This is a genomic window from Streptomyces mayonensis (genome assembly GCF_018982965.1).
Taxonomy (GTDB): domain Bacteria; phylum Actinomycetota; class Actinomycetes; order Streptomycetales; family Streptomycetaceae; genus Streptomyces; species Streptomyces mayonensis.
Genome location: NZ_JACBYP010000043.1, coordinates 1 through 55,694 on the forward strand (window position 1 = coordinate 1; position 55,694 = coordinate 55,694).

Consider the following 55,694-nt stretch of genomic DNA (forward strand, 5'->3'; position numbering starts at 1 on the left):
CCCCCTTTCCTTCCCCTTCTCCCCTTCCTTTCTCCTCCCGCCACCCTCCTCCCCCACGATCGAGGCACGGACCCCCGCATGAGCAAGACCGCCGAGAACGAAGGCGCCCTGGAAACCCGTGGCATCGAACAGGTGCCGGACCACGAGCGCACCGCCCGGATCCGCGAACTGTTCCCGACCTGGGTCGGCGCCAACATCAGCGTGCTGCTGCTCACGATGGGCGCGAGCCTCGTGGTGGCGTACCACCTCAACTTCTGGCAGGCCCTGGTCGTCGCCGCCGCGGCGCCGGTCGTCTCGTACGGACTGGTGGGTCTGATCGGCATCGCCGGCAAGCGCGGCGGGGCTCCCGGGATGGCGCTGTCGCGGGCGGTGTTCGGCCAGCGGGGCAATCTGCTGCCGGGTTCGCTGATCTGGGTCGCCCGGTGGGGCTGGGAGACGATCAACGCGGTCACCGGTGCCTACGCCGTGCTCACCGTGCTGGACATCGTCTTCGGTGTCCGTGCCAACAGTGTGCTGGACATGGTGACGCTGCTGGCCTTCGTCGTGGCGACCTTCGCGATCTCCGGGCTGGGCATCAACGCCGTACAGAAGTGCAACAAGTACGCGACGTACCTCTTCGGCGCCTTCTCGGTGCTCGTCCTCGGCCATCTGGTCGTCGACACCGACTGGTCCGCGGTCTTCGACCGGCCCGCCGGTTCCGTGGCCGCGATGATCACGGGCGTGGGCCTGATCGCGGCCGGTGGTGTCAGCTGGATCCCGTCCGCTCCGGACTTCACCCGGTACCTGCCGCGCACCGCCTCCTCGAAGGGGATCGTGGGTGTGACGGTCGGCGGGGCCGGGATCGTCGTCCTGCCGATGGTGCTGATGGGCATGATCATGGCCGTCTCCACGCCCGACCTCGCCTCGGCCGCCGACCCGGTCTCCTTCCTCGGCGAGATCCTGCCGACCTGGATCGCGGTGCCCTACCTGCTGATCGCGCTGATCGGCATGCTGCTGATCAACGCGATGTCGATGTACTCGGCCGGCTTCACCGCGCAGACCCTGGGCTTCAGGGTCCCGCGGCACTGGGCGGTCTCGGTCAACGCCGTGATCTCACTGGTCTTCGGCGGGGTGCTGATGCTGGTGGCGACCAGCTTCATGGGGTCCTTCATCGCCTTCCTGTCGCTGCTCGCGGTCGCGTTCTCGGCATGGGTCGGCGTGTTCGGCGCCGACATGCTGCGCCGCCGGGAGTACGACGGCGAGGCCCTGGCCGACACCGGCCGCACCAGCGCCTACTGGTACCGCGGCGGCTTCTCCCCCGCCGCCGTGGCGGCCTGGGCGGTGGGACTGGCCGCCGGTCTGATGTTCACCACGTCCGACTGGTTCACCGGCCCCCTCGCCGCGAACAACGTCATCGGCGAGTACGGACTGGGCTGGGTGGCCACGGTGGTGGTCTCGGGACTGCTGTACGTCGTGCTGCCGAAGCCCCCGGTGGCGGACCCGGCCGCCGCGCCCGCCGGGCCCCCCGAGCAGCCGGAGGCCGTGTCCGTCTGAGCTGCCCGGGTCGCACGGGCACCCCCGCAACGCACGGCACCCCGGGGCGCACCGGCTCTTCGGTGCGCACGGGCCAGGGGGCGCCGGGTCAGGGACGGGTCAGTACGAGGACGACGTTGTGTCCGCCGAAGCCGAACGAGTGGCTGACCGCGGCACGGACCTCCTGACGGCGGGGTTCCTTGAGGACGCAGTCGAGGTCGAACCCGGGTGCCGGTGCCTCCAGGTTGGCGATCGGCGGGACGCGGCGGTGCTGAAGGGTCAGCACGGTCAGCGCGGCCTCGACGGCCCCGGCGGCACCGAGGCCGTGCCCCAGCACCCCCTTGGCCGCGGTGACGCTGGGCCGGTGCGGCAGGACCCGGGCGATCAGGTCCGCCTCGGTGGCGTCGTTGAGTGCCGTGGAGGTGCCGTGGGCGTTGACGTGGTCGACGTCCTGCGGATCCAGGTTCGCCTCGGCGAGCGCGGTGCGCAGCGCGGCTTCCGCTCCCCGCCCGTCCGGGGCGGGCGCCGTGGGGTGGTGGGCGTCGGACGTGCTGCCGCAGCCCGCGAGCAGCGCGCGGGGCGGCTTGCCGCGCGCGACGGCGTCGGCGGTGCGTTCGAGGACCAGAACGCCGGCGCCCTCGCCGACGACGAAACCGTCGCGGTCGGCGGCGAACGGCCGGGACGCCCCGGCGGGCGCGTCGCGGCGTTCGGAGAGGGCGCCCATCCGCCAGAAGCCGGTGGTGGACAGGCGGCTGACGCCCGCTTCGACGCCGCCCGCCACGGCCACGTCGCACAGGTCGGCGGCCAGCAGGTCGCGGGCCAGGGCGAGGGCGGTCGCCCCGGACGCGCAGGCGGTGGCGGGAGCGAGGCTGACCCCCCGGGCCCCGAGGTCGATGGAGACCTCGCCGGTGCCGAGATTCGGCAGGACCAGGGGGATGGCGAGCGGCGAGACGAAGTCGGGGCCGCGCTCCGCCAGCCGCCGCCCCTGCTCCTCCCACCTGTCCACGCAGCCCATGCCGCAGCCCAGGACGGTGGCGACGCGGGCGCCGTCCCAGTCGGCGGGCCGGTGACCGGCGTCGCGGACGGCTTCCCGGGCGGCGAGGACGGCGAGCTTCGCCGACCGTCCCATGCGCCACGACCGGCGTCCGATCCGCCGGTCCAGCTCCTCCTCGGTCAGGGGGACGCGGCAGGAGAAGTCGACGGGCAGACCGGTGAGGACGGGGTCGGGGGCCGCGGTGCCGTTTCCGGCGCACACCGCGTCCCAGGTCGCGGCGGCGCCCTCACCGCCCGGCGTGACCAGCCCGAGCCCGGTGATCGCGACGGGCCTGCGCGGTGTCACGGCGTGGTCACCGACTGGGCGCGCAGGATGTCGAGGTGCTCCGTGACCTGCGCGAGGGTGGTGGCGCGGGTGGCGTGTTCCTCGTCGATCCGCACCTCCAGGCGTTCCTGGAGGATGAGCGCGAACTCGGCGAGGGCGAGCGAGTCCAGTTCGAGCTGCTCGAGAGTGCGCTCGGGGCTGATCTCGTCGTCGGGGATCTTGAACGTCGTCGTCAGCACGGAACGGATCACGGCGTACGTGTCGCGGGTGTCGTCGCAGGCGTTGTGGGTGCCGCAGGTGTCACGGCTGTCGTCGGGGTGTGGGGTGCCGTGGGTGTCGGTCATGGGCGGGCGGTTCCCTTCTCGGTGCCGGTGACGGCGGGGTGAGCGGGCGGGGGCGGGTGCTTGGGCCCGGGCAGGAGGCGGGCGAGGGTCTCCGCGCCCGCCGACGGACGGCCGGCCGCCTCGAACGCCTCCCGGACGCCGTCGGCGAAACCGAGCGGCGGCGCGAAGCCGAGGCGGGTACGGGCGGCGGTCAGGTCGAACCAGTGCGGGTGCACGAGTTCGGCGACCAGGAAGCGGCTGAGGCCGTGGGTACCGGTGTTGCCCAGCAGCCGGTCGGCGGTCTCGCGCACGGCCGCGGCGACGTGTGCGAGGCCCGCGGGCACGGGCCGCCAGGCGGCGCGGACACCGGCGGCGGCGAGCAGCAGGCCGACCACGTCCCGCAGCGGCAGGGGCTCGCCCTGCGCGACGAAGTAGGCCCGGCCGCCGACGGGGCGCCCCTGGTGGAGGTGTTCGAGGGCGAGCAGGTGGGCGTGGGCGGCGGTGCGGACGTGGGTGGTGTCGACGAGGTTGGCCCCGTCGCCCGGCATGACGAGGCGGCCGTGGCGGACCGCGCGGGTCAGGGCGGGCAGGAAGTGCGGGTCGCCGGGCCCCCAGATGATGTGCGGGCGCAGCGCGAGGGTGGCCAGCGAGGGGCTGTGGGCGTTGAGGACGAGCGACTCGGCGACGGCCTTGGTGTGCGGGTAGGCGGCCAGGTACCGGCGCGGCCGGGGCAGCGACTCGTCGGCGTACTCCAGTCCCCCGGGCCGGAAGGCGACGCTGGCGGTCGAGGTGTGGACGAGGGTGCGCACCCCGAGCCGCCGGCACCGGTCGAGGACGGTGCGGGTGCCGTCGACGTTGGTGCGCCAGTAGGGGGCCGGTGGGCCGCCCGCTCCCGCGAGGGCGGCGTTGTGGATCACGGCGTCGCAGCCGTCGAGCGCCCGGTCGACGGCGGCCGGGTCGGTGAGGTCGCCGTGGACCTGGCGGACGCCGAGCCGCGTCAGCGCGGCGCTGGGACGACGGCTGAGGGAGACGGTCTCGGTGCCGCGCGCGGTGAGCTGCCGACAGATCTCGGCCCCGAGGAACCCACTGCCGCCCGTGACGAGCACCCGGCCGGGCACGGCGGCCCGTGAGAGCACGGGGACCGGGGCCGGGGCGGGAACGGGGACCGGAGCATGCGCGGAGACCGCTTCGGGCACGGGATCCGGGAGGGGTGCGGAGACCCCGGCGGACACGAAGACCGGAGCGGTCACGGGCACCGCAGCGGGCGCGGGCACCGCAGCGGGCACGGAAAACGGAGCGCGCTCGGAACCCGAGGCGAGCACGGTGTCCGGGACGGCCAGGAGACCGGAGGCAGGCACCAGGGCCCAGACAGGCACGGAGCCCGGGACAGGCACGGAACCCGAGACAGGCACCGAGCCCGGGACAGGCGCAGGTGTGTTCACCGGGGCCTCCGCAGGCGCCGGGCGGCCCAGTCGGCCAGCCGCTCCCGGTTGATCTTGGAGTTGTGCCGGATGTCCGTCGGGAACCCCGGATGGACGAGGACGGCGGTGACGTACCGCCCTTCGGGGCGCCGGGCGAGCAGTCCGCGCACCGCCTCGACCGCCGCCCCGCGCCCGGCTCCCCGCGCGGTCAGCTCCACGCACAGCACGGCCCGCTGCCGGCCGGGCGCCCCGACGCCGACGAGTGCGGTACGCCGCACGCCGGGCAGGGCGTCGGCGGCGGCCTCGACGTCCTCGGTCGTCAGTACGTGGTCGGTGCCGACGACACGGTGACTGCGGCGGCCGTGGAACCAGATGCGGCCCTCGCCGTCGACGACCCCCATGTCGCCGGTCCGGTGCTGGACGCCCCGGTCGGTGGTGGTCTTGGTGGCCGCGGTGATCTCGGGCCGGGCATGGTAGGCGGGGCTCACGTTGGCCCCGGTGACGGCGATCTCGCCGACGCCGTCGGGTCCCGCGTCCAGGATCCGTACCGCGACCCCGTCGAGGGGCCGGCCCACGCACGTACCCGCGCCCGGAGCGCGGGCGTCGGCGGTGCTGACTGCGCTCACCGGCAGGCACTCCGTGGCCCCGTACGCGCTGAGCACCTCGGCGTCCGGCCGCAGCACGGCGTGCAGGGCGTCGGCGAGAGTGGCGCGCAGCGGGGCACCGAAGGAGATCACGCGGTCGACGCACGACAGCGTGAGACGTCTGCGCGCGCAGTGTTCGGCCAGCAGTCCGAGGACGGCGGGCGAGCCGACCACCACGTCCGTCCGGTTCTCCAGGAGGGGGCGTACCAGGCGTCCGGCCGGTGTGCGGGCCGGGGCGCGGTGGTTGACCGCGGGTGCGACGGTCGTGTGCCCGAGCACCGGCCCCAGCAGCACGACGGGCAGGAACCCGGCGAACAGCGTGCCGTCGGTGCCGACCAGGCGGGCCAGTGTCTCGGCCTGGCCGAGCAGGGTGCTGTGGTGGTACTCAGCGCCCTTGGGCACACCGGTCGATCCGGAGGTGAAGGCGATCAGCGCGAGGTCGTCGTCCGGCACGGGCGGGAGCGCCTCCCGCACCGGAGGGCGCGGCTCGCGGGCCGACGGGCGGGCTTCCGGCGCCGGTGGACCGGCGGACGCGCCGCCCCGCCGGGCGCGCGGCACCGGCAGCCGCCGCCTGAGGCCCGGAACGGCCGCTCCGGTGACGACGGCCGTCCGTACGTGTCCGCGGGCCCAGCCCAGTGCCGTACGCCCCAGGTGCGCGAGCGGCTGTCCGACGAACGCCTCGGGGGCAACCTCGTCCAGGCACTGCCGCAGGTCCGCACGGGGCAGGCCCGGGTCGACCAGGACCGGGACCGCTCCGACGGCGAGCAGTCCGTGGACGGTGGTGAACAGGTGGTAGGGGTCACCGGTCATGGTCACGGCCTTGTGGCCGGGGCGTACGCCGGCCCGTTCGAAGGCCGCGGCCGCCTCCCGGCACCCCGCGACGAGTTGCGCGAAGGTGACCGTTCGGCCCGAGCCGTCGCGACGGCCGTGGACGAGAGCGGTGTCGTGCGGGCGTGCCGCGGCGAGCTGCTCCAGCCGGGCGTGCAGGTCCGCCATGGTCAGCTCCGTTCCGGTGACGTGAGGAAACCGCGGACGTCGCGGCCGAGCCGGTCCGCCGCGTCCTCCATGACGTAGTGGCCCGCGTCGGGGTAGCGGTGGACCCGCGCGTGCGGGAACCGCCGTTCCCACTCGCCGAGGACGAGCGGCGTGAACACCGGGTCGCGCATGCCCCAGCCGACGAACAGCGGCAGGGCGGAGAGATCGACCCCGCCACCAGTCCTGCCGCCGATCGCGCCGCTGTCCCCGCCATCGCCGGGTGCGCCGCCGGCCCTGCCGGTCCCGCCGGCCCCGGGTACGCCGCCGGCCCCGCCCTCGCCGGGTGCGTCGTCACCGTGCCTGTGGGCGGCGGCCGGTTCGAGGAGCCGCCAGGCCTCCTCCCGGTCGTCGCGCGGGATGCTGCGTACGAAGTCCACGACCGCGCGCCGGTCACCGCCGCGGGCGAGCGGCAGCAGGTACGCCCGTCGTTCGGCCCGGTCCAGCGGCGCCACGACGCCGCCCCGTACGGCGGCCCGGGGGAAGAAGTTGGTCGCGTGCGCGAGGGCCGCGACGCCGCGGTGGTCCCGGATCCACCGCAGGTACACCGGCAGCCGGTAGCCGGAAGGCCAGGGAAAGCAGATGGAGTTGAGCACCACGATACGGGCGGGGCGCAGCGACCTGCGTCGCGCCCAGGCCCAGCCGAGCGGCCCTCCCCAGTCGTGCAGCACCAGCGTCCAGCCGTTGCGGGGCGCGCCCCGGCCGGCGACGAGGTGGTCGAACAAGGCGTCGAGGTGGTCGAGTTGCAGCAGGTGCCGGTCGACGGCGGAGGCCGGTACGCGCGGCCGCGGCGACAGGCCCAGTCCGGCGAGGTCGGGGGCGACGCAGCGGAAGTCCGGGGACAGCGCGGCGATCAGGTGACGCCACTGGTAGCTCCACGACGGGTTGCCGTGCAGCAGCAGGACGGGGGGACCGGTTCCGGTGTCCACGTAGTGCTGGCCGGTTCGCGGGACGCGCCGCCACCGGTCGGCCGCCGGATAGCCGGGCAGTCGGTCGGCCGACGGCGTGGGGGATGGCATGGGCGTCACGCTAGGGCGCGGACGGCTGCCGGATGCCGCCGAGTTGCCGTCGGCGCGGAAACTTCACCCGGCTGGATCAGGCACATCACGGCGGTGAACAGCCTTGCCGATCACGGGAATTCATCACACTTACCGGCTTTCACGCACCGTCCGGCGCGCTGTGCCGAGTGCGGCGGCACGGTGGGCGAGCATGACCGCTGACCGGTTGGAATCCGCCGGAGCGTGGACGGTCTCGCCGCACTTCGGCATCGTCGGGAGGCTGTTATGCACGCGCCTGAGGTGGAGCGCGAAGACGTCGGACTGCTCACGGAGTTGGAGCCGGTGGTGGCGCGCGCCCTGGACACCCATCTCGAAACCGCGGACGACTGGTACCCGCACCGTTTCATTCCGTGGGCGATGGGGCGGAACTACGAGGGTTTCCTCGAAGGGGAGCCGTGGACGCCGCAGCAGGGCGGCATGGAGTCGGCCGTGCGGGACGCGCTGCTGCACAACCTCCTGAGCGAGGACAACCTGCCCAGCTACCACCGGGTGATCGCCGAACTGTTCGGCAGGGACGGCGCGTGGGGCACCTGGGTCAACCGGTGGACGGTGGAGGAGGACCGGCACGGGACGGCGATCCGGGACTATCTGATCGTCACGCGGTCCGCGGACCCGGTGGCCATGGAGGACGCGCGCCGGCTGCACCTGCAGACCGGGTACGACAGCGACTACCGCGGCGACGTCCTGGCCGGGCTGGTGTACGTGACCCTGCAGGAACTGGCGACGCGGATCTCGTACCGGAACATCAAGCGGATCTCCGGCGAGCCGGTGTGCGGGGCGCTGCTGCAGCGGATCGCGCAGGACGAGAACCGGCACATGCTGTTCTACCGGCGGGTCCTGGAGGCGGCCGTGGAACTCCAGCCGGAGCGGACCCTGCGGGCCCTGGCGAGGGTGGCGGCCACGTTCCGGTCCCCCGCGCACGGCGCCCCGGACTTCGCGCGCCTGTCGATGTCGATGGCGCGGTCGGGCGTCTACTCCCCGGTGACCCACCACACGGAAGTACTCGCTCCGGTCATGCGCCACCTGCGGGTGTTCGACCGGACCGGTCTCGGTGCCGACGGCGAGGAGGCGAGGGACCGGCTCGCGGTGCTGCTGCGGGCGTCCGAGACGCAGGCGCGCAGGTTCGCCGGCCATGTGGGCTCCGCGCTCTAGCCGGACGTACGGCCGGTGCGGTGCCCGCTTGCCGAGGCGGCGGGCACGGCACCGGCCGGTGCCTCAGCGGGCCGCGGGCACGGTGGCCGCCGCGGAGTAGAGGTCGTGGCGGGTCAGGCCCAGCGCGCCGAGCGAGGGCAGGAGTACCTCCGTGATGAAGGCGCCGTTGCCGAAGCCCGTGGTGCGTACGCTCTCGCGGTCCGCCCGGTCGGGCAGCAGCTCGTGGGCGGGCATGCGGAAGGTCCGCACCACGTGGGCCAGGTCCTTCAGCGTGCCGGTGCGGTCCTCGTCGAGGTGCAGGGTCAGGATCCGCTGGTAGAAACGGCAGTGCGCCATCTCGTCGCGGCCGATCAGCCGGTACACCTCGGAGAGCACCGGGTCGCCCGCCCGCTGTGCGAGGTCGCGCTGCTTGCGGTAGCTGACGAAGGTCGTCAGTTCCTGGAGCGCGGAGTACACGACCATCTGCCGGGGCGTCCGGTACGGCGGCTCCCAGTGGCGCGCCATCACGGCGTCCCCGAACTCCCGCATCTGCGTCTCGGTGCGCCGGCCGCTGCGCAGCAGGTACTCGCGCAGGGCGAGTGCGTGTCTGGCCTCCTCGTAGCCCCAGTTGGCGGAGAACCACGCCTGCCCGTAGTCGCCGACCAGCAGCGACAGGTGGGCCTGGAGGTAGTCGGGCAGGAACATCTCGATGCCGCAGAACGTCTCGGCGGCGAGCGCCAGTCCGGGTTCCTCCGGTACTTCGGCCAGCCGGTCCCAGGGCACGTCGTCGAAGATGCTCCAGCGGCGGGTCCGTTCGGCCCGCTCGAAGAAGGTCATGAACTCGCGGTGGAACGCCTCGCGCAGCGCGATCGAGGTCATCGCACGCCCTGGACCCGGGCGTGGTCCTGCGCCTGCGCCGGGGGCTGGGTCCGGACCCGGGGCTGGACCTGGGTCCGGGGGTGGGCCTGGGTCTGGGGCTGGGCCTCGGTCTGGGGCTGGGCCTCGGTCTGGGGCTGGGCCTCGGTCTGGGCCTGACCCTGCGCCTGGACCCGGGGCTCGGCCTGCGGCAGTGCCTCGCCGAGCATGTCGTACAGGTCCCCGACCGTCTCCACGCTGCCCAGGGCGGCGTCCGGGACGCGCAGTCCCAGCTCGGTCTCGGCGATCACGATCATTTCGAGGAGCTGTACGGAGTCCACGCCCAGGGCGCGGATGTCGGCGTCGCGGTCCAGGCTCCCGGGGTCGCGCTGCGTCACCTGCCGGTAGGCCCGGTGCAGGACCTGCGGGATGTCGGACGGTGTCATGGCTGCTCCTTGGGGGTCGGTGACTACGGACGCTGCTGGTCTGCTGGTACTGGGAGCGGCACTGGTGCCGTCCCGCACCGGGGTGCGGCTGCCGGGGCCGGTGCCGTCCCGGACCGAGGTGCGGCTGCCGGTGCCGGTGCCGTCCCGGACGGAGGTGCGGCTGCCGGTGCGGGCAGGAGGTCTCCGACGAGGTAGCGGCGGCGCATCTCCTGGCGCCGGGGTTTGCCCGACGTCGTCTTCGCGACCGTGCCCGGTCCGACGGCCACGACGTCGGCGACGCCCAGCCCCAGACGCTGCGACACGGTCTCGCGTACGGCGCCCGCGATGCCCGCGGCCCGGTACGGCCGGCATTCGGCGACCACGACGACTTCCTCGGTGTCGGTGCCCGGCCGGGTGAAGGCGACCGTTCCTCCGGCGCGCACGCCGTCCACCGACTCGGCCGCCCACTCGACGCGCTGCGGGTCGACGTTGCGTCCCTGGACGACGAGGACGTCCTTCAGCCGGCCAGCCGGGTGCAGGACGCCGTCGGCCAGGTAGCCGCGGTCGCCGGTGCGCAGCCAGCCGTCGCCGGTGAGCGGGGCGGGCCGGTCCCGCGCCTCGTCCAGGTACCCGGCGCACACGGAGGGGCCGCGCACCCAGATCTCCCCCACCTCCCGTTCGCCGCGGGGCAGTCCGGCGGCGTCGACCACCCGCACCTCGTGGCCGGGCAGGGGCGGGCCGCAGCCCGGGACCTCCACGGCCTCCTCGTCGTCGCCGCAGGGGTCGGCCCGGTCGTGGTCGCGCAGGCGGGCCCAGGAGACCCGGTCGGGGCACCACGCCGTGCCCCGGGGCGCGACGGACACGGCGAGCGTCGACTCGGCCAGCCCGTAGCACGGGCGCAGGGCCGCCGGATCGAGCCCCGCGGCGCGGTGGGCGTCGGCGAAGTGGCGCAGGGTGCGCGGGCTGACCGGCTCGCCGCCGCAGAGCAGGGTGTGCGCCGCGGACAGGTCCAGACCGGCCAGGCGGTCCTCGCTCGCGCGCCGCGTGGCCAGCGCGTAGGCGAAGTTGGGGGCGCCGGTGATCGTTCCCCGTACGTCGGACAGGGTGCGCATCCAGCTTCCCGGGTCGCGGACGAACAGCCGGGTGGCCAGCAGCGTCACCGGTACGCCCACCGCCAGCGGGGCGAGGACGAAGCCGACCAGGCCCATGTCGTGGTGGAGCGGCAGCCAGCTCACGCCGTGGTCGCGGGCCGGGTCGGCGGCCAGTCCGTCCCGCATGATGGCGAGGCTGTTGGCCGTCACCGCTCCGGCGGTGGCCACGACGGCTCTCGGCCGTCCGGTGCTGCCGCTGCTGAACTGGAGGTAGGCGATCCGGTCGGGCCGGTACGCGGCGGGCGCGGGCACGTCCCCGTCCTGACCCACGTCTCCCGTGCCTGTGCCCCCCGTGCCCGTGCCCGTTCCCGCTTCGGGAGAGGCGCTCTCCAGTGCCTCGTAGGAGAGCCGGCGGGCCGGCGTCGCGGGCAGCAGGGCGAGCGTCGCCTCCTCGGCGACGACGAGGTCCGGCCGGGCCACGGCGAGCGACGCGGTGAGTTGCCCGCTCCACGCGTCGCGCCGCCCGAGGACGGGTGGCGGCGGGAGCGGGACCGGTACGAATCCGGCCCAGATCGCGCCGAGGAAGGCGGGCACGAACCGTCCGGGGTCGCCGGCGAGCAGCGCCACCCGGCTGCCCGGTGCTCCCCCGCGGGCGGCCAGCCGCCGGGCGCTCTCGCGCACCTCGTCGAGGAGTCCGGCCCGCGAGAGTTCCCGGGCGCGTCCGTCGCCGTCGACGTAGCGGTGGGCCGGGGCGGGATCCCCTTCGTAGGTCTGCAGGACCGAGCAGACCCAGGCGTCGCTCACCACTGGCACAGGGCGAGGCCGCAGCTGGTGCCGCTGGCCAGGCCGAACAGGGCGACCAGGTCGCCGCGGTGGAGCCGCCCGGAGTTCTGCGCCTCGACCAGTTGCAGCGGGAGGCTGCCGGTGCCGACGTTGCCGTACCGGGGGAAGACCGGGACGACGCGTTCCGGCTCGGCGCCCACGGCCGCGCAGAGGGTGCGGGTGAAGGGCATGGACGCCTGGTGGACACAGACGAGGTCGGCGTCCCCGATCTTGAAGCCGAGTTCCGCCATCTCCCGTACGCCGTCCTGCGCGAAGCTCAGGCAGGAGCGGACGAGGGACTCGGAGTCGATGCGCGGGCACCTCGGCTGCTCCTCGCTGCCGAAGTAGGGGTTGACCATGGTCGCGGCGTCCCATCCGGCGGAGTCGGCGGCGAACCGCATCGCGATCAGGCCGGGGTCCGCGCCGGCCTGCACGAGCAGGGCCGCGCCCATGTCGCCACCGGTGTAGGCGGGCATGGCGTGGGCGAGTTCGGAGCGGTCGGCCACCGGCAGCCGCATCAGACGGCTGGGCAGTTCGCCGGTGACGACCAGGACGGTGGTGTGCGTACCGGTCCGGATCAGCGCGTCGGCGATCTGCAGGGCGTTGAGGACGCCGTTGCAGGCGTTCTTCACGTCGAAGACGGGTGCCGTCACGGCGAGTTTGTGCGCGACGACATGGGCGGTCGCGGGTTCCTCCAGGTCCTCGCTCACGCCCGCGAAGATCAGGAGGTCGACGTCCGCGGGTGCGACGCGGGCCTGGGCCAGCGCGGACTCGCCGGCCGCGGCCGCGAGGTCGGACGGCAGGGTTCCCGGCGGGGCCACGCGGCGCTCTTCGAGGCCGTAGAGGCGTTCCAGCACGCCTTCGACGATGACCAGATGGGGGTTGGTGGCGCGCACCATCTCCTCGACTTCCGCGACCGGTTGGCGGTGCGGAGGATGATGAACGGCTGCGCTGGTAATCCGACTGAAGCTGGGGATGTGTCCTCCCGTGGCGCATGCGGCGGCCACCGGGCGGCAGGGCGTACGACGGCCGAGCCGAAGACTCTCGGATCGATCGGTGCGAATTGACCGATTCGCGCAGCAGAATGCCATGCGATCGGCACGGGGCGACGCGAGCCACTCCGGGACGCGCCGCGGGTCTTGCGCCGAAGCCGTCGTACGGCACCACCGCCCCTGCCCAAGTCGTCGTACGACACCGCCCTCCACTCCACGTCGCCGTACGACACCGCCTCCCACTCCACGTCGCCGTACGACACCGCCGCCCCCGCCCGGATGCGTGCCGGGCGGGGTGGCGCGGGGCGGTCAGCCCATCTCCTCCAGGGCCTTGCCCTTCGTCTCCTTCACGAACTTCAGCACGAACGGGATGGAGAGCGCGGCGAAGACCGTGTAGATCACGTAGGTGCCCGACAGGTTCCAGTCGGCCAGCGACGGGAAGCTCGCGGTGATGGCCCAGTTGGCGATCCACTGCGCGGAGGCGGCGACGCCCAGCGCGGCGGCGCGCAGGCGGTTGGGGAACATCTCGCCGAGGAAGACCCAGACGACCACACCCCACGAGAGGGCGAAGAAGAGGACGAACAGGTGGGCGGCGATCAGGGCGACCCAGCCCTGGGTCGCGGGCAGCTTGCCGTCGACGAGGTCGAAGGAGAAGGCCCAGGCCTCCAGCGCGAGACCGATCACCATGCCGACCGAGCCGATCAGGGCGAGCGGCTTGCGGCCGATGCGGTCCACGAAGATCATCGCGATCACGGTGCCGACGATGTTGATGATCGACGTCGTGAACGAGTAGAAGAAGGAGTCCGTCGGGTCGACGCCGACGGACTGCCACAGCGTCGAGGAGTAGTAGAACGCGACGTTGATGCCGACGAACTGCTGGAAGACCGAGAGGCCGATGCCGATCCAGACGATCGGCTTGAAGAAGAAGCTGCCGCCCATGAGGTCCTTGAAGGAGGACTTCTCCTCGCTGTGCATGGCGTGCTCGATCTCGGTGACGCGGGCGTCGAAGTCCACGTCCTTGCCCTCGACCTCCGCGAGGATCTCCTTGGCGCGCTCGTGCTTGCCGACGGAGATCAGAAAGCGCGGCGACTCGGGGATGGCGAAGGACAGCAGGCCGTAGAGGACGGCCGGGATCACCATGACGCCGAGCATGACCTGCCAGGCCTCCAGGCCCATCAGGTCACCGCGCTGGTCGCCGCCCGCGGCGTTCAGCAGACCCCAGTTGACCAGCTGCGACACGGCGATGCCGATGACGATCGCGGCCTGCTGGAAGGAGCCGAGCCGGCCGCGGTAGGCGGGCGGGGAGACCTCGGCGATGTAGGCAGGGCCGATCACGGAGGCCATGCCGATGGCGAAGCCGCCGATGACGCGCCACATGGCGAGGTCCCACAGCGCGAAGGGCAGTGCGGAGCCGACGGCGCTGACGGTGAACAGGACCGCCGCGATCTGCATGCAGCGGATCCGGCCGATGCGGTCGGCGATACGGCCGGCGGTGGCGGCGCCGACGGCACAGCCGATCAGCGCGATGGCGACGACCTGGGCCAGCACCGCCGAGCCGACGTCGTAGCGGTCCCGGATGGCCTCGACGCCGCCGTTGATCACGGAACTGTCGTAGCCGAACAGGAAACCGCCCATCGCGGCCGCCGCCGCGATGAAGATGACGTGCCCGAGATGGTCGGGGTGAGCCGTCCGGGCTCCTGGACTGGGCGCCTGCGATGTGCTGGCCACGTGTAACTCCTCGGGCTACCGGCAACGCTGCCGGGGTGGTTCGCCCTTCAAGGTGCCGCCGAAGGAACCTGAAGGTAAAAGCAACGTTGCAGAGACTATGCCTTCAAGTTTCGAAGTCAATAGGGCGAGTGGTGTGACTTTAGAGATGCCGGGAGCGATCAACCCTTCAAGACTTGAAGAGTTTGAGTCAGGTCGGGTTGAGTCGGGTCGGATTGAGTCAGCCGGGTCAGGACTGACGCAGCCGCTGGCTGATGACCTTCGACACGCCGTCGCCCTGCATGGACACGCCGTACAGCGCGTCGGCGACCTCCATCGTGCGCTTCTGGTGCGTGATGACGATCAGCTGCGAGGCCTCCTGCAGCTCCTGCATGATCCGGATCAGCCGCTGCAGGTTGGTGTCGTCCAGGGCCGCCTCGACCTCGTCCATGACGTAGAACGGGCTCGGCCGCGCCTTGAAGATCGACACCAGCATGGCCACCGCGGTCAGCGAGCGCTCCCCGCCGGAGAGCAGCGAGAGCCGCTTGACCTTCTTGCCCGGCGGCCGGGCCTCGACGTCCACGCCCGTGGTGAGCATGCTGTCGGGGTCGGTGAGGATCAGCCGCCCGTCACCGCCCGGGAAGAGCCGGCTGAAGACGCCCTCGAACTCCCGGGCGGTGTCCCGGAAGGCCTCGGTGAAGACCTGCTCGACGCGTTCGTCGACCTCCTTGACGACCTGGAGCAGATCCGCGCGGGTCTTCTTCAGGTCCTCCAGCTGCTCGCTGAGGAACTGGTGCCGTTCCTCCAGCGCCGCGAACTCCTCGAGCGCCAGCGGGTTGACCTTGCCGAGCTGCTGGTAGGCGCGTTCGGCGGACTTCAGCCGTTTCTCCTGCTCGGAGCGGACGAAGGGGCGGGGCAGGTTGCGCGGGTCCTCCCCCGCGGCGGCGCCGTCGGACGCGGTCTCCGGGAGTTCCTCGCCCTCGGCGGGGGGCGAGGGCGGCACCGGTTGATGGGGGCCGTACTCGGCCGCGAGCCCCGCCGGTTCCACACCGAGTTCCTCCAGCGCCTTGGTCTCCAGCTGCTCGATGCGCAGCCGCTTCTCGGCGCCGAGTACCTCGCCCCGGTGGACTGAATCCGTCAACTTGTCGAGCTCCGCCTTGAGGTCGCGCCCTGCCGTGCGCGCGGCGGTCAGTTCCTGCTCGCGCCGGGCCTTGGCCGCCTCGGCGACGGTGCGTTCCTCGTCGGCACGGGTCAGCGAGACCTCGACGTGGGCGAGCAGCTGCCGGGCCCCGGCGGCGACCGCCTCGGCGACGGCCGCCTCGTGCCGCAGCCGGGCCCGCCGCTGCTCGGCACGCGCGCGTGCCTCGCGTTCGGCGCGGGCCGCCCGGTCGAGGGAGTCGGCGCGTCCGGCCAGCCCCTTGACCCGCTCCTCGTGGGTACGGACCTGGAGGCGGGCCTCCATCTCGGTCTGCCGGGCGTTGGCGCCGTCGGCGGCGAGCCGGTCGCGGGCGGCGGTGTCGGGTTCCTCCTCGACCGGCATCTCCTCGGCGACGGCGAGCCGCTCGGCCAGCTCCTCCACGTCCGCCAGCGCCTTGTCCAGCGCCTCCTGCGCCCGGTCCGCCGCGGCGGCGGACCGCTCCGCCTCACCGGCGGCACCGCGCGCCTGGCCCGCGAGCCGGCCCAACTGCTGGGCGACGGACGACTTCTCGCGGTCGGCGGCCCGGCGCCGCTCCCCCAGCTCCTCGACGAGCGCGGCGCACTCCCGCCGCCGCCCGACGGCCGCCTCCTGCGCCTGCGCCAGCTCCTCGCACCGCACGCCCAGCTCCTCCAGCTCGGCGGCGGCCTGGTCCACGGACGCCTGCACCTCGAGGAGGCTGGGTGCCCCGGCCGACCCGCCGTGCGCGAAGTGCGCGTTGAGCAGGTCGCCGTCGGCGGTCACGGCGGTCAGTCCCGGCCGGGCGTAGACGAGGTTCTCGGCGTCCTCCAGGGTGGCGACGACGACGATTCCGCGCAGCAGCCGCCGTACGGCGGGCATCAGGTCGGAGGGACCGCGGACGAGATCGGCCGCGTACGGCGGTCCGTCGCCGCGCGTCTCGTCCGGTACGTCGTCGGGGGCGCCGGCGAGCAGCAGGGCGGCGCGGCCCGCGTCCTGCTTGCGCAGCAGGCGGATGGCGTCGGCGGCGGCCGCCGGGGAGGTCACCGCGAGCGCGTCGGCGGCGGCGCCGAAGGCGGTGGCGAGGGCGGCCTCGTGGCCGGGCGCGACGGTGAGCAGTTCGGCGGCCGGTCCGAGCAGGCCGGTGAGCCGGTCCCCGGCGTCGAGCACCGCTCCGGTGCCGTCCTTGCGGCGCAGTCCGAGGGCGAGCGCCTCGTGCCGGGCCTGTGTGGCGGCGCGTTCGCGTTCCGCCGCGGTGGCCGCCTCGCGGGCGGCGCCGAGGGCCGTCTCCGCCTCGGTCAGCCGGAGCTTGGCCGCGTCGTGCCGCTCGGCGAGTTCCCGGTCGTCGGCGTCGAGCCCGTCGACCTCGGCCCGGAGGGTCTCGTACTCCTCCTGGGCGGCGGCCGCCCGCTCCTGGGACGCGTCGCGGGCCTCGGCCAGCCGTTCGATCTCGGCCTGCGCGGAGGCGGCGCGCGAACGGGCGGTGCCGACCTGTCCGCTGAGCCGGGCCAGGCCCTCACGGCGGTCGGCGATGGCGCGGGCGGCGTCCTTGAGCCGGCGCTCCTCCTGGGCCAGCTCGCGTTCGAGGTCCGCGCGGTGGGCGACGGTGTCCTCCAGTGCGTGCTCGGCGGCCTCCAGGGCCGCTTCGAGTTCGGCCTCCTGCTCTCGGACGCGGGCGGCCTCGCGCTCCAGTTCCTCGGGGTCGCGGCCCCGGCGCTCCTCGGGCGGTGCGGAGGTGGCGCTCTTCACACGCGCGTCGGCCAGCGAGACCGTGCCACGCACCCGTTCGGCGAGCTGGGAGAGCTCGTACCAGGTCTGCTGGGCGCGCTGGAGCCGCGGGATCAGCCGGCGCACCTCGTCCTCCAGGCCGGCCTCCCGGCGCAGCGCCCGGCCCAGCTCCTGCTCGGCGGCCTCCTTGCGTTCCTTGAGCGCGGCCTCGTCGGCGACCTCGGCCTGCAGCGCCTCGCGCAGTCGTACGAGGTCGTCGGCGAGGAGCCGGAGCCGGGCGTCGCGGAGGTCGGCCTGGATGACGGCGGCCCGGCGCGCGACCGCGGCCTGCCGGCCCAGCGGCTTGAGCTGCCGGCGCAGTTCGTCGGTGAGGTCCTGCACGCGCGCGAGGTTGGCCTGCATCGCGTCCAGCTTCCGCAGCGCCTTCTCCTTGCGCTTGCGGTGCTTGAGGACGCCGGCCGCCTCCTCGATGAAGGCCCGGCGGCCCATCGGGTCGGCGTGCAGGACGGAGTCCAGCTGGCCCTGTCCGACGATGACGTGCATCTCGCGGCCGATGCCGGAGTCGGAGAGGAGCTCCTGGATGTCCAGGAGCCGGCAGGTGTCGCCGTTGATCTGGTACTCGCTGCCGCCGTTGCGGAACATGATCCGCGTGATGGTGACCTCGGCGTACTCGATGGGCAGGGCCCCGTCGGAGTTGTCGATGGTCAGCGACACCTCGGCCCGGCCGAGCGGCGGGCGGCCGGTGGTGCCCGCGAAGATGACGTCCTCCATCTTGCCGCCGCGCAGCGACTTGGCGCCCTGTTCGCCCATGACCCAGCTGAGCGCGTCGACGACGTTCGACTTGCCCGAGCCGTTCGGTCCGACGACACAGGTGATGCCGGGCTCGAACCGGAGCGTGGTCGCGGAGGCGAACGACTTGAACCCTCGGAGGGTCAGGGCCTTCAGATGCACGCCGTCGGACTCTACCTTTCGGGGGTGTCTCACTCCATGAACCGGTGAACCGCCGCGGTTTCACCGGTGAACGCGCAGGGCACATCAGACGTTGAAGAGGGTGAAAGGTTGCGCGGGGCAGGGATGCGGCCGACGGATCGAGGGGCTGCACACACTGGACAGGACCGGCTGCGGGACGGGCCGGACAGCTGGACGGACGAGGGGGCGGAAAGAAAGAAGGGACGCCGAAGCGTCCCTTGCAGACTCTGACACCCGAGCGGTGATGCGGGCTTTCCCGACCACTGCCGTGCCGTGGTGGAGCGGTGCAGTGATGCAAGCAGTGCGGTGATCCGATGCCAGTGATCAGTGCAATGCTGCAGCAGTGGTGCAGTGGTCAGGTGAGCGCAGGCTCCGCCTGGTGTGCGTCAACGCTCTCCATGCTCTCCATGATCCTGTCGTGAGAAGCGGCAGCCGCCAGCGCGTCGTTCTCCGCCTGGATTCGTCCGAGCTCGGATTCCAGGTCCTGGACGCGCTGCTGGAGCCGTCGCATCTCGGCGAGGAGTCGAGGGTCGGAGCCGCCGACGTAACCGAGAAGCGCCTTTGCCATGATGGATGGTCCTCCACAATGAGTGACCGACCGAAGCGGTGTGGGTCGTGAGGGAATCGCACCCGCGGTGCTTGGCACTTTGGAGTTTTTTCTGCCGTTCAACCATGCCAAACAGCTAAGGTGCGCGGGGCTTTCAGCGTCTCACCAAAAAGTTTGACGGTCAACACGATCACGCCCCGTATCGGCGGGCACCCGGGGGCACGCGGCCGGGAAACCGGCGTCACGGCGACTCCTGCGGGCCCCTCGGGGCGTGGCGATCAATCTGTCCGCGGAGCCTGCCACGCCCCGCTCTTCTTGGCAACCACCTGCCCGTTTCCGCCCCGGCCGCCCCTCGCGGGAGCCCCGCGCCGGCTACTGGACGGCCCTGTGGGCACCGGGCGTCACCGGATGGCGAAGCCCTCGTATCCGCCGCGCGGTGTGTCCCAGATCTCGGTGACACCGTCCACACGTCCGGGCGTGTCGTCCCCGCGCAGCCAGTTCAGCAGATCTTCGCAGCGCTCCAGGGGGCCCTCCGCGACCACCTGGACCCGACCGTCCTCCAGATTGAGAGCAAAACCACTCATCCCACCGAGTTCCAACGCCCTGGCCCGCGTGAACCAGCGGAAACCCACGCCCTGGACCTGTCCGCGCACCCACGCGACCAGCCGTACATCCTCGCTCATGACGGCAACCTAACCGGTCAAAGTCTCACCGGACACTTCACCCTCCGGCGCCATGCGGTAGCGTCCGCACCCAATGAATCTCATTTGAAACTCACACTGTCGTGTGAATTTCGTGTTGATCATGAGGACACGTCGACCGCGCGGGCACGTCCAGCACCAGGACCGGCCGGCGCGAGGACGAGGAAGGCCAGGACATGGGACGCCACCGACGCTCCGCCGCCGGCCGTGCCGCCACGGGCCGCGCCGCGGAGGACCACCAGCCGGACGGCCCGACGGGACGGGGCCGCGCCCCGCAGGCCGGGGACCCGGTCGACCGGACCACGATGGGGATCGCGCCCTATCTGAACCCGGAGGCGTACGACGAGGTCCGCGCCAGGAGCGATGCCTACCTCTACGCGGACGGCCCGGACGGCGAGGGCCCGCAGGCCGCCCGCACGGTCGCCTTCCCCAGCGGCGGGTACGCCCCGGAAGGCGGCACGCAGCCCCCGGGCGGTCACCGTCGCCGCCGCAAGAAGGCCGCCACGCCGGTCCGCACGGGACTGCTGGGGGTGTCCGCCGCGGTCGCCCTCGGCACCGTCGCCGTCGCCACGGGCGCGGTGCCCGGCCTGGACAACTACCGGATCGGCGGCGACAGCGGCGGGGGCGACCGGGTACAGGCCCGTGACACCCCGACGAACAGCCCTTCGCAGCAGGGCGGCACCTCCGGCAGTGCCGACACCGGCCGTGCCGGCGACTCGGCCGCGAGCCGCGGCGGCGACCGCTCCTCCTCGCCCTCCCGTTCCTCCTCGTCCCCGTCGGGCGAGTCGAGCCACTCGAACCAGTCGAAGGAGTCGTCCTCGTCCCCGGCCGAGGACTCCGCCTCCCCCTCGCGGTCCTCGGGCAAGGCCTCCGAGCCGGCCGCCCCCGCAGGGACGCCGTCCAGGACGGGGAAGCCGGACACGACGCCGAGCGCCAAGCCGGAGCAGCCTGCTCCTTCCCGGTCGGCCACGAAGGAGCCCTCGCGTCCCAGCGCGCCCGCCGCCGTGTCCGGGCAGGCCGCCGCCGAGGCCCAGGTGCTCAAGCTCGTCAACGACGAGCGGGCCAAGGCCGGCTGCAGCCCCGTGTCCGCCAACAGCGCCCTGCGCGAACTCGCCGAGGACTTCAGCGGCGCCATGGCCGCCCAGGACTTCTTCGACCACACGGACCCCAGCGGCGCGACCCCCTGGGACCGGGCCGAGGCGGCCGGCATAAGCAACCTCGGCGGCGAGAACATAGCCCGCGGCCAGGCCGACGCCCAGGCCGTGATGGACGCCTGGATGGACAGCCCCGGCCACCGCGCCAACATCCTGAACTGCGACTTCCAGACCCTCGGCGTCGGCGTCCACTTCGGCTCCGGCGGCCCCTGGTGGACGCAGGACTTCGGCTACTGAGCCGGGCGCGGGGTCAGTCGGGCGTGTGGCCCGGGTTCAGGCCGAGTGCCTTGCGCACGACCGCCTCCCGGGCCCGGACGGGCAGGAGGCGCATGAGGACCGCGTCCTGCAGGAAACTGTGGTGGAGGTCGTAGCGCGGGGCCGGGTTCCTGGCGGTGACGACGTGGTGCACGGCGCGTACGACCCGGTCCATCGGGATGCCGTTGCGCGCCGAGCGCACCGACCGCTCCAGGGCGCGCCTGAGCGGGGCCGCGTACACCGGCATCGACGGGGTCCGGCCGAGTTCCTCCTGGATGGCCGCGGCCATGGGTGTGTCGATCATCCCGGGGGCTATCACGGAGACCCGAATCCCGAGGGCCGCGTACTCCATGCGCATGGCGGCGCTGAGCGCCTCCAGACCGAACTTGCTCGCGGAGTAGGCGCCGGTGAAGGGCAGGGTCCGCACGCCGCTGGCCGAGCTGAGGTTCACGATGCGGCTTCCCTCCCCGAGCAGCGGCAGGAAAGCCCGGGTCACCGTGTGGACGCCGACGACGTTGACCGCCAGTACGTCGGTCAGGGCGTCCGCCGGCAGGTCGGCGAGGGGCCCGTTGGTGACGATCCCTGCCACGTTGCAGACGGCCTTCAGCGGGGTTCCGGCGGCACGCTCCGCGGTCCGTGCCGAGGCGTCCGCGACGCTCTTCTCGTCCCGTACGTCGAAGAGGACGGGCGTGACGCTGCCCGGGGGGAGTTCCGCGGCCAGGGCGTCCACGCCGGCCCGGCGCCGGGCGCCCGCGTAGACGTGGAAGCCCTTGCCCACCAGGAACGCGGTGGTCGCCCGCCCGATGCCGGAGCCCGCGCCGGTGACGAGGACGCTCTGCCGCGTACCGTTCGCGCTGTTCACGCCGTTCGTGCTGTTCATGTTGTTCGTGCCGGTCATGCCGTCTGTTCCTTCTGTTCCGCTCATGCCGTCTCCAGGTGGCTCGGGTCGTGGGCGGAGCCCTCGGGGTCGCGGACCGGTCTGATGACGTGGCGCCTGCCCGCCTCGGTCTCCCTGCACGGGGCGTGCGCGATGACGGGGTGGTGGCGCGGCGTGTGCACCGTGCCGCGGTCGGGATGGTGCGCTGTCACGGTGGTCCTCCGGTCGTACCGAGCGCGTGCCGGTCACAGGATGTCCTGGCGGCCTCCCGGTCCCCGACCCGCCCCCGCACACCGTCTCCCGCTCAGCGCACTCTGCGGCGCAGCGCTGTGCTCACGTACGCTGGAGGCATGTCGACCACGCAGGAGCGCACGGCGGAGCAGGACCTGCCGTACGACGTGTTCTCCCGGGCCTGTCCCTCACGGGAGACCCTGGAGCATGTGACGGGGCGCTGGGGCGCGCTGACGCTCGGCGCGCTGTACCAGGGCTCGTTCCGGTTCAACGAGTTGCGGCGCCGCGTCGACGGCGTCAGCGAGAAGATGCTGGCCCAGACCCTGCACGCACTGGAGCGCGACGGTCTGGTGCACCGCGAGGCCCAGCCGACCAACCCGCCGCGCGTGGACTACGAGCTGACGTCACTGGGGCGCGAGGTGGCCGGGCGGCTGATGGCGCTCATCCACTGCGTCGAGGGGCGGATGGACGAGGTCGTGGCGTCGCGCGAACAGTACGACGCGCGGCGGACGCCCACCGCCTGACCCTCGACGTACCCGCCATGTGCCCCTCCGCGTGCCTGCGGCCTGACCGGCGTGCCCGCGGCCGGCCGGCGTCCCTACGGCGTGGGCCTCGGCGCCCGCTGGCACTTCGGGCAGAAGTAGCTGGAGCGGTTCATCCAGGGCCTGCGGCGCATCGGCGTGGCACAGCGGCGGCAGGGCAGGCCCTCACGGCCGTAGGCGTCGAGCGAGCGGTCGAAGTAGCCGGACTCGCCGTTCACGTTGACGTAGAGGCTGTCGAAGCTGGTGCCGCCCACGGCGAGGGCCGCGTTCATCACGTCCCGGACGTGGCCGAGGAGTTCGGTGGTGCGGGGGCGGGTGAGGGTCGCGGTGGGGCGTTCGTAGTGCAGGCGGGAACGCCACAGGGCCTCGTCGGCGTAGATGTTGCCGACACCGCTGATCAGGGACTGGTCGAGCAGGGCCCGTTTGACCGTGGTGCGTCTGCGGCGCAGCGCCAGGTGGAAGGCTTCGGCGTCGAAGAGCGGGTCGAGCGGGTCGCGGGCGATGTGGCCGATGACGTCGGGCAGTCCGTCGGGCGTGGTGTCGTGCAGGGACAGGCCGCCGAAGGTGCGCTGGTCGACGAAGCGGAGTTCGGTGCCGAGGGAGTCGGCGAAGCGGACGCGGACGCGCAGGTGCTTCTCGGCCGGGGTCTCGTGCGGCTGGACCAGGAGCTGGCCGCTCATGCCGAGGTGGGCGAGGACGGCCTGGCCGGTGTCCTCCAGGGGCAGCCACAGGTACTTGCCGCGGCGGCTCGGCGTGCCGACCCGGTGGCCCTTGAGGCGGCCGGCGAAGTCGTCGCCGCCCGCGATGTGCCGGCGTACCGCGCGCGGGTGCAGCACCTCGGCGTCGGCGACGGTCCGGTGGGCGACCCAGCGTTCCAGGCCGCGCCGTACGACCTCTACCTCGGGCAACTCGGGCATGGCTTCCCCTCGGGTGGGCCGGTGGGCGGGGCGACGAGCCGGACGCCCGCCCCGGTGGTGGGGCGGGCGTCCGGGACGTGCGGTGGGTCAGGCGGAGGCGGGCGCCTCGTCGGGGCCCGGGTCGACGTCGTTCGCCGCTTCCTCGGCGCGCTCGTCCGCCGCGGCCCGGATGGACCGCCACGCGGATTCCGCGGCCTGCTGCTCCGCCTCCTTCTTGCTGCGGCCGGTGCCGGTGCCGTACGAGACGCCTCCGACGCGGGCGGCAGCAGTGAAGGTCTTCTCGTGGTCGGGGCCGGTCTCCGTGACCAGGTACTCGGGGACGCCGAGCCCTTCGGTCGCGGTGAGTTCCTGGAGGCTGGTCTTCCAGTCCAGGCCGGCACCGAGGTTGGAGGACTTCTCGATCAGCGGGTCGAACAGGCGGTGCACCAGTTCGGAGGCCGCGTCGAGGCCCTGGTCGAGATAGACCGCGCCGATCACCGCTTCGAGGGTGTCGGCGAGGATGGACGCCTTGTCCCGGCCGCCCGTGCCCTCTTCACCGCGGCCGAGCCGGATGAAGGAGCCCAGTTCGAGCCCGCGGCCCACCTGTGCCAGCGCACGCGAGTTGACCACCGCGGCCCGCAGCTTGGCCAGCTGGCCCTCGGGCAGGTCGGGGTGGGTGCGGTACAGCGTGTCCGTGACGACGAGGCCGAGCACGGAGTCCCCGAGGAACTCCAGCCGCTCGTTCGTCGGCAGGCCGCCGTTCTCGTACGCGTAGGAACGGTGGGTCAGCGCACGCACCAGAAGGGCGGACTCGAGCTGGTAGCCGAGCCGCCCTTCCAGAAGCGTGTGGGACGAGGCCTGGTTGTTGTCCGCCTTCTTCTTGGCGGGTGGGTCCGCCTTGGCGTCATCCGCCTTCTTGGGGACTGACACAGTGCCTCTCACCAGCCGCTCAGACCTCGAGGACCTGGCGCTTGTTGTAAGTGCCGCAAGACGGGCACGCGATGTGCTGCTGCTTGGGCTCGTGGCAGCGCTCGCACGCAACCAGGGTGGGGACCGCAGCCTTCCACTGCGACCGGCGGTGGCGCGTGTTGCTGCGCGACATCTTCCGCTTCGGAACAGCCACGGCTACTTCTCCTGCTTCTCGGCGGCGTCCGCGGATTCTGGCCCGTCGCCGCTCATCTCGTCCTTCTCGCCGTCTTCGAGTGAACCGGCGAGTCCCTGCAATGCCGCCCAACGGATGTCGACGGCGTCGTGGTGGTGGTCCGGGTCGTCCGCCAGGCGTGCCCCGCACTGGGAGCACAGACCCGGGCAGTCTTCCCGGCACACCGGCTGCATCGGCAGTGCGAGCACCACCGCGTCGCGCAGCACGGATTCGAGGGCGATCAGTCCGTCCTCGACGAAGAGCCTGTCCTCGTCGTCCTCGGCGTCGTCGCCCGGTTCCGCCACTGGGCGGCCCCGGTCGTCGGCGTCAGGGTACGAGAACAGCTCCTGGAAGTCCGCTTCGAGCTGCTGCTCCAGCGGCTCCAGACACCTTACGCACTCCCCCTCGGCCCTGGCACGGGCGGTGCCCGTGACGAGCACCCCTTCCATGACCGACTCGAGCCGGAGATCGAGCTCCACCGGGGCGCCTTCCGGCACTCCGATGACTCCCTGGAGACCGAGGTCCTTGGGAGCGTCGACCGTGCGGGTCAGGCGCTGGAGCGCACCGGGCCGCCGTCCCAGCTCGTGCGTGTCGAACACGAGGGGGTCGCGGTGGTCGAGGCGCGCGTTCAGAGCCATTCCTGCTTTCGGTCTTTCGTGGCTTGGGAAATGCCGCCCTGCGGTGTTCCCGGGCAGCGGCGATCGCGGACGTACACGCGACCGAAGAGCCAGGATACTGGACCATGCGCTCTCGTCCCAATCCGGGCCGCCGCGCCCGCGGCCTCAGAGGCCGCGGCCCTGTTCGTACGCCCGCAGCTGCTCGGCGCTGATCATGCTGGTGTCGAACAGGCTGGTCTCGTCGAGCGCCTGCGGCTGGGCCTGCGCGGGCTGTGGCGGCTGGGGCTGGGCGTAGCCCTGCTGCCCCTCGTAGCCCTGCTGGCCGTCGTAGGCCTGCTGCCCGTCGTAGGCCTGCTGGGCGTCGTAGCCCTGGTAGGCCGCGTACGGGTCGGCGGCCTGCTGCTGGTAGCCGTACTGGTCCGGTGCGCCGCCGTAGGCCTGCTGGTAGGCGGCGTACGGGTCGGGCTGCTGCTGCGCGTAGCCGTACGCCGGCTCCTGCTGCGGCATGTCCGGCACCGCCTGCCCGGGCACCTGCTGCGGCACCTCGGGCACCGCCTGCGCCGGCACCTGGGCCGCGGCCGGCTGCTGCTCGCCGTACTCGGGCCGGCGGGGCTGCTCGGCGGGGGCGTCCGAGAGGGCGGCGAGGTCGGCGAGGTAGTCGGCGTCGCTGGAGTGCTGGACGGTGCCGGAGTCCTCGGCGAGGGCGCCGAGGTCGTCGGTGGCGATCCGGCCGTGCAGCTTCTGGCGGCCCCGCCCGACCGCGTCGAGGGTCTTGGCGAGCACGGCCTCGAAGGCACCGAGCTTGGTGTCGACGTAGGAGTCGGCGTCGCGGCGCAGGGTCTCGGGGTCGTGGCTGCGCTCGGGGGCGTCCTCGTCCTCGTAGCCGTTCTCGTCGAGGCCGGGTCCGGTACCGAGGAGCTTCTCGCGGCCCCGGCCGACGGAGCCGAGGGTCTTGGTGAGCACGACCTCGAAGTTGGCGAGCTTGGAGTCGACGTAGTCGTCGGCCTCGGCGCGGACCTCCTCGGCCTCCTGCCGGGCCTCGGTGAGGATGCGGTCGGCCTCGGCCTGGGAGCGGCGGGCGACCTCGGTGCCGGCGATCAGGGAGCCCCGCTCGGCGTGCGCGCTCTCGATGATCCGGTCGGCCTCCTGGCGGGCCTGCGCGACCATCTGCTCCCGGTCGCCGATCAGTTCCTGGGCCTGGGCGAGGGAACCGGGCAGCTCGGCCCGCAGCTCCTCCAGCAGCGAGAGCAGTTCGGCGCGGTTGACCACGCACGAGGCCGACATGGGCATGGCGCGGGCGCCGGAGACCATCGCGGTGATCTCGTCGAGCTTGTTCTGCACGTCCACCGTGTGCTCGCCACTCTCTACAGCTGTGTTGGAGACGGACGGGACGACTGTACGACCCTGGGGTGTCCCGGGGACACCTGGTGACGGATCGCCGGTCTCCGACAGGCGGTACGACGGGCAGGTCAGTGCTGCGTCAGCCGGTCCCTGAGGGCGTCGAGGACGAGCGGCGGCACCAGGTGGGCGACGTCTCCGCCCCAGGTCGCGACCTCCTTGACCAGGGAGGACGACAGGAAGCTGTAGGTGGGGTTGGTCGGGATGAAGAGGGTCTCCACGCCGGAGAGGCCGTTGTTCATCTGGGCCATCTGCAGCTCGTAGTCGAAGTCGCTGACCGCGCGCAGGCCCTTGACGATGGCCGGGATCTCGCGCTGCTTGCAGAAGTCGACGAGCAGGCCGTGGAAGGACTCCACGCGCACGTTGCCGTACTCGGCGGTGACCTGGTGGATGAGGTCGATCCGCTCCTCGATCTCGAACAGGCCCTTCTTGGACTGGTTGATCATCACGGCGACGTAGACCTCGTCGTAGAGACTGGAGGCCCGGGCGATGATGTCCAGGTGCCCGTTGGTGATCGGGTCGAACGACCCGGGACAGACGGCACGGCGCACTTGCTTTCCCTCGCTCTCCGGTCCGGTCATCGTGCGTCATCGCACGTAGAGGCGGCGCGACCGTACCAAAACGTTCCCTCGCCGTAGCGACGGGCCCGGAGCGCCTCGAAGCCGTCGGGCCAGCCGAAATCGCCGCCTCTGGTGCTGCGCTCCACGGTGACGAGCGCTTCCTTGCCGAGCCAGCCCTCCGTGCGGAGTGTGAGCAGGATCTCCCGAAGATCGTCGTCCGGGACGGCGTACGGGGGGTCCAGGAAGACGACGTCGTACGGTTCGGCCGGGGCCGGGGTGCGGAGGATCTGTTCCGCTTTGCCCGCCCTGACCTCGGCGCCGGGCAGGCCGAGCGACTTGACGTTCTCCCGCACCGTGCGGGCGGCGCGGGGGTCGGCCTCGACGAGCAGGACGTGCCCCGCGCCGCGGGAGAGCGCCTCCAGGCCGACGGCACCGGAACCGGCGTACAGGTCGAGCACCCGCTCTCCGTCCAGCGGGCCGCCGAGCAGGGACTGCCAGGTCGAGAACAGGCCTTCGCGCGCTCGGTCGGAGGTGGGCCGGGTGCCGGATCCCGGCGGGACGGCCAGGCGGCGTCCGCCGGCCCGGCCGGCGATCACGCGGGTCATTTTCTGGGTCCTTGTCGCTGGTGCTCGGCTGTACGGAGTCGCTGACGCCCGGCCCGTGCGAAGTCGCAGGTGCCCGGCCGTGCGGAGTCGCTGGTGCCCGGCCGTGCGGACGGGACGCGCACCGGCGACCGGGACGGTGTCCGGTGCCAGTCTCTCAGCCCTTCTCCAGGTACTGCTCCCGCTCGTCGTCCAGCAGTGCGTCCAGGGCCGTGCGCAGGGCGGGCAGGCCGGTCAGCTCCGGGTCGGCGGCGACGACGGCGGCCGCCTCCTGTCTGGCCTCGGCGATGATCTCCTCGTCCTCGATGACGGCGAGGACGCGCAGGGAGGTGCGGGCGCCGGACTGGGCCTGGCCGAGGACGTCGCCCTCCCGGCGCTGTTCGAGGTCGATGCGGGAGAGCTCGAAGCCGTCGAGGGTGCCCGCGACCGCGTTCAGCCGCTGGCGGGCCGCGCTCGCCTCGGGCATCTCGGTGACCAGCAGGCACAGGCCGGGGGCGGAACCGCGCCCGACCCGGCCGCGCAGCTGGTGGAGCTGGGAGACGCCGAAGCGGTCGGCGTCCATGATCACCATCGCGGTGGCGTTGGGGACGTTGACACCGACCTCGATCACGGTCGTGGCGACCAGCACGTCGGTCTCCCCGGCGGCGAAGCGGCGCATGACCGCGTCCTTGTCGTCGGGCTGCATACGGCCGTGCAGGACCTCCACCCCGAGCCCCCCGAGCGGCCCCTTGGCGAGCTGCTCGGCCACGTCGAGGACGGCGAGCGGGGGCCGCTTCTCGGCGTCGTCCTCGGCCTGTTTGCCCGGTGCGGCCTTCTTCTTCGGGTCGGCCTCCTCGTCGCCGATGCGGGGGCAGACGACGTACGCCTGGTGGCCGTTCGACACCTCCTCGCGGACGCGTTCCCAGGCACGGGAGAGGAAGTGGGGTTTGTCGGCGGCGGGGACGACATGGCTGGCGATCGGGGAGCGGCCGGCCGGGAGCTGGTCCAGGACGGAGGTCTCCAGGTCGCCGAAGACGGTCATGGCGACGGTGCGCGGGATGGGCGTGGCGGTCATGACGAGCAGGTGCGGGGGCTGCTTGCCCTTGCCGCGCAGGGCGTCGCGCTGCTCCACGCCGAAGCGGTGCTGCTCGTCGACGACGACCAGGCCGAGGTCGTGGAACTGCACCTTGTCCTCGATCAGCGCGTGCGTGCCGATGACGATGCCCGCCTCGCCGGTGGCCAGGTCGAGCAGGGCGTGCCGGCGGGCGGCGGCGCCCATGGACCCGGTGAGCAGCACCACCTTGGTGGCGTGCTCGGCACCGCCCAGCATGCCGCCCTCGGCCAGCTCCCCCATCATCTCGACGACGGACCGGTGGTGCTGCTGGGCCAGCACCTCGGTGGGCGCCAGCAGCACGGCCTGCCCGCCGGAGTCGACGACGGCGAGCATGGCGCGCAGGGCCACCATCGTCTTCCCGGACCCGACCTCGCCCTGGAGCAGCCGGTGCATCGGATGGTCGGTGGCGAGGTCGTCGAAGATCTCGCGGGAGACCTTCTGCTGGCCGTCGGTGAGGGTGAAGGGGAGGCGGTCGTCGAACGCGGTGAGCAGGCCGTCCGGACGGGCCCTGCGGGGAACGGCGGGGAGCTGGGTCTCGGCGTGGCGGCGGCGGGCGAGCGCGACCTGGAGGACGAAGGCCTCGTCCCACTTCAGCCGGGCGCGGGCGTCCTCGATGTCGGCCTTGGTGTGCGGGCGGTGGATCTTGAGGAGGGCCTCGGGGAGGGAGACGAGGCCCCGGCCCTCGCGCAGGGAGTCGGGCAGCGGGTCGACGGCCTCCTGGGCGCTGGGCAGCACCGTCTGGATCGCCTTGCCGATCTTCCAGGACTCCAGTTTGGCGGTGGCCGGGTAGAGCGGGATGAGGGCGCCCGCCCAGGACTCGACGCTCTCGTCCGCATCGTCCTCGGCGTCGCTGCCGCGCAGCAACTCGTACGCTGGATGGGCCAGTTGAAGTCGGCGGTTGAAGACGGAGACCTTGCCGGCGAACATCGCGCGGGTGCCCGGCAGGAGTTCCTTGTGGGGCTTGTGCACGCCGTTGCCGAAGAAGACCAGTTGGAGGCGGCCGCTGCCGTCGGTGATGGTCACCTCCAGGCGCTGTCCCTTGCCGCGCGGGGCCTTCGACGAGGCGAAGCTGTGCAGTCGGGCGTCGGCGACCTGGGCGACCACCGTGACGTGCTCGTCCATGGGCAGGTCGGCGAGGTGGGTGAGCTGACCGCGCTCCTCGTACCTGCGGGGGTAGTGGTGGAGCAGGTCGCCGACGGTGTGCAGGCCGAGGTGCTCGGCCATCACCTTCGCGGTGGCGGGGCCGAGCACCTTCTTCAGGGGTTCTCGCAGTGCGGGCACGAGATCCATTCCACACCACGCCACTGACAACGGCGCCGGGAAGCGCCGTACCGGCCGTACCGGCGGGGTCCGCCGGTACGGCCCCGCGGTGTCGCGGCGCCGTGGCCGGCTCCTCCGCGAGGCTTTCCCAAGGGGCGTCGTTCGGTTCGGGCCGCCGGCCGGGCAGCGGTGCCTTGTCGCCGATACGGGCGGATTGGGTGCGTGCGGCCGCGAGGCTGAGGAGGGCGGCAACGCGACGGGGTCCGCGCGAGCGAAGCCGAGCGTGGGGGAGTCGGCGATCGACGGCAACACCGCCGGGTCCCCCGCGCCCTCGAGGCAGCGAGGCAGCGGGGAACCCGGTCCCGCGCCCCCGTCGAGACCCGCGACGCCCCCGGCCCGCGAGGTCGCCCGCCGAACGGCCCGGCCCGGCGCCTGCGGGACGGGGACCGGCACCTGCGGGACGGAACGCCGTACGCCGCGGCAGCGCGGGCCACCGGTCCGGGCCGGGCTCCGCCGCACCGGCTGTGCCCGGCCGTGCCGGCGGCTGCGGCTATTCGACGCCGACCAGCAGCAGCGCGCCCTGCCGCCCGCCCCGGTAGACCGCCGTGTCGACGGCGAGGTACGCCTCCCGGACGCGGGCCTCCAGCTGGTCGGCGAGGGCCGGGGGCGCCTCGTCGCCGAGGACGAGGGTGACCAGCTCGCCGCCGGCCGACAGCATGCGGTCCAGGACGGTCGCGGCCACCCGGGACACGTCCGGGCCGATCACGGCCACGTCGCCGTCGATGAGGCCGAGCACGTCGCCGGCCTGGCAGATGCCGGCGGTGGTCCAGGAACGGCGTTCGGCGACGGTGACCTCGGCGTGCCGGGTGGCGCCGGCCGCCGAGGTCATCGCCACCACGTCCTCGTCGAAGCGCCGGTCGGCCTCGTGCACGGCGAGCGCGGCGATGCCCTGGACCGCGGAGCGGGTCGGGATGAGGGCGGCCCTGATGCCCTCGGCGCGGACCTGTTCGGCCGCCGCGGCGGCGGTGTGGCGCAGTTCGGCGTCGTTGGGCAGCAGCACGACCTCGCGCGCGTGGGCCCGCCGTACGGCCTGGACCAGCTCCCCGCTGGCGGGCGGCTCCCCCGGGCGGGCGAGCAGGGTGGTCGCGCCTGCTCCGGCGTACAGGTCCGCCAGCCCCTCCCCCGGCACGACGGCCACCACGGCCCGCTGGGCGCGCTCGCGCGGCGGGCGCTCGGCGCCGGTGGTGTGGACGTCGCCGTGCCCGAAGTGGGTGATGCGGATCCGGTACGGCCGCCCGGCCTCGACGCCCGCCTCCACGGCGGCGCCCGCGTCGTCGACGTGCACGTGGACGTTCCACAGCCCGTCGCCGCCGACCACGACGAGCGAGTCCCCGAGCGCGTCGAGCCGCTGCCGCAGCCGGGCCACGGCCGCGTCCCCGGCCTCCAGGAGGTAGATCACCTCGAAGGCCGGCCCGTCCTCGTCGGCGGTCGCGCACTCCGCCGCGGGGTCGGCACCGCCGTGCCCCACGCGCGCGTGGGGCACGGCACCCGCCTCCGGCGTCCGGCCCGTGAACGTCTCCACCAGGGCCGCGAGCACCGTCACCAGGCCGTGTCCGCCGGCGTCGACCACTCCGGCGCGCTCCAGGGCGGGCAGCTGGCCCGGGGTGGCGGCGAGCGCCGCGCGGGCGCCCTCGTACGCGGCGAGGGCCACCTCCGCGCAGTGGTCCCCGGCGCCGTCGGCCGCGTCGGCGGCGGCCGAGGCCACGGTCAGGACGGTGCCCTCGACGGGGTGGGCCACGGCCTGCCGGGCGGATTCGGCCGCGTGCCGCAGGGCCAGCCCGAGGCCCGGGCCGCCGGTGTGCGGGGCGTCACTGCGCGCGGCGAGCACCTGGGCCATGCCGCGCAGCAGCTGCGCGAGGATGGTGCCGGAGTTGCCCCGCGCGCCGATCAGCGCGCCGTGCGCCATGGCGCCCACGGCGTCGGCCAGCGAGGGCCCGCCGTCCGCGTCCCGCGTAACGGCATCCCGGGTGTCCGCATCCCGGGTGTCCGCGTCCCCGGCGCCGGCGTCCACCTCGTGTGCCGCGAACACGGCCTCCACGGCGGCGACGGCCGACTCGACGGTCAGATAGAGGTTGGTCCCGGTGTCTCCGTCGGCGACGGGGTAGACGTTGATCGCGTCGATGTCCTCACGCGCCCGTCCCAGCGCGCGCAGCGACAGACCGCACCAGGTACGCACCGCCAGAGCGTCGAAGAACCTCTGCGGCACCTGCGCCACCTGCGCCTCCCTGAGATCCTGGACGTGGCTGGCAGCGTAGACCTCGGGCGGGGCCGCGCCCGGGGCGGGCCCCTGAGCTGCCGTGGTAGTTTCGTTGTACGGGAGCAGCCGTTGTATGCTGCTCCGGTTGCCCGATCCCGATCGGGCCATCCCCCTGGCACCGCCACTCAGTTCCCGGAACCTCCGCGTCCGAGACCTTGATCCCGGCATGCCGGGATCAACCGTAAGTGCATCTGAAGTCTTTGGAGTGACCCGTGGCTGCCAACTGCGACGTCTGTGGCAAGGGGCCGGGCTTCGGCAACAACATCTCGCACTCGCACCGCCGTACGTCCCGTCGCTGGAACCCGAACATCCAGCGTGTGCGTACCGTGGTCGGCGGGACGCCGAAGCGCGTGAACGCTTGCACCTCGTGCATCAAGGCCGGCAAGGTCTCGCGCTGACGCGTCTCAGCTGAGCGCGCGGCCACTGCCTGGTCCGCTGTAGGGAGCCGGTCCACCTCGGGTGGGCCGGCTTTTTGCCGTCCCGGTGGGCCGGCGTCTGCCTCACGCGGCTCCCTCGCCGACGCCGTACGCGGCTCCCTCTCCGAGAGACCCTTGCGCCCATCAGGTCAGGGCGTGCGCCCGAGGGCCCACCCGTGGTCGACGGGTCCGATGCCGGCGCCGAGCGCGAATCCGGCTTCGACCGCCCCGGTGACGTACTCCTTGGCCGCCCGTACGGCGTCCGGCACCGACTGACCCTTGGCCAGCCCGCAGGCGACGGCGGAGGCGAGGGTGCAGCCGGTGCCGTGGGTGTGCCGGTTGTCGAGGCGGGGACCGCGCAGCCAGTGTTCCGCGGAGCCGTCGGTGAGCAGGTCGACGGCGTCGCCGGGCAGATGGCCGCCCTTGACCAGCACCCAGCGCGGCCCGTACTCCAGCACGGCGGCGGCGGCCCGGCGCAGATCGGCCTCGGCGTCGACCCGTACGCCGGTGAGCTGTGCGACCTCGTCGAGGTTCGGGGTGGCGACGGTGGCGGCCGGGAGCAGCCTGGTGCGGACCGCGTCCAGCGCGGAGGCGGCGAGCAGCGCGTCCCCGTGCTTGGAGACGCCGACCGGGTCGACGACCGCCGGGGCGTCCGTGCCGCCGATCAACTCGGCGACGGTCTCGACCAGTTCGGCGGAGGAGAGCATTCCGGTCTTGACCGCCTGGACGCCGATGTCGTCCACGACGCTGCGGTACTGGGCCCGTACCGCGGCCACGGGCAGTTCCCAGGCGCCCTGCACCCCGAGGGAGTTCTGCGCGGTGACCGCGGTGAGGACGCTCATGCCGTGGGTGCCGAGAGCCAGCATCGTCTTGAGGTCGGCCTGGATGCCGGCGCCGCCGCCGGAGTCGGAGCCCGCCACGGTGAGGACCAGGGGCGGCCTCACGCCTCGACCTCGCCGCCGAAGTGGTCCCAGCCGCCCTTGCTCGTCCAGGGCGCCCCGTCGACGGTCACCTGGGGCAGTGCGGAGGGGTTGAGGACCTCGCCGATCACCTTCCAGCGGGCGGGCAGTTTCACGTCCGGCGGGAAGGTCGCCACGATCGCGTGGTCCTCTCCCCCGGTGAGCACCCACTGCATGGGGTCGACGCCGACGGCCTGGCCGATGTCGTTCATCTGGGACGGGATGTCGATCCGCCCGGAGCCGATGTCGATCCTGACCTTGCTGGCCTCGGCGATGTGCCCCAGGTCGGCGATGAGTCCGTCGCTCACGTCGCACATGGCGGTGGCGCCGAGGCCCGCGGCGGCGGGGCCCGCGTGGTACGGCGGTTCGGGGCGGCGGTGGGCCTCCACGAAGGCGCGCGGTGAGCGGAAGCCGCGGGAGAGGACGGCGAACCCGGCCGCGGACCAGCCCAGCCAGCCGGTCACCGCGACGAGGTCGCCGGGCTGCGCCCCGGACCGGGTGACGGGCTCCTGGTTCCGCAGGTCGCCGAGGGCCGTGATGGAGACGGTGACGGTGTCGCCGCGCACCACGTCGCCGCCGACCACGGAGGCGCCCGCGACCTGGCACTCGTCGCGCAGGCCGTCCATCAGCTCACTCGGCCAGGTGACGGGCAGTTCGGGGGGCACGACGAGGCCGAGCAGCAGTGCGGTCGGCACCGCGCCCATGGCGGCGATGTCGGCAAGGTTCTGTGCCGCCGCCTTGCGGCCCACGTCGTACGCGGTCGACCAGTCCCGGCGGAAGTGCCGGCCCTCGACCAGGATGTCGGTGCTGGCCACCACCCTGCGGTCGGGTGCGGCCACCACCGCGGCGTCGTCGCCGGGTCCGACCCGGACCGCCGGGGTGGTGGTGAGACGGGAGGTGAGCTCCCTGATGAGCCCGAACTCCCCCAGCTCACCAACAGTGCCCTTCATCGCCTTGGCTCCCCTTCTGTCCCTGTCCCGATCCGTGCCCGTGCCCGGTCGCGCGCCATCAGTGTCCTCGTCACGGCCGAACCGACCGTGTCACGGCCGAACCGGCCGTCGCCGCCATGTTCGGTGCACCCGCCACCGCCACGGCCCGTCCGTCCGCCACCGCCACGGCCCGTCCGTCCGTCGTCGCCACGGACGGGGCGGACGTCACCGCGGCCCGCGCGCGCGTCAACCCGCGCGTCAACCCGTTCCAGTGCGACACCCTGGCGCGCCAGGTCCGCGGTCCGCGGGTCTCCCCGCGGGGAGCGGCTACGCGATACCGTGGCGTTCCTTTTCCCCACATGATCCCCGTGGCCGCTCTGGAGGTTCCGTGGTACAGGCGTACATCCTGATCCAGACGGAGGTCGGCAAGGCGTCGACCGTCGCCGGGACGATCAGCAAGATCCCTGGAGTGATCCAGGCAGAGGACGTGACAGGACCCTACGACGTCATCGTCCGCGCCCAGTCCGACACGGTCGACGAACTGGGTCGCATGGTGGTCGCCAAAGTCCAGCAAGTGGACGGCATCACCCGCACCCTGACCTGTCCGGTCGTCCATCTCTAGCCCCCTTCCGCCCACTCGGTCCCGTTCCGCTGATCGCCGCCGCAGGCCGCTCCCCAGCAGACGAACGGCGGGTCGGCGGCGGTTCCCGGCCGGACACGGGACCGCCGAGCTGTGGCGGAACCCGGACAACACGCCGCCGCCTGCGGACAGCGGGCTGGGGAAACCCGCTGATCATACTGCGAGAAGGCGACCCCCGAGGGAGTCGCCTTCTCGTATCCGCCCCGTAACCGCCCCGTATCCGCGGGACGTGCGCCGGCGCGGTGCGCGCAGCGTGTGTCAGCGCAGCCCCGTGGGACGGCGCAGCGCCGCCCCGACCAGCCGGTCCACCAGCTCGGGGTAGCTCACACCGGTCGCCTGCCACATCTGCGGGTACATGGAGATGGGTGTGAAGCCGGGCATGGTGTTGATCTCGTTGATCACGAACTCGCCGTCCTCGGTGAGGAAGAAGTCCGCGCGCACCAGCCCTTCGCAGGAGGCCGCGTCGAACGCCGCCACGGCGAGCCGCCGGACCTCGGCGGTCTCCTCGTCCGTGAGCGGGGCGGGCACGATGCCGGGGGTGGAGTCGATGTACTTGGCCTCGAAGTCGTAGTAGGCGTGCTCCGAGGGCGGCGGGATCTCGGCGGGTACGGAGGCCCGGGGGCCGTCCTCGAACTCCAGCACCCCGCACTCGATCTCGCGGCCGCGCAGCGCCGCCTCGACGAGGATCTTCGGGTCGTGGCGACGGGCCTCCTCGATCGCCTCGTCGAGTCCGGAGAGGTCGTCGACCTTGGTGATGCCGATCGAGGAACCCGCGCGCGCGGGCTTCACGAACAGCGGCCAGCCGTGCTCCCCGGCGAAGTCGACGATCCTCTTGCGGGCGGCGGACGGGTGCTGCTCCCACTCGCGGGGCCGCACCACCGCATAGGGGCCGACCTTCAGCCCGTAGGAGGTGAAGACCGCCTTCATGTACTCCTTGTCCTGGCCGACGGCGGAGGCGAGCACGCCCGCGCCGACGTAGGGCACGCCGGACAGCTCCAGCAGGCCCTGCAGGGTGCCGTCCTCGCCGTACGGGCCGTGCAGCACGGGGAAGACGACGTCGACCTCGCCCAGGGCCTTGGGCACCGAGCCGGGTTCGCTGTAGACGACCTCGCGGCTCGCGGGGTCGACGGGGAGCAGCACGCCGCCCTCGGCCGACTCGGCGAGTTCCTCGACGTCGGGCGTACGGCGCTCGGTGATCGCCATGCGTTCCGGTTCGTCGGCGGTGAGGGCCCAGCGGCCGTCCCGGGTGATGCCGATCGGCAGGACGTCGTACTTCGTCCGGTCGATGGCCGCCAGGACGGCGCCGGCGGTGACCACGGAGATCCCGTGTTCGGAGCTGCGCCCGCCGAACACGACGGCCACCCGCGGCTTGCGGGGCGGCGGCTCCGGACTCTGCTCGGGGCTCTGGGGGAGGTTCTCGCTGCTCATATCGCGTCGAGAGTACCCGTCCCCCGGGCCGTGACACAGCGTCGGCGGGGCCGCGTGGCGCCCGGGTTCCGCCGGGGGGGGGGCGCTCGCTCAGCGCCGTTCGGGCTTCGCGCTGCGCGACATCAGCTCCTTGACCGCGACCACCGGCGGCTTGCCCTCGTGCACGATGGCGACGACGGTCTCGGTGATCGGCATGTCGACGCCGTGCCGGCGGGCCAGATCCAGCACCGACTCGCAGGACTTGACGCCCTCGGCGGTCTGCCTGGTGACCGCGATGGTCTCCTCCAGCGTCATGCCCTTGCCGAGGTTGGTGCCGAAGGTGTGGTTGCGGGACAGCGGCGAGGAGCAGGTCGCCACCAGGTCGCCGAGCCCGGCGAGACCGGAGAAGGTCAGCGGGTCGGCGCCGAGTGCGGTCCCGAGGCGGGTGGTCTCGGCGAGGCCGCGGGTGATGAGGGAGCCCTTGGCGTTGTCGCCGAGCCCCATGCCGTCCGCGATGCCGACGGCCAGCCCGATCACGTTCTTCACGGCGCCGCCCAGCTCGCAGCCGACGACGTCGGTGTTGGTGTAGGGGCGGAAGTACGGCGTGTGGCAGGCGGTCTGCAGGCGCCGGGCGACGGATTCGTCGGGGCAGGCGACCACGGCGGCGGCCGGCATCCGGGCGGCGATCTCGCGGGCCAGGTTGGGCCCGGTGACCACGGCGATGCGCTCGGCGCCGACCTTGGCGACGTCCTCGATCACCTCGCTCATCCGCATCGCGGAGCCGAGTTCGACGCCCTTCATCAGCGACACCAGGACGGTGTCGGGCGCCAGCAGGGACGTCCAGTCGGCGAGGCCCGCGCGCAGCGTCTGGGACGGCACGGCGAGGACGGTGAAGTCGGCGCCGCGCGCGGCCTCGGCGGCGTCGGTGGTGGCCCGCAGGTTCTCGGGGAGTTCCACGCCGGGCAGGTAGTCCGGGTTGGTGCGGGTGGAGTTGACGGCGTCGGCGAGTTCGGCGCGGCGCCCCCACAGGGTGACGTCGCAGCCCGCGTCGGCGAGGACCGTGCCGAAGGCGGTGCCCCAGGATCCGGTGCCGAAGACGGCCGCCCTGACCGGCTTGCTCACGTGCTCTGCCCTTCTGCCTGCGTTCCGTGCGTCCGCTGCGGCGCCGCCTGCGACTTCGCCTGCTGGGTGCGGCGCCGCTGCTCGATCCGCTCGCGGCGCGGGTCGTACGGGGTTTCGGGTGCCTTCTCGCCGCGGATCTCCTCCAGCTGGCGGGTGACGGCGGCCATGATGACCTCGGTCGCCTCCTTCAGCAGCTCCGCGGTCATCTCCCGGTCGTAGAACCGCGACAGGTCGACCGGCGGGCCCGCGAGCACCTGGTGGGTCTTGCGCGGCAGGAGGTGGGGCTTCTTGGCGTACGGCGGCAGCAGTTCGTTGCAGCCCCACTGGGCGACCGGGACGACCGGGCACTTGGTCTGCAGGGCGACGCGCGCGGCGCCGGTCTTGCCGGTCATGGGCCAGCCGTCGGGGTCGCGGGTCAGGGTGCCCTCGGGGTAGAAGGCGACGCACTCGCCGCGTTCCACGGCGTCGATCGCGGCCCGGAAGGCGCTGAGCGCGTCCGTGCTCTCGCGGTAGACGGGGATCTGTCCGGTGCCGCGCATCGCGGCTCCGACGAAGCCCTTCCTGAAAAGTCCGCTCTTCGCGAGGAATCGCGGGACCCGCCCGGTGTTGTACTGGTAGTGCGCGTACGCGAAGGGGTCCACGTGCGAATTGTGGTTCACGGCGGTGATAAATCCGCCGTCGGCCGGAATGTTCTCCATTCCCCGCCAGTCCCGCTTGATCAGAACCACCAGCGGCGGTTTGCAGATCACCGCGGCCAGGCGGTACCAGAAGCCGATTCTGCGGCGGGGCACGCTGACACCTTTCTCCAGGGCCTGGGGCCGGACAAGTGTCGCCCCGGGCCGCCCGTCTGTCGAGAACACCGTACGCCCCGACGAGTGAACCGCCAGGTCTTGAAGGTGACAATGCTGGCGACGAGAGAAGGACGGAACACCCGTGCAGTGGACCTTGGTCGTACCCGTGAAGCCCCTCGCCCGGGCCAAGAGCAGGCTGTCGGACACCGCGGACGACGGGGTGCGGCCGGGTCTCGCGCTGGCGTTCGCACAGGACACCGTGGCGGCCGCGCTGGCCTGTCCGGCGGTCGCGGATGTGGCAGTCGTCACGGACGACGCCCGTGCCGGACGCGAACTGCGGGAGCTCGGCGCGGCCGTGGTCGAGGACGAGCCCGGCGGCGGTCTGAACGCCGCGCTGACGCACGGGACGGCGGCGGTGCGGGCGGCGCGTCCGAGAAGTCCGGTGGCCGCGCTCAACGCCGACCTTCCCGCGCTGCGGCCGGCCGAATTGGCGCGGGTTCTGCAGGCGGCGGGGCAATTTCCCCGTGCTTTCCTCCCGGACGCGGCAGGAATCGGTACGACCTTGCTGACCGCGCTCCCGGACCGTGAATTGTCCCCCGCTTTCGGTCCGGATTCCCGGGCCCGCCACCGCGCGTCGGGGGCGGTGGAACTGCGGCTGGGCGCGGTGGATTCCGTACGGCAGGACGTGGACACCGGACCGGACCTGCGCACCGCCCTGGTCCTGGGGGTGGGGCCCCGAACGGCCGCGGTGGCGGCGCGGCTGCTGATCGCCGGGCAGTAGGCTGCCGCCATGCAGGCGACCGCGTACACGTACGACCCCGTCAGCCGCTGCGGGCAGGTGCTGCTCGACGACGGCACGCCCGTGCCCTTCGACGCGGCGGCGTTCGACGCGGGGGGTCTGAGGCTGCTGCGGCCCGGGCAGCGGGTGCGGATCGAGACGGAGCCGGAGACGGTGACCGAGATGGAGACGGGCTCCGGGTCTGCGGACGGGAACGGGGCGCGGAGCGGGGAGCCGGGCGCGGGCCGGCGGATCACGCTGGTGACGCTGCAGACGTTCTGAGGCGGCACGCACGCCGACGGGTCCGTGCCCCTCGTCCGGGTACGCACCGCACCGAAGAGGCCGGGCACCTCGTCGGGGTGCGCACTGCTCCAAGGAGGCCGGGCACCGCTCCCGGGTACGCACACGCCGCGGGCCGGACTCCGAGAGGGAGTCCGGCCCGACGCGTGGGCGGCCCTGTGCCGGTTGGCCTGCCGCGGCCTGCTACTTCTTGCGGGCGGTGGCCTTCTTGGCGGTGGTCTTGCGGGCGGTCGACTTCTTGGCCGGGGCCTTCTTGGCGGTCGCCTTCTTCGCCGGGGCCTTCTTGGCCGCGGTCTTCTTCGCCGCAGCCGTGGTGGTCTTGGCGGCGGACTTCTTGGCGGTGGTCTTCTTCGTCGTCGTCTTCTTCGCCGCGCCGGTGGTCTTCTTCGCGGTGGTCTTCTTCGCCGCCCCGGTGGTCTTCTTGGCCGCGCCGGTCGCCTTCTTCGCGGCGCCCGTGGCCTTCTTGGCGGCGGCCTTCTTGCCCGCGGCCTTGGAGATGGTGGGCGGCGGGCCGGACAGGCTGCCCTTGGGGGCCTTCTTGACCGCGATGTCGTTCTTCGGGAGCTTCTTCGAGCCGCTCACCAGGTCCTTGAAGCCCTGGCCCGCGCGGAAGCGCGGCACGGAGGTCTTCTTGACCCGAACCCGCTCGCCCGTCTGGGGGTTGCGGGCGTACCGGGCCGGACGGTCGACCTTCTCGAAGGAACCGAAGCCGGTGACCGAGACTCGGTCGCCCGCGACCACCGCGCGGACGAGGGCGTCCAGCACCGCGTCGACGGCGTCGGCGGCCTGCTGCCGGCCGCCCAGCTTGTCGGCAATCGCTTCTACGAGCTGCGCCTTGTTCACGTCTTCCCCTTCGGAGACCTCGCCAGAACGAATGTGTTCAAGCTTTTTCGCACGTTAGGCAGATATATACCGCAAATCAAACACGAAACGGGCTAATCACCCTTGTGCCGCAACGGACTCGGGCCGTTCCGGTCTGTTCAGCCGTCCTCTTCGGGGTATCGGCCCGCGTCGAGGTCGGCGGTGAACCGGTCCAGACGCCTTGCCGCACCGGCGAGATCGTGTTTGGCCGCGGCCGTAATGACCAGCAGCTTCCGGGTCAGCGCCACACGTACGCCCTCCGGGACTTGCAGTGCGCGCACTGTTGTGTGCGCTTCCTTGAGCCGGACCGCGACCGCCGCATAGAGCTCGAGTTGGCCGTCGTGTTCCATGCACAGATTGTGCCATCTGGGGCGAGTTGTCGCCTGCGCAGGGGGCAACTGCCGCCTCAAACGGTCATCGGAGCACACGCGGAAGTCGGGTCCTCGGGACTCGTCTACCCCTGCAACCACGCCTCTAACGTGGGAAGTTGTGTGCCCCTGCGGTGACGGACGCGCGTGGTCGGAACCGAAAACGGCCGTACCCCCGATCGGGCTGATCGGGGGTACGGCGGGGGTGTTGGGTGGCCGAAACTCGACCTTGCGGAGCCCCGGGGCGACTCGCGGGGCGCCGCGGGAAGTCAGACCTGGAGGGTCTGCGGCTTGAAGGACGGGCGCTTCGCCTCGTACGCCGCGATGTCGTCCTCGTTCTGGAGGGTGATCGAGATGTCGTCCAGGCCGTTCAGCAGGCGCCAGCGGGAGTTCTCGTCCAGTTCGAAGGAGGCGGTGACGCCTTCGGCACGGACCTGCCGGGCCTCCAGGTCGACCGTGACACCGGCCTCGGGGTCGCTCTCCGTGAGTTCCCACAGCGCGTCCACGACCTTCTGGTCGAGGACCACCGTGAGCAGGCCGTTCTTCAGTGAGTTGCCGCGGAAGATGTCGGCGAAGCGGGAGGAGATCACGGCCTTGAAGCCGTAGTTCTGCAGTGCCCAGACGGCGTGCTCGCGCGAGGATCCGGTACCGAAGTCCGGGCCGGCGACCAGGACGGTGGCGCCCTGGCGCTCGGGGCGGTTGAGCACGAACTCCGGGTCCTTGCGCCAGGCCTCGAAAAGCCCGTCCTCGAAGCCGTCCCGGGTCACCTTCTTGAGCCAGTGGGCGGGGATGATCTGGTCGGTGTCGACGTTGCTGCGGCGCAGCGGGACGGCCCGGCCGGTGTGCGTGGTGAATGCTTCCATGACTCTCAGACTCCAGCGGGCGTGGGGACGTCGGCGGCGGACAGGTCGGCCGGGGAGGCCAGGTGGCCCAGGACCGCCGTCGCGGCCGCGACCTGCGGCGACACCAGGTGGGTGCGGCCGCCCTTGCCCTGGCGCCCCTCGAAGTTGCGGTTGGAGGTGGACGCGGAGCGCTCACCCGGCGCCAGCTGGTCCGGGTTCATGCCCAGGCACATCGAGCAGCCCGCGTGCCGCCATTCGGCGCCGGCCTCCTTGAACACCACGTCCAGGCCCTCGGAGACGGCCTGCAGACCGACCCGCGCGGAGCCCGGGACGACCAGCATCCGTACGCCGTCGGCGACTTTGCGGCTCCGTACGATCTCGGCGGCGGCGCGCAGGTCCTCGATGCGGCCGTTGGTGCAGGAACCCACGAAGACGGTGTCCACCTTGATGGAGCGCAGCGGCTGCCCGGCCTCCAACCCCATGTACTCGAGGGCCTTCTCGGCGGCGAAGCGCTCCGAGGCGTCGTCGTAGGAGGCGGGGTCGGGGACGGCGGCGGAGAGCGGTGCGCCCTGGCCCGGGTTGGTTCCCCAGGTGACGAACGGCGCCAGCTCGGCGGCCTCGATGACCACCTCGGCGTCGAACTCGGCGTCGTCGTCCGTGCGCAGCGTCTTCCAGTACTCGACCGCCGCGTCCCAGTCGGCGCCCTGGGGGGCGTGCGGGCGGCCCTGGAGGTAGGCGAAGGTGGTCTCGTCGGGGGCGATCATGCCCGCGCGGGCTCCGGCCTCGATCGACATGTTGCAGATGGTCATGCGGGCTTCCATCGAGAGCTTCTCGACGGCCTCGCCGCGGTACTCCAGGACGTAGCCCTGGCCGCCGCCCGTGCCGATCCTCGCGATGATCGCCAGGATCAGGTCCTTGGCCGTGACGCCCTCGGGCAGTTCGCCGTTGACGGTGATCGCCATGGTCTTCGGGCGGACCATGGGCAGCGTCTGGGTGGCCAGCACGTGCTCGACCTGGGAGGTGCCGATGCCGAACGCCAGCGCGCCGAAGGCGCCGTGCGTGGAGGTGTGCGAGTCGCCGCAGACCACGGTGGTGCCGGGCTGGGTCAGTCCCAGCTGCGGGCCGACGACGTGCACGACGCCCTGCTCGACGTCGCCCAGCGGGTGCAGCCGGACGCCGAACTCCGCGCAGTTCGCCCGCAGCGTCTCCAGCTGGACCCGGGAGACCGGGTCGGCGATGGGCTTGTCGATGTCGAGCGTCGGGGTGTTGTGGTCCTCGGTGGCGATGGTCAGGTCGCGCCGCCGCACCGGACGGCCGCTCTTGCGGAGGCCGTCGAAGGCCTGCGGGCTGGTCACCTCGTGCAGCAGGTGCAGATCGATGAAGAGGAGGTCGGGCTCGCCCTCGGCGCGCCGGACGACATGGTCGTCCCAGACCTTCTCCGCGAGTGTCCTACCCATCGCTTTCCCTCCGGCCGACGAAGCGCCGACCCAACTAGAGATCTTGGGGAAGCGGTGCCCGTGTCCCCTGCGTTTCCGGGCAACCGCCACCAGGCCCTTTCGTCACGGGCCATTGTGACTTCGTGCATTCCAGAGTGGCGCGTTCCACGGAAAATTGAACTTGCGTTTCACAGAGTGAGACGGGAGTATCGTTTCATGGACAACAGTAGCGGCGTCGGCGTTCTGGACAAGGCGGCCCTCGTCCTGAGCGCTCTGGAGTCCGGCCCGGCCACCCTCGCGGGGTTGGTCGGTGCGACCGGACTGGCACGACCCACGGCCCACCGCCTGGCCGTGGCGCTGGAACACCACCGCATGGTGGCGCGCGACATGCAGGGCCGTTTCATCCTCGGCCCGCGCCTGGCCGAGCTGGCGGCGGCGGCCGGCGAGGACCGGCTGCTCGCCACGGCGGGCCCGGTGCTCACCCACCTCCGCGACGTCACGGGCGAGAGCGCCCAGCTCTACCGCCGCCAGGGCGACATGCGCATCTGCGTGGCCGCCGCCGAGCGCCTTTCGGGCCTGCGGGACACGGTCCCGGTGGGCTCCACGCTCACCATGAAGGCCGGCTCCTCGGCGCAGATCCTCATGGCCTGGGAGGAGCCCGAGCGCCTCCACCGCGGTCTCCAGGGCGCCCGCTTCACGGCGACGGCCCTGTCCGGCGTACGGCGCCGGGGCTGGGCCCAGTCCATCGGCGAGCGCGAGCCCGGCGTCGCGTCCGTCTCCGCACCGGTGCGCGGCCCCTCCAACCGCGTGGTGGCGGCGGTGTCCGTCTCCGGCCCCATCGAGCGCCTGACCCGCCACCCCGGCCGGATGCACGCGCAGGCGATCATCGACGCCGCCGGCCGCCTCTCCGAGGCGCTGCGCCGCACCGGCTGACCACTCGGGACACTGGGTACACCAGGGACACCGACGACCGGCGACCGGGCCCGCCTCAACGCCGCGGCGGGCCCGGTGCCGTTCCCAGCCCCCGTCTCCCAACCCCCGCCTCAGCCCCTGCCCGGGGTCCTGTCCGGGGTCCTGGCCGGGGCGACCACCCGCTTCTCGGCCCTCTCCCCCGTGCCACTCTCCGCACCCCTCTGCGCCCGGTACGCGAACCGGTCCTGCGCACGCCTGCCCCGCCGTTCGAGCGGCACCTGTCCGTGCGCCGCCGCGAGCCCGAACGCGGGCATGTCCCCGTAGATCGACTCGTACGACCCCTCGGGCACTACGTACGCCTCGTGCCACAGCCCCACGTGGCCGCGCACCTCACCCTTGCGCTCCTTGCGGTTGACGGCCGCCCAGGCCCGGTGGTGGAACATGTCGGGCGAGTGGGCGTACTCGTAGAGCTTCTCCTTGGACTCCCAGTACTGGACGACGTAGTAGGTACGCGGCGAGGCCGTCAGCAGTACGTGGCTCAGGAGTCCCCGCTCCGGATTCTTCGCCAGCTCCCGGAGCATGCGCGCCATGGCCAGGAGGACCGGCAGCCAGTGATGCACGGCCCAGAAGTGGTTGATCCGCATGCCGATGAGCAGGACGGTCACGTCCCCCTCGGCAGCAGCGGTCGTGCGAGTCGCGGTCCTGCTCGGCATGACGCCTCCCCGTATTGGTGAGCGACACTATCCAAATGCCACTGTTTAGATAGTGGCATTATTCAAAGAAGGGCGCAAGGAATGCGACTGGCCGACCTGAGCAAGCGCAGCGGGGTGTCCACCGCGACGATCAAGTACTACCTGCGGGAAGGCCTGTTGCCGCCGGGCCGGCAGATCAACGCGACCACCGCCGAGTACGACGACGGCCATCTGCGCCGGCTGCGGCTGGTGCGGGCACTGATCCAGGTCGGCAAGGTGCCGGTGGCCACGGCACGGGAGGTGCTGGGGCACGTCGACGACGAGTCGCTGGGCCGCACCATCCGCTTGGGGGCGGCCCTGTGGGCGCTGCCGCAGGACCCGGAGCCGGACGAGGCGGATCCGGCGGTGGCCGCCGCCCGCGTCGAGGTGGACCGACTGCTTGAGCTGCTGGGCTGGGAGACCTCCCGGGAACTGGCCCCGCTCTCCCCCGTGCACCGCTCCCTCGTGGTGGCGGTGGCCGGGCTGCGTCGCCTCGACTATCCGTGGGACGCGGAACTGATGGCGCCCTACGGCGAGTTGATGATGGAGGCGGCCCGGAGGGACCTGGACTTCCTGGAGACCCATGCCCAGGACTCGGAGAAGGTCGAGATGGCGGTCGCCTCTGCAGTGCTCTTCCAGCCGGTACTGCGGGCCCTGCACCGGCTGGCACAGGAGGAGGAGTCGGCCCGGCGGTACGGCATCGAGTAACGGCCAAGGGGGCTCCCGCCTCAGCGAGAGCCCCCTTGGGACTGACGTACCCCCGACCGGATTCGAACCGGCGCTACCGCCTTGAGAGGGCGGCGTGCTAGGCCGCTACACAACGGGGGCGTGGATCATGCTGGCGTTCCATACTGCCTCGCCGCAGATCCGAGCTGGTCTACCAGGACTCGAACCTAGACTAACTGAACCAGAATCAGTCGTGCTGCCAATTACACCATAGACCAATGTGGTTTAGACCAGTTCGTACCCCCGACCGGATTCGAACCGGCGCTACCGCCTTGAGAGGGCGGCGTGCTAGGCCGCTACACAACGGGGGCCCTAGCGATCCTGCATCGAGAACAGCGGGAGCGACCCGAGCTGTCCTCGCGGGAAGGATCTGTACCCCCGACCGGATTCGAACCGGCGCTACCGCCTTGAGAGGGCGGCGTGCTAGGCCGCTACACAACGGGGGCCTTGCGGATGGATCTCCGCGATGCAGATAAGCTCTGCGAGCTGGCCTACCAGGACTCGAACCTAGACTAACTGAACCAGAATCAGTCGTGCTGCCAATTACACCATAGGCCACTGGAACGCAAGCCCCTCGGGGGATCTTGTTCTAGCGCTGCGCCTTCGGTTCCCGGCCCTTCCGGCCCGCTCTCCGGCGGCGCAGGAAGAACATTACCCGAAGGTGGACGGGGCTCCAAAACGGGTATCGCCGCCGAGGAGCGCGGGAAGTTCGGCGAGCGAGGCGATGCGGCGCGGCCCGGCCGGCGGGTCGACGGCCGCGTGGACGCCGCCGCGGTCGATCCACACGGAGAGCAGTCCGGCGTCGTGGGCGCCGCGACCGTCGATCTCCGGGTGGTCGCCGACGTAGGCGACCTCGGACGCGGCGAGCCCGAGCGCGTCGCAGGCGGCGGCGAAGGCTCCGGCCTCGGGTTTGGAGACGCCCAGCTCGGCGGCGCACAGGATGGCCTCGAAGCGGTCGTGCACCCCGAGTACGCGCAGCTTGCGGTCCTGGACGGTGAGGCTGGAGTTGGAGAGCACGGCGTGCCGGTGGCTGTCGGCGAGGGAGTCCAGGACGGGCAGCACGTCCGGGAAGAGGGACCAGGCCGACTCGTAGTGCGTGAGGTACCGCTGGAACCAGTCGTCGGCCTCGGTGTCCGTCAGGCCCGGACTGCCCAGGAAGACGCGGGTGCGGTCACGCCGCTGTGTGACGAAGTCCACCTCGCCCGCCGCGAACCGCGCCCACTGCTGTTCCGTGATCTCCCGCCACCGCACGAGCGCCTCCTCGGCCGACCCGTACCCGGCGAGGACCCCTTCGGCGACCAGGTGGGCGTGCATGCCCTCGCGGTCGGCGGTGGTGTAGTCGAAGAGTGTGTCGTCGACGTCCCAGACCACGGCGCGAATGCTCATGATCCGACGGTAACCCCACATCGGATGGCACGGGTTCTCTTCGGCGGCCCGGGCAGGGAGGGGTGCCCTGGTTTGGGCGGACCGACGAGCGAAAGTGCCGAACCCACCATGCCCGAACACCGCGTCCATTTCACCGTTGAGGCCCACGCGACGTACGAGGCCCTGCCCGGCGAGCGCCGGACCCGTCTCGACCGGGCCGTGCGGATCCTGGCTCGCGATCCGTTCCCGGGGAGGTCTCGGTGCATCTCTGCTACATCGACGAGGCGGGCAACGGGCAGACGATCGATCCCGCGAGACCTGACGCCCCTCCGGTCCTCGTCGTCGGCGGATTCACCGTGCCGCGATCCCACGTCAAGTCTCTCACCTGGGCTTTCCTCGACGTCAAGAAGCATTATCGGCCGCAGTTACGGAGTGCCGAGCAGCTCTCCGAGGTGATCCAGGAGGGGCTGGCGTTCGACGAGTCCGGCGTCTATCCCGCACCCGAGCGGCCGCAGCCTGAACCGGACGGTGGCCTGCCGCTCGTTCCCTGAGCGGAAACCGAACGGCACCGGGACATGGGCAGGCCCCCGCCTACTGCGCGGCAAGGCCCTCGATCTCGACCAGCATCCGCGGGTCGGACAGGGCCCGGACCTCAGCCAGCAGGCTGGCCGGGCGGCAGTCCGCGGCGGCCAGTTCGCTCAGTATGGCGTCGTAGGCAGCCGTCACCGCTTCGATGTCAACGGTGAAGATCCTGATCTGGACGAGGTCGCTCAGGGCGAACCCGGCCTTGTCCAGCGTCTCGGCCAGACGCCGGAAGGTCAGCCGGATCTGGCCGCGCACGTCACCCACGGCGGCGATGCCGCCCTCGTCATCCCGGGCCTCGTGGCCGGCAACCACGAGCCAGCGTCGGGGCTGTTCGACGAGCACGGCCCGGTTGTAGGCCAGGCGGTCCCCGAAGAAGCGTGGGGCGATGTCCTCACGGCGCATGCCGTCAGTGTGCGGGCGGCGAGCCCGCGGCGCCGGTCGGAGGGGCCCGGGCGGGGTACGCGAAGGGCGGCGCCCGTACGGACGCCGCCCTTCAACCACGCTGCCGGTTACGCCGCGAGCCGCGCCAGTGCCGCGTCGATGCGTGCCAGGGCCTTCTCCTTGCCCAGGACCTCAAGGGACTCGAAGAGGGGCAGGCCGACGGTGCGGCCGGTGACGGCGACGCGGACCGGGGCCTGGGCCTTGCCGAGCTTGAGGCCGTGGGTCTCGCCGGCGGCCAGGACGGCCTCCTTGAGGGACTCGGGGGACGTCCAGTCGGCGGCGGCCAGGTTCGCGCGGGCCGTGGTCAGGAGGGCGTCGGAGCCCTCCTTCATCGCCTTGGTCCAGCTCGCCTCGTCGAGGACCGGCTCCGGCAGGAAGAGGAAGTCGACGTTGTCGGTGATCTCGGAGAGGACCTTCAGGCGGGTCTGCGCGTGCGGCGCGATCGCCTGCCACTTGGCCTCGTCGAAGTCCTCGGGTGCCCAGGGGGCGGCGGGGGCCTTCAGCCAGGGGCGGCAGCGCTCGGTGAAGTCCTTGATCTCCAGAAGGCGGATGTGGTCGGCGTTGATCGCCTCGCACTTCTTCAGGTCGAAGCGCGCCGGGTTGGGCTGCACGTCGGTGACGTCGAAGGCCGCGACCATTTCGTCGATCGTGAAGACGTCCTGGTCGGCGGAGAGGGACCAGCCGAGCAGGGAGAGGTAGTTGAGCAGGCCCTCGGGGAGGAAGCCGCGCTCGCGGTAGAGGTTGAGGCTGGACTGCGGGTCGCGCTTGGACAGCTTCTTGTTGCCCTCGCCCATGACGTAGGGCAGGTGGCCGAAGGCGGGGATCTCCTTGGCGACGCCCAGCCCGATCAGTGCCTTGTACAGGGCGATCTGGCGGGGGGTGGAGGAGAGCAGGTCCTCGCCGCGCAGGACGTGGGTGATCTCCATCATCGCGTCGTCGACCGGATTGACGAGCGTGTAGAGGGGAGCGCCGTTGGCGCGGACGATGCCGTAGTCCGGGACGTTCTCCGGGAGGTAGGTGATCTCGCCGCGGACCAGGTCCGTGAAGGTGATCGGCTCGTCGGGCATCCGGAAGCGGACGATGGGCTCGCGGCCCTGGGACGTGTACTCCTCGACCTGCGCGTCGGTCAGGTCGCGGCAGTGGCCGTCGTAGCCGGAGGGCCTGCCGGCGGCGCGGGCGGCCTCGCGGCGGGTGTCCAGCTCCTCCTGCGAGCAGTAGCAGCGGTAGGCGTGGCCGGCGTCCAGGAGCCTGGCGGCGACGTCCCGGTAGATGTCCATGCGCTGCGACTGGCGGTACGGCGCGTGGGGGCCGCCGACCTCGGGGCCCTCGTCCCAGTCGAAGCCCAGCCAGCGCATCGAGTCCAGGAGCTGCTCGTACGACTCCTCGGAGTCGCGGGCCGCGTCGGTGTCCTCGATGCGGAAGACCAGCGTGCCCTGGTGGTGGCGCGCGAAGGCCCAGTTGAACAGGGCGGTGCGGACCAGGCCCACGTGGGGGTTGCCGGTGGGGGACGGACAGAAACGGACGCGTACGGGAGAGCCGGATGCGCTAGCCACGCTTGACAACCTTGTTGGTGAGAGTGCCGATGCCTTCGATGGTGACGGCGACCTCGTCGCCGACGTTGAGGGGGCCGACGCCGGCCGGGGTGCCCGTGAGGATCACGTCGCCGGGCAGCAGCGTCATCGCCTCGGAGATGTTGACGATCAGATCCTCGATGGAGTGGATCATCTCGCCGGTGCGGCCGAGCTGGCGCTGGCCGCCGTTGACCGTGAGCTGGATCGTCAGGTCGGACGGGTCCAGGTCCGTCTCCACCCAGGGGCCCAGCGGGCAGGAGGAGTCGAAGCCCTTGGCCCTGGCCCACTGCTTCTCGCGGCGCTGCACGTCGCGGGCGGTGACGTCGTTGGCGCAGGTGTAGCCGAAGATCACGTCCTTGACGCGCTCGCGCGGCACCTCGCGGCACATGCGGCCGATGACGACGGCGAGTTCGGCCTCGTGGTGCAGTTCCTCGGAGAAGGAGGGGTACTGGATCGCGTCGCCGGGGCCGATCACCGAGGTGGACGGCTTGAAGAAGGCGAACGGGGCGTCGGGCACCTCGTTGCCCAGTTCGCGGGCGTGTTCGGCGTAGTTGCGGCCGAAGGCGACGACCTTGTTGGGGAGTACCGGCGGCAGGAGCCGCACCTTGCTCAGGGGCACCTTGGTGCCGGAGAGCTCGAAGTCCGCGAACGGGATGCCCTTGATGATGTCGAGGACGAGCTGGTCCGGCTGGTCGCCCTCGACCGCGCCGAAGGCGACGTTCCCGTCGATGGAGAACCTGGCGATGCGCACGGGTTGCTTGGCCCCTTGACTGAGCTGGCTGGAGTCTGACGCTCCAGGCTAACGCGGCAGGGGGCGGGCGCCTCGCGCATTCCCGCGTCGTGGGCCCGAAGGGGGACGGTGCGGGGTGCGGGGCGCCGGGGTGCGCGGGCCGCTGAACGGAGGGCGGCCCGGTCTCGTACTACTCTGCGGCGGCCGCGGTGACCGGGGCTTCCATGAGGATGGTGCGCCGGGGGTTGGCGGTCTGGGTGGGGAGCTCGACGGCGTGCTCCGGCTGCTCCGGCGCCTGCAGGTCGTCGGCACCGTCGAGGTGCGCCAGCGTCGTGCGCCGCGGGTTGGCGATCTTGTGGAACATCGTCGTCGTCTTCACGGTTGTACGAGGCCTTGTCGTTCGGGGCGCCCGAGGGGCCGCCAAGGGTCCCTGCGAGGGCGCGGGTTGTCGGTTTTGCCTTCTCTGTAAAGCGCCAGGCTAAACATGCAATTCCCCACCGACTCGGGGAGGGCACGTGATCACCGTGTGAGTTTCCTCACTTATCAAGGGTCAAACCGGTCAATCGACGCACAGGCGACACCCGGACGAAGCAGACATTGCGCATCTGAAGACATCATTCCGCTCCTGATCATGTCGACTGGGACACGCTCCGGACCTCGTCGACTCATGGGCATACGCCCTTTTTGCGGGTGATCATCTTCTACATGAGGTGATCCGGCCCTCACGTGCTGTCACCTATCTCACGGGGTGCCCCACGGGCCTTGTTGGAGATCCTGCACTGTGCTGGAATTCCACGGACCGCCGCGGGATCGAGCCGGCGCGCAGGGGGCGCACACCAGCGCCGCGCGGCGGCGAGAAGGGGGAACCAGCGCCGGTCACTCACGACCACCACGGGGGCGTATTCAGGGCGCCCCCAAGACGCCGACACCGTGCCCCGCCGTTCACGCGGAGGGGCGCCTGGTCCAGAGGTTGCGACGCTAGTGCAGGGACGTTTCAAGAGGGATGGCAGCGCTTCGGCCGAGCCGGAGCCGCACGGCGGGACTGGCCCCAAGGCCGTCGGTTCCTCGCCCCAGCACGCCCAGAACCCGGGTCAGGCCCAGTCCGGCGACGGTGGGGAGCGCGCCGGCCAGGCGGCGGGCCCGTCCACTGGTGACCAGAAGCCGCCCGCCAAGCCGGCCAAGGGCTCGACCGGCCCCGGCCCGCGAATAGCCCTGCGCAACTGGCGGATCTCCACCCGCCTGGTGTCGCTGCTGGCACTTCCGGTGGTCGCGGCCACCTCGCTGGGCGGGCTGCGCATCAACCAGTCGCTGGACGACATCCAGCAGCTCGACAACATGAAGCTGCTGACGGAGATGACGAAGCAGGCCACCGAGCTGGCCGCCGCACTCCAGGAGGAGCGCGACCAGTCCGCCGGTCCGCTCGCCCACGGCTCGACCTCCGGCGCCATCACCGTCAAGGGCGACCGCGAGAAGACCGACCGGGCGCTGAAGAACTTCCTCGACAACTCCGAGGAGATCGACGCCGCCAGCAAGGACGGCAACCTCGTCGGCGTCCGGGACAGCCTGGTCGGCCTCGCCAGCGACCTGAACGACCTGAACAAGATCCGCACCTCGGCGTACACGGCCAAGGGGAACTCGACCCAGACGGTCGAGGCCTACCACCGGCTGATCACCCACCTGCTCGACCTCTCGCAGGACATGGCGGAGGCGACCAGCAACCCGGACATGATCCAGCGCACGCGCGCCCTGTCGGCCTTCTCGTCGGCCAAGGAGTACGCGTCGATCCAGCGTGCGGTCCTGGCGGCGGCGCTGCCCGCGAACACCGACAGCAAGGGCGACCTCGCCGAGAACGACCGGCTGTACGCCCAGTCCGCGCTCCAGAGCCAGACCTCCGAACTGCGCAGCTTCGGCAGCATCTACGGCAGCGGCTCCGAGGACCTCCTCAAGCCGATCTCCGAGGGCAACTCGGTGATCGAGGCGTCCGACCAGTACGCCGGCCGCGCCCTGGGGCGGGTCAACGGCCTGGACGACCTGAAGCCCCAGTCGTACCAGGACTGGCTGGACGACAGCTCCACCAAGATCCAGCAGATGAAGAACATCGAGCTGAAGCTCCTGGAGGACATGGAGCAGCAGGCCCGCGAGCTGCGCAACGAGTCGCAGCGCGAGGCCATCATCTCCGGTGTCGTCATCCTGCTCGTGCTCGGCGTCTCGCTCGTCGGCGCCTTCGTCGTGGCCCGGTCCATGATCCGCTCGCTGCGCCGGCTCGAGGACACCGCGACCAAGGTCGCCCAGGACCGCCTGCCCGAGCTGGTCAAGCAGCTCTCGGAGACCGACCCGCAGGACGTCGACACCTCGGTGGAGTCGGTCGGTGTGCACTCCCGGGACGAGATCGGCCGAGTGGCCGCGGCCTTCGACGACGTGCACCGCGAGGCGGTCCGCCTCGCCGCCGAGCAGGCCCTGCTGCGGGGCAACGTCAACGCGATGTTCACCAACCTCTCGCGCCGTTCCCAGGGCCTCATCCAGCGCCAGCTGTCGCTGATCTCCGAACTCGAGTCCCGCGAGGCCGACCCGGACCAGCTGTCCTCGCTGTTCAAGCTCGACCACCTCGCCACCCGCATGCGCCGCAACGGTGAGAACCTCCTCGTCCTCGCCGGTGAGGAGCCGGGCCGCCGCTGGACGCGTCCGGTGCCGCTGGTCGACGTGCTCCGTGCCGCCGCCTCCGAGGTGGAGCAGTACGAGCGCATCGAACTGGCCTCCGTGCCGAGCACCGAGGTCGCCGGCCGCGTGGTCAACGACCTCGTGCACCTGCTCGCGGAGCTGCTGGAGAACGCGACATCGTTCTCCTCCCCGCAGACCAAGGTCAAGGTCACCGGTCACGCGCTGCCCGACGGCCGGGTGCTGATCGAGATCCACGACACCGGTATCGGCCTCTCGCCCGAGGACCTGGCCGCGATCAACGAGCGGCTCGCCTCGCCGCCCACCGTGGACGTCTCCGTCTCCCGCCGCATGGGCCTGTTCGTGGTCGGCCGCCTCTCCCAGCGCCACGGCATCCGGATCCAGCTGCGCCCGTCCGACTCGGGCGGTACGACCGCGCTGGTCATGCTGCCGGTCGATGTCGCGCAGGGCGGCCGCAAGCCGCAGCCCAAGCCGGGCCAGGGCCCCTCGGGCAACGGCGGTCCGGCCGCCGCCCAGGCGGCCGCAGGCGTCGCCGCTGCCCGCCGCGGCGGACAGGGCGGGGGCGCACTCGCGGGCGGTGCCTTCGGCGGCGGCGCCGGTGCCGGCGCCCCGGGTGGCCGGCTCGGTGCCGGTCAGGGGCCGCGCGCCGCACTGCCCGGGCGCGACGCGGGCGGCCGTCCCGGCGGACCGAACGGACCCGGCGGCCCCGGAGGACCGGGCGGACTGGGCGGACCGCGTGGGCAGCAGCCCCCGGCGGGCCCGGGCCGGCAGAACCGTCCGGCTCCGGCAGGTGCGGGAGCCGGTGCGGGCCAGGGGCAGGCGCCCGGCGCTCCGCAGGGCCTGCAGGCCGCGGGCATGAACGCGCCGCAGGGCAACGCCCCCCAGGGCCAGGACATGTTCGGCGGCACCCGCCCTCCGGGGGCTCCCCCGCAGCGCGGCAAGCGCCCGAACAACCCGAACAACGGGGACGCCGAGCAGGGCCGTCGTCCGCAGCTGCCGCCGCGCGGAGGCCCGCGGGCCGAGCTGCCCGGCGGCAACCCGCAGCCCCGCGTGCCGAGTTGGAGCGAGGAGAACGCGCCGCAGCGCGCCTCGCTGGACGCGCCGCGCGGCCACGAGGAGCCGGACGGCCCCCGCACCGGCCGGACACCGGACTTCGACGACCGGCAGGGTCCGGGTTCCACGGCGGAGATGCCGGCGGTGCCGCGCTTCGACGAACCCCAGTCCCCCGCGTCGACGGCCGAGTTCGCCCGCCCCGACTTCGACGCCCCGGCGCCGCGCCAGGAAGTGCCGCAGGGCACGGGCCAGTTCGCCGTGCCGGGCCAGAACCAGTACGACCAGAACCCGAACGGGTACGACCAGAGCCAGTACGACCAGAACCGGGACGCGTACGCCCAGGACGGATACGGCCAGGACCAGTACGGCGGGCAGGACCAGTACGGCGGCCAGGACCGGTACGGCCGGGAGCAGTACGGCCGGGGCGGCACGGACGCTCCGCAGAACGACCAGTTCGCGCGGCCCGAGCCGACCGCACCGCCGCAGGGCGGCGGAACCTTCGTCCGCTCGGACGTCTTCGGCGGCCCGTCCCCGCAGGCCGGTCCGGGCGTCCCCGGCCGCGCCGACCGGTTCGCCGGCGCCCAGGGCTACGACAACGGCTCGACCGGACAGCACCATCTGCCGGACCGTCAGGACCCGTCCGGCACCGGCCAGTTCGAACGTCCGCAGGTCAACGGCGCGCAGGGGAGCAACGACTTCGGTGCCCCGCGCCCGCCGGCCCCGCAGCGGCCGGTCCGCCGGGAGTCCCTCCGCCAGGAGCCCGCAGGCCGGGACAACACCAACGGGACTCCGGTGCAGCCCCCGCAGCGGCCCGCCGACGGCTGGGCACTGCCCCCGGCCTCCGGCCCCGGCGACGGACGTACGCCGTTGTACGACACGCTGGAGACCAACTGGTTCCACGGCGACCGCGAGGCGAGGACGCAGCAGAGCGCCCCGGACGCGACGCCGGAGCCGCAGGCTCCCCAGCCCCAGACCCCGGCGGCCCCGCAGCGGCCCGCCACCTCCGCCTGGCGCAGCTCGCCGAACGACGACCTCGTCCGGCAGGCGGAGCGCGTCAGGCAGCCGGCCGCGGGCGGGGTCACCACCTCCGGCCTCCCGCGCCGGGTCCCCCGGGCCAACCTGGTCCCGGGGACGGCTCAGCAGCAGTCGCACCAGAGCGGTCCGGCGGTCTCGCGCGCGCCCGACGACGTGCGCGGCCGGCTGACCAATCTCCGTCGGGGAATCGCACAGGGCCGTCAGGCCGGGAACAACCAGACCGGCAGCTATCCGCGGCCCACTCACCAGCAGGAGCGTTAGTTGAGCCCGATGAGCCAGGCGGCACAGAACCTCAACTGGTTGATCACGAATTTCGTGGACAACACCCCAGGGGTGTCCCACACCGTCGTCGTGTCCGCCGACGGACTTCTTCTGGCCATGTCGGAAGGCTTCCCGCGCGATCGCGCCGACCAGCTCGCGGCGGTCGCGTCGGGGCTGACCTCGCTGACCGCCGGGGCGTCCCGGATCTTCGAGGGCGGCAACGTGGCGCAGACGGTCGTGGAGATGGAACGGGGGTTCCTCTTCCTCATGTCCGTCTCGGACGGGTCGTCCCTGGCCGTCCTCGCCCACCCGGAGTGCGACATCGGCCTCGTCGGCTACGAGATGGCACTCCTCGTCGACCGCGCGGGTGCCGTCCTCACACCCGACCTG

The 55,694-nt window shown here is 72.4% G+C and carries 52 protein-coding genes and 5 tRNA genes (1 of these 57 running past the window's edge); 13 read left to right on the forward strand and 44 right to left on the reverse strand.

The genetic code is table 11. The features are described from left to right. Positions 1-78 precede the first annotated feature (78 nt). On the forward strand, positions 79-1,533 hold the full coding sequence (locus HZS56_RS18215) for a cytosine permease (RefSeq protein WP_216721765.1): 1,455 nt from the start codon (positions 79-81) through the stop codon (positions 1,531-1,533). Between the two features lie 88 nt (positions 1,534-1,621). Here the strand turns inward: HZS56_RS18215 and HZS56_RS18220 are convergent, their stop codons facing one another. From HZS56_RS18220 to HZS56_RS18240, 5 genes are all read right to left on the reverse strand, one after another. Continuing rightward, on the reverse strand, positions 1,622-2,851 hold the full coding sequence (locus tag HZS56_RS18220; RefSeq protein ID WP_216721766.1) for a beta-ketoacyl-[acyl-carrier-protein] synthase family protein: 1,230 nt from the start codon (positions 2,849-2,851) through the stop codon (positions 1,622-1,624). Continuing rightward, positions 2,848-3,174, reverse strand: coding sequence for an acyl carrier protein (locus tag HZS56_RS18225; RefSeq protein WP_216721767.1), 327 nt, complete (start codon positions 3,172-3,174; stop codon positions 2,848-2,850). The genes HZS56_RS18220 and HZS56_RS18225 overlap by 4 nt, the downstream gene beginning before the upstream one ends. Then, positions 3,171-4,403, reverse strand: a complete 1,233-nt coding sequence (locus HZS56_RS18230) for an NAD-dependent epimerase/dehydratase family protein (RefSeq protein WP_308408095.1) — start codon at positions 4,401-4,403, stop codon at positions 3,171-3,173. The genes HZS56_RS18225 and HZS56_RS18230 overlap by 4 nt, the downstream gene beginning before the upstream one ends. 188 nt (positions 4,404-4,591) lie before the next feature. Beyond that, on the reverse strand, positions 4,592-6,214 hold the full coding sequence (locus HZS56_RS18235) for an AMP-binding protein (RefSeq protein WP_216721768.1): 1,623 nt from the start codon (positions 6,212-6,214) through the stop codon (positions 4,592-4,594). A gap of 2 nt (positions 6,215-6,216) precedes the next feature. Continuing rightward, positions 6,217-7,269, reverse strand: a complete 1,053-nt coding sequence (locus HZS56_RS18240; protein WP_216721769.1) for an alpha/beta fold hydrolase — start codon at positions 7,267-7,269, stop codon at positions 6,217-6,219. A 264-nt stretch (positions 7,270-7,533) separates the two neighbouring features. Here HZS56_RS18240 and HZS56_RS18245 point away from each other — a divergent pair, with 264 nt between their 5' ends. Continuing rightward, complete coding sequence (locus tag HZS56_RS18245; RefSeq protein WP_216721770.1) at positions 7,534-8,460, forward strand: acyl-ACP desaturase; 927 nt, start codon at positions 7,534-7,536, stop codon at positions 8,458-8,460. Positions 8,461-8,523: 63 nt separating this feature from the next. Here the strand turns inward: HZS56_RS18245 and HZS56_RS18250 are convergent, their stop codons facing one another. The 8 genes from HZS56_RS18250 to HZS56_RS18285 all read right to left on the reverse strand — a co-directional run bounded on the left by HZS56_RS18250 (position 8,524) and on the right by HZS56_RS18285 (position 19,408). Further along, positions 8,524-9,318 (reverse strand): acyl-ACP desaturase, encoded by a 795-nt coding sequence (locus tag HZS56_RS18250; protein WP_216721771.1) that lies wholly within the window; start codon positions 9,316-9,318, stop codon positions 8,524-8,526. After that, positions 9,315-9,740 (reverse strand): acyl carrier protein, encoded by a 426-nt coding sequence (locus tag HZS56_RS18255; protein ID WP_216721772.1) that lies wholly within the window; start codon positions 9,738-9,740, stop codon positions 9,315-9,317. Before HZS56_RS18255 ends, HZS56_RS18250 begins: the two co-directional genes overlap by 4 nt. A 23-nt stretch (positions 9,741-9,763) precedes the next feature. Next, positions 9,764-11,614, reverse strand: coding sequence for an AMP-binding protein (locus HZS56_RS18260; RefSeq protein WP_216721773.1), 1,851 nt, complete (start codon positions 11,612-11,614; stop codon positions 9,764-9,766). Beyond that, a complete protein-coding gene (locus HZS56_RS18265; protein WP_253914458.1) occupies positions 11,611-12,531 on the reverse strand; it encodes a 3-oxoacyl-ACP synthase III family protein in 921 nt (306 codons plus the stop codon). Before HZS56_RS18265 ends, HZS56_RS18260 begins: the two co-directional genes overlap by 4 nt. Positions 12,532-12,933: 402 nt before the next feature. Beyond that, positions 12,934-14,352 carry a sugar porter family MFS transporter gene (locus HZS56_RS18270; RefSeq protein WP_216721775.1) on the reverse strand — a complete coding sequence of 473 codons (1,419 nt, stop codon included), beginning with the start codon at positions 14,350-14,352 and terminating at the stop codon, positions 12,934-12,936. Positions 14,353-14,578: 226 nt separating this feature from the next. After that, a complete protein-coding gene (gene smc, locus HZS56_RS18275) occupies positions 14,579-18,160 on the reverse strand; it encodes a chromosome segregation protein SMC (protein WP_216721776.1) in 3,582 nt (1,193 codons plus the stop codon). 373 nt (positions 18,161-18,533) lie between these two features. Then, positions 18,534-18,746 carry a hypothetical protein gene (locus tag HZS56_RS18280; protein ID WP_003973418.1) on the reverse strand — a complete coding sequence of 71 codons (213 nt, stop codon included), beginning with the start codon at positions 18,744-18,746 and terminating at the stop codon, positions 18,534-18,536. 380 nt (positions 18,747-19,126) lie between these two features. Beyond that, positions 19,127-19,408: an acylphosphatase gene (locus tag HZS56_RS18285; RefSeq protein WP_216721777.1), complete on the reverse strand. Its 282-nt coding sequence runs from the start codon at positions 19,406-19,408 to the stop codon at positions 19,127-19,129. Positions 19,409-19,602: 194 nt separating this feature from the next. On the opposite strand from HZS56_RS18285, the gene HZS56_RS18290 reads away from it, so the two are divergent. Further along, positions 19,603-20,817, forward strand: a complete 1,215-nt coding sequence (locus tag HZS56_RS18290; RefSeq protein ID WP_216721778.1) for a CAP domain-containing protein — start codon at positions 19,603-19,605, stop codon at positions 20,815-20,817. 13 nt (positions 20,818-20,830) lie between these two features. Here the strand turns inward: HZS56_RS18290 and HZS56_RS18295 are convergent, their stop codons facing one another. After that, the gene (locus HZS56_RS18295) at positions 20,831-21,733 is read right to left on the reverse strand and encodes an SDR family oxidoreductase (RefSeq protein ID WP_216721779.1); all 903 of its coding nucleotides are present in this window, start codon (positions 21,731-21,733) and stop codon (positions 20,831-20,833) included. A gap of 23 nt (positions 21,734-21,756) precedes the next feature. Next, the gene (locus tag HZS56_RS18300; RefSeq protein ID WP_216721780.1) at positions 21,757-21,924 is read right to left on the reverse strand and encodes a hypothetical protein; all 168 of its coding nucleotides are present in this window, start codon (positions 21,922-21,924) and stop codon (positions 21,757-21,759) included. A gap of 138 nt (positions 21,925-22,062) precedes the next feature. On the opposite strand from HZS56_RS18300, the gene HZS56_RS18305 reads away from it, so the two are divergent. Further along, entirely contained in the window at positions 22,063-22,467 is a 405-nt protein-coding gene (locus HZS56_RS18305) for a winged helix-turn-helix transcriptional regulator (RefSeq protein WP_216721781.1), read from the forward strand. 74 nt (positions 22,468-22,541) lie between these two features. Here the strand turns inward: HZS56_RS18305 and mutM are convergent, their stop codons facing one another. From mutM to HZS56_RS18350, 9 genes are all read right to left on the reverse strand, one after another. Further along, the gene (gene mutM / locus HZS56_RS18310; protein ID WP_216721782.1) at positions 22,542-23,402 is read right to left on the reverse strand and encodes a bifunctional DNA-formamidopyrimidine glycosylase/DNA-(apurinic or apyrimidinic site) lyase; all 861 of its coding nucleotides are present in this window, start codon (positions 23,400-23,402) and stop codon (positions 22,542-22,544) included. Positions 23,403-23,489: 87 nt separating this feature from the next. Further along, positions 23,490-24,323, reverse strand: a complete 834-nt coding sequence (gene rnc / locus HZS56_RS18315; RefSeq protein ID WP_216721783.1) for a ribonuclease III — start codon at positions 24,321-24,323, stop codon at positions 23,490-23,492. A 7-nt stretch (positions 24,324-24,330) separates the two neighbouring features. Then, the gene (rpmF, locus tag HZS56_RS18320; RefSeq protein ID WP_003951102.1) at positions 24,331-24,504 is read right to left on the reverse strand and encodes a 50S ribosomal protein L32; all 174 of its coding nucleotides are present in this window, start codon (positions 24,502-24,504) and stop codon (positions 24,331-24,333) included. Between the two features lie 2 nt (positions 24,505-24,506). Continuing rightward, positions 24,507-25,160, reverse strand: a complete 654-nt coding sequence (locus tag HZS56_RS18325) for a YceD family protein (RefSeq protein ID WP_216721784.1) — start codon at positions 25,158-25,160, stop codon at positions 24,507-24,509. 144 nt (positions 25,161-25,304) lie between these two features. Then, complete coding sequence (locus tag HZS56_RS18330) at positions 25,305-26,486, reverse strand: F0F1 ATP synthase subunit B (RefSeq protein ID WP_216721785.1); 1,182 nt, start codon at positions 26,484-26,486, stop codon at positions 25,305-25,307. 122 nt (positions 26,487-26,608) lie between these two features. Then, complete coding sequence (coaD, locus tag HZS56_RS18335; protein ID WP_216721786.1) at positions 26,609-27,088, reverse strand: pantetheine-phosphate adenylyltransferase; 480 nt, start codon at positions 27,086-27,088, stop codon at positions 26,609-26,611. A 26-nt stretch (positions 27,089-27,114) separates the two neighbouring features. After that, on the reverse strand, positions 27,115-27,852 hold the full coding sequence (gene rsmD / locus HZS56_RS18340) for a 16S rRNA (guanine(966)-N(2))-methyltransferase RsmD (protein ID WP_308408096.1): 738 nt from the start codon (positions 27,850-27,852) through the stop codon (positions 27,115-27,117). Positions 27,853-27,856: 4 nt separating this feature from the next. Beyond that, a complete protein-coding gene (gene recG, locus HZS56_RS18345) occupies positions 27,857-30,082 on the reverse strand; it encodes an ATP-dependent DNA helicase RecG (RefSeq protein ID WP_216721788.1) in 2,226 nt (741 codons plus the stop codon). A 520-nt stretch (positions 30,083-30,602) separates the two neighbouring features. Then, entirely contained in the window at positions 30,603-32,327 is a 1,725-nt protein-coding gene (locus HZS56_RS18350) for a DAK2 domain-containing protein (protein WP_216721789.1), read from the reverse strand. Positions 32,328-32,581: 254 nt separating this feature from the next. Between HZS56_RS18350 and rpmB the strand changes: the two genes are divergently transcribed. Next, the gene (gene rpmB, locus HZS56_RS18355; RefSeq protein ID WP_003993230.1) at positions 32,582-32,767 is read left to right on the forward strand and encodes a 50S ribosomal protein L28; all 186 of its coding nucleotides are present in this window, start codon (positions 32,582-32,584) and stop codon (positions 32,765-32,767) included. A gap of 167 nt (positions 32,768-32,934) precedes the next feature. Here the strand turns inward: rpmB and thiD are convergent, their stop codons facing one another. Both thiD and HZS56_RS18365 read right to left on the reverse strand, forming a co-directional pair. Beyond that, positions 32,935-33,729 carry a bifunctional hydroxymethylpyrimidine kinase/phosphomethylpyrimidine kinase gene (gene thiD / locus HZS56_RS18360; RefSeq protein WP_216721790.1) on the reverse strand — a complete coding sequence of 265 codons (795 nt, stop codon included), beginning with the start codon at positions 33,727-33,729 and terminating at the stop codon, positions 32,935-32,937. Next, a complete protein-coding gene (locus HZS56_RS18365) occupies positions 33,726-34,694 on the reverse strand; it encodes a thiamine-phosphate kinase (RefSeq protein ID WP_216721791.1) in 969 nt (322 codons plus the stop codon). The genes thiD and HZS56_RS18365 overlap by 4 nt, the downstream gene beginning before the upstream one ends. A gap of 367 nt (positions 34,695-35,061) precedes the next feature. On the opposite strand from HZS56_RS18365, the gene HZS56_RS18370 reads away from it, so the two are divergent. Beyond that, complete coding sequence (locus HZS56_RS18370; protein ID WP_031034165.1) at positions 35,062-35,295, forward strand: Lrp/AsnC ligand binding domain-containing protein; 234 nt, start codon at positions 35,062-35,064, stop codon at positions 35,293-35,295. Positions 35,296-35,571: 276 nt separating this feature from the next. Here the strand turns inward: HZS56_RS18370 and HZS56_RS18375 are convergent, their stop codons facing one another. The 3 genes from HZS56_RS18375 to HZS56_RS18385 all read right to left on the reverse strand — a co-directional run bounded on the left by HZS56_RS18375 (position 35,572) and on the right by HZS56_RS18385 (position 38,633). After that, the gene (locus tag HZS56_RS18375; RefSeq protein WP_216721792.1) at positions 35,572-36,741 is read right to left on the reverse strand and encodes a D-alanine--D-alanine ligase family protein; all 1,170 of its coding nucleotides are present in this window, start codon (positions 36,739-36,741) and stop codon (positions 35,572-35,574) included. Positions 36,742-36,831: 90 nt separating this feature from the next. Continuing rightward, positions 36,832-37,842, reverse strand: a complete 1,011-nt coding sequence (locus tag HZS56_RS18380; RefSeq protein WP_216721793.1) for an NAD(P)H-dependent glycerol-3-phosphate dehydrogenase — start codon at positions 37,840-37,842, stop codon at positions 36,832-36,834. Further along, the gene (locus HZS56_RS18385) at positions 37,839-38,633 is read right to left on the reverse strand and encodes a lysophospholipid acyltransferase family protein (RefSeq protein WP_216721794.1); all 795 of its coding nucleotides are present in this window, start codon (positions 38,631-38,633) and stop codon (positions 37,839-37,841) included. Before HZS56_RS18385 ends, HZS56_RS18380 begins: the two co-directional genes overlap by 4 nt. Positions 38,634-38,775: 142 nt before the next feature. On the opposite strand from HZS56_RS18385, the gene cofC reads away from it, so the two are divergent. Next, positions 38,776-39,414, forward strand: coding sequence for a 2-phospho-L-lactate guanylyltransferase (cofC, locus tag HZS56_RS18390; RefSeq protein ID WP_216721795.1), 639 nt, complete (start codon positions 38,776-38,778; stop codon positions 39,412-39,414). Between the two features lie 9 nt (positions 39,415-39,423). Continuing rightward, the gene (locus HZS56_RS18395; RefSeq protein WP_216721796.1) at positions 39,424-39,693 is read left to right on the forward strand and encodes a hypothetical protein; all 270 of its coding nucleotides are present in this window, start codon (positions 39,424-39,426) and stop codon (positions 39,691-39,693) included. Positions 39,694-39,894: 201 nt separating this feature from the next. Here HZS56_RS18395 and HZS56_RS18400 read toward each other — a convergent pair whose 3' ends face one another. From HZS56_RS18400 to leuC, 4 genes are all read right to left on the reverse strand, one after another. Continuing rightward, the gene (locus HZS56_RS18400) at positions 39,895-40,554 is read right to left on the reverse strand and encodes an HU family DNA-binding protein (RefSeq protein ID WP_216721797.1); all 660 of its coding nucleotides are present in this window, start codon (positions 40,552-40,554) and stop codon (positions 39,895-39,897) included. Positions 40,555-40,691: 137 nt separating this feature from the next. Further along, a complete protein-coding gene (locus tag HZS56_RS18405) occupies positions 40,692-40,922 on the reverse strand; it encodes an SCO5555 family protein (RefSeq protein WP_216721798.1) in 231 nt (76 codons plus the stop codon). 287 nt (positions 40,923-41,209) lie between these two features. After that, positions 41,210-41,803, reverse strand: a complete 594-nt coding sequence (gene leuD, locus HZS56_RS18410; RefSeq protein ID WP_216721799.1) for a 3-isopropylmalate dehydratase small subunit — start codon at positions 41,801-41,803, stop codon at positions 41,210-41,212. Between the two features lie 5 nt (positions 41,804-41,808). Then, positions 41,809-43,239 carry a 3-isopropylmalate dehydratase large subunit gene (gene leuC, locus HZS56_RS18415; RefSeq protein WP_216721800.1) on the reverse strand — a complete coding sequence of 477 codons (1,431 nt, stop codon included), beginning with the start codon at positions 43,237-43,239 and terminating at the stop codon, positions 41,809-41,811. Positions 43,240-43,434: 195 nt separating this feature from the next. Between leuC and ndgR the strand changes: the two genes are divergently transcribed. Next, entirely contained in the window at positions 43,435-44,151 is a 717-nt protein-coding gene (ndgR, locus tag HZS56_RS18420) for an IclR family transcriptional regulator NdgR (protein ID WP_121749358.1), read from the forward strand. 110 nt (positions 44,152-44,261) lie between these two features. On the opposite strand, the gene HZS56_RS18425 is transcribed toward ndgR, so the two are convergent. Further along, a complete protein-coding gene (locus tag HZS56_RS18425; protein ID WP_216721801.1) occupies positions 44,262-44,843 on the reverse strand; it encodes a DUF4188 domain-containing protein in 582 nt (193 codons plus the stop codon). Between the two features lie 81 nt (positions 44,844-44,924). Here HZS56_RS18425 and HZS56_RS18430 point away from each other — a divergent pair, with 81 nt between their 5' ends. Beyond that, a complete protein-coding gene (locus HZS56_RS18430; RefSeq protein ID WP_216721802.1) occupies positions 44,925-45,569 on the forward strand; it encodes a MerR family transcriptional regulator in 645 nt (214 codons plus the stop codon). 47 nt (positions 45,570-45,616) lie between these two features. Here the strand turns inward: HZS56_RS18430 and HZS56_RS18435 are convergent. The 6 genes from HZS56_RS18435 to HZS56_RS18460 form a co-directional block, all read right to left on the reverse strand. Further along, positions 45,617-45,689 (reverse strand) — tRNA-Glu (locus HZS56_RS18435). Positions 45,690-45,733: 44 nt separating this feature from the next. Beyond that, positions 45,734-45,805: transfer RNA gene (locus HZS56_RS18440), tRNA-Gln, on the reverse strand. Between the two features lie 20 nt (positions 45,806-45,825). Beyond that, positions 45,826-45,898, reverse strand: a tRNA-Glu gene (locus HZS56_RS18445). A gap of 62 nt (positions 45,899-45,960) precedes the next feature. Beyond that, positions 45,961-46,033, reverse strand: a tRNA-Glu gene (locus tag HZS56_RS18450). 40 nt (positions 46,034-46,073) lie between these two features. After that, a tRNA-Gln gene (locus tag HZS56_RS18455) sits at positions 46,074-46,145 on the reverse strand. A 93-nt stretch (positions 46,146-46,238) separates the two neighbouring features. Continuing rightward, positions 46,239-46,973 (reverse strand): HAD family hydrolase, encoded by a 735-nt coding sequence (locus HZS56_RS18460; protein ID WP_216721803.1) that lies wholly within the window; start codon positions 46,971-46,973, stop codon positions 46,239-46,241. A 239-nt stretch (positions 46,974-47,212) separates the two neighbouring features. On the opposite strand from HZS56_RS18460, the gene HZS56_RS18465 reads away from it, so the two are divergent. Further along, positions 47,213-47,503, forward strand: a complete 291-nt coding sequence (locus tag HZS56_RS18465) for a DUF3800 domain-containing protein (protein ID WP_216721804.1) — start codon at positions 47,213-47,215, stop codon at positions 47,501-47,503. A 40-nt stretch (positions 47,504-47,543) separates the two neighbouring features. Here HZS56_RS18465 and HZS56_RS18470 read toward each other — a convergent pair whose 3' ends face one another. The 4 genes from HZS56_RS18470 to HZS56_RS18485 all read right to left on the reverse strand — a co-directional run bounded on the left by HZS56_RS18470 (position 47,544) and on the right by HZS56_RS18485 (position 50,658). Then, the gene (locus HZS56_RS18470; protein ID WP_216721805.1) at positions 47,544-47,939 is read right to left on the reverse strand and encodes a RidA family protein; all 396 of its coding nucleotides are present in this window, start codon (positions 47,937-47,939) and stop codon (positions 47,544-47,546) included. 107 nt (positions 47,940-48,046) lie between these two features. Continuing rightward, a complete protein-coding gene (gltX, locus tag HZS56_RS18475) occupies positions 48,047-49,531 on the reverse strand; it encodes a glutamate--tRNA ligase (protein WP_216721806.1) in 1,485 nt (494 codons plus the stop codon). After that, positions 49,524-50,300 (reverse strand): fumarylacetoacetate hydrolase family protein, encoded by a 777-nt coding sequence (locus tag HZS56_RS18480; protein ID WP_216721807.1) that lies wholly within the window; start codon positions 50,298-50,300, stop codon positions 49,524-49,526. The genes gltX and HZS56_RS18480 overlap by 8 nt, the downstream gene beginning before the upstream one ends. Before the next feature lie 169 nt (positions 50,301-50,469). Next, positions 50,470-50,658, reverse strand: a complete 189-nt coding sequence (locus tag HZS56_RS18485; RefSeq protein ID WP_216721812.1) for a hypothetical protein — start codon at positions 50,656-50,658, stop codon at positions 50,470-50,472. A gap of 602 nt (positions 50,659-51,260) precedes the next feature. Between HZS56_RS18485 and HZS56_RS18490 the strand changes: the two genes are divergently transcribed. Together HZS56_RS18490 and HZS56_RS18495 are read left to right on the forward strand one after the other, a co-directional pair. Then, positions 51,261-55,304, forward strand: a complete 4,044-nt coding sequence (locus tag HZS56_RS18490; protein ID WP_216721808.1) for a nitrate- and nitrite sensing domain-containing protein — start codon at positions 51,261-51,263, stop codon at positions 55,302-55,304. A gap of 9 nt (positions 55,305-55,313) precedes the next feature. After that, positions 55,314-55,694, forward strand: partial view of a roadblock/LC7 domain-containing protein gene (locus tag HZS56_RS18495; RefSeq protein ID WP_003973453.1) — the 5' portion only. It continues 33 nt past the right edge of the window; 381 of the gene's 414 nt are visible here — the first part of the coding sequence; it begins with the start codon at positions 55,314-55,316; its stop codon lies off the right edge, out of view.

What these genes read in the sequence shown, in the direction of transcription:
- HZS56_RS18245 (WP_216721770.1), top strand. Translation starts at nt 7,534, where the DNA reads ATGCACGCGCCTGAGGTGGAGCGCGAAGACGTCGGACTGCTCACGGAG.
- HZS56_RS18375 (WP_216721792.1), bottom strand. Translation starts at nt 36,741, where the DNA reads ATGAGCAGCGAGAACCTCCCCCAGAGCCCCGAGCAGAGTCCGGAGCCG.
- HZS56_RS18285 (WP_216721777.1), bottom strand. Translation starts at nt 19,408, where the DNA reads ATGAGCGAGGATGTACGGCTGGTCGCGTGGGTGCGCGGACAGGTCCAG.
- HZS56_RS18405 (WP_216721798.1), bottom strand. Translation starts at nt 40,922, where the DNA reads ATGGAACACGACGGCCAACTCGAGCTCTATGCGGCGGTCGCGGTCCGG.
- HZS56_RS18265 (WP_253914458.1), bottom strand. Translation starts at nt 12,531, where the DNA reads ATGGTGCGCGCCACCAACCCCCATCTGGTCATCGTCGAAGGCGTGCTG.
- ndgR (WP_121749358.1), top strand. Translation starts at nt 43,435, where the DNA reads ATGGACAACAGTAGCGGCGTCGGCGTTCTGGACAAGGCGGCCCTCGTC.
- HZS56_RS18235 (WP_216721768.1), bottom strand. Translation starts at nt 6,214, where the DNA reads ATGGCGGACCTGCACGCCCGGCTGGAGCAGCTCGCCGCGGCACGCCCG.
- HZS56_RS18365 (WP_216721791.1), bottom strand. Translation starts at nt 34,694, where the DNA reads ATGAAGGGCACTGTTGGTGAGCTGGGGGAGTTCGGGCTCATCAGGGAG.
- HZS56_RS18430 (WP_216721802.1), top strand. Translation starts at nt 44,925, where the DNA reads ATGCGACTGGCCGACCTGAGCAAGCGCAGCGGGGTGTCCACCGCGACG.
- HZS56_RS18240 (WP_216721769.1), bottom strand. Translation starts at nt 7,269, where the DNA reads ATGCCATCCCCCACGCCGTCGGCCGACCGACTGCCCGGCTATCCGGCG.
- leuC (WP_216721800.1), bottom strand. Translation starts at nt 43,239, where the DNA reads ATGGGTAGGACACTCGCGGAGAAGGTCTGGGACGACCATGTCGTCCGG.
- HZS56_RS18305 (WP_216721781.1), top strand. Translation starts at nt 22,063, where the DNA reads ATGTCGACCACGCAGGAGCGCACGGCGGAGCAGGACCTGCCGTACGAC.
- HZS56_RS18290 (WP_216721778.1), top strand. Translation starts at nt 19,603, where the DNA reads ATGGGACGCCACCGACGCTCCGCCGCCGGCCGTGCCGCCACGGGCCGC.
- leuD (WP_216721799.1), bottom strand. Translation starts at nt 41,803, where the DNA reads ATGGAAGCATTCACCACGCACACCGGCCGGGCCGTCCCGCTGCGCCGC.
- HZS56_RS18325 (WP_216721784.1), bottom strand. Translation starts at nt 25,160, where the DNA reads ATGGCTCTGAACGCGCGCCTCGACCACCGCGACCCCCTCGTGTTCGAC.
- HZS56_RS18255 (WP_216721772.1), bottom strand. Translation starts at nt 9,740, where the DNA reads ATGACACCGTCCGACATCCCGCAGGTCCTGCACCGGGCCTACCGGCAG.
- HZS56_RS18215 (WP_216721765.1), top strand. Translation starts at nt 79, where the DNA reads ATGAGCAAGACCGCCGAGAACGAAGGCGCCCTGGAAACCCGTGGCATC.
- HZS56_RS18250 (WP_216721771.1), bottom strand. Translation starts at nt 9,318, where the DNA reads ATGACCTCGATCGCGCTGCGCGAGGCGTTCCACCGCGAGTTCATGACC.
- HZS56_RS18280 (WP_003973418.1), bottom strand. Translation starts at nt 18,746, where the DNA reads ATGGCAAAGGCGCTTCTCGGTTACGTCGGCGGCTCCGACCCTCGACTC.
- HZS56_RS18395 (WP_216721796.1), top strand. Translation starts at nt 39,424, where the DNA reads ATGCAGGCGACCGCGTACACGTACGACCCCGTCAGCCGCTGCGGGCAG.
- recG (WP_216721788.1), bottom strand. Translation starts at nt 30,082, where the DNA reads ATGGATCTCGTGCCCGCACTGCGAGAACCCCTGAAGAAGGTGCTCGGC.
- HZS56_RS18470 (WP_216721805.1), bottom strand. Translation starts at nt 47,939, where the DNA reads ATGCGCCGTGAGGACATCGCCCCACGCTTCTTCGGGGACCGCCTGGCC.
- HZS56_RS18425 (WP_216721801.1), bottom strand. Translation starts at nt 44,843, where the DNA reads ATGCCGAGCAGGACCGCGACTCGCACGACCGCTGCTGCCGAGGGGGAC.
- HZS56_RS18225 (WP_216721767.1), bottom strand. Translation starts at nt 3,174, where the DNA reads ATGACCGACACCCACGGCACCCCACACCCCGACGACAGCCGTGACACC.
- mutM (WP_216721782.1), bottom strand. Translation starts at nt 23,402, where the DNA reads ATGCCCGAGTTGCCCGAGGTAGAGGTCGTACGGCGCGGCCTGGAACGC.
- HZS56_RS18295 (WP_216721779.1), bottom strand. Translation starts at nt 21,733, where the DNA reads ATGACCGGCACGAACAACATGAACAGCACGAACGGCGTGAACAGCGCG.
- HZS56_RS18460 (WP_216721803.1), bottom strand. Translation starts at nt 46,973, where the DNA reads ATGAGCATTCGCGCCGTGGTCTGGGACGTCGACGACACACTCTTCGAC.